The following is a 57,671-nucleotide window of genomic DNA, read 5'->3' as shown; positions in this document are numbered from 1 at the left end:
TCCCGACGAAACAGTTCGGGCGCCCGACGGTGCCAGAATTGTGTACGAGGAAAATGAGGATACGATTCGGTTGTTGAGCCCGCTCACCCGACCGACCTCGATCCGGGACTTTTCCGTCTTCGAGGACCATGCCGCGGACCACGAGAAGCCTGATGTCTGGTACGAACTACCGGTCTACTACAAAGGAAACCCCGACAGCATCGTCCATCCCGACACTGACGTCACTTGGCCTGTCTGGGAGGACTCGCTCGACTTCGAATTAGAGGTCGCGGCTGTCATCGGAACCCCTGGCGAAAACATCGATGCTGCGGACGCCAATGAGCACGTGGCCGGGTTCACGATCTTCAACGATTTCAGTGCGCGGGATGCCCAGTTCGAGGAGATGGAGATGCCGTTCGGACCGGCGAAGGGAAAGGACTTCGCCAATGGGTTCGGACCGTACTTCGTGACGGCCGACGCGTTCGATGCCGACGGCGCGACCGTCCGCACGCGAGTCAACAGCGAGGAGTGGATGACCGGAAGTCTCGCCGAAATGCACCACTCTTGGGGAGACATGATCGAACATGCCTCGAGAGGAGAAATCCTGCAGCCGGGAGACGTTCTCGGCTGTGGAACGATCCCCGGCGGCTGTTGCATGGATCTCGATCGGTGGATTGAAGCCGGCGATACGATCGAACTCGAGGTTGAGGGAATCGGCACGCTCACCCACCGCGTCGTTGCAAGCGAGTAAGAACACGCAGTGCGTACAAAAAAGAATTCAACAGAACAAACTACACTGACCGCAACCATGAAAGAACCTTCAGTGACACAGGACGATATCGTCCATGAGCCCAGCGAACCGTTCATCGAATCGACGAACGTCTGGGCGTTCATGCAGACATATGACATCGACAACTACGATGAATTGATCGCACGGACGACCAGGGATGTCCCAGGCGTAAACGCGTCCGGAATCGACTGGTTCTGGGAGGAAATCGTCGACTACCTCGACATCGAATTTTATCGAGAGTTCGACACGGTTCGTAACGGCACGAATGAACCGCAGTTCACGACGTGGTATCCCGATGGGACGATCAATATCGCTCACAACGTGTTGGATCGACACGCCGGAACGGACAGCGAGACCCAAAATTCGATTGCCTGCCTCTGGGAAGGTGAAGGTGGAAATGTAAGAAGAGTAACCTATGGTGAACTTCACCGCCAAGCGAATCAGGTTGCGAACGAACTCGAGGCGCGTGGCGTCGGCGCAGGTGACACCGTCGGGCTGTACATGCCGATGGTTCCCGAAGTGGTGTCAATCCTCTACGGCTGTTTCAAAGTTGGCGCCATCGCCGTTCCCATCTTCTCCGGGTTCGGGGTCGACGCGACTGCTAGCCGAATCGCCGACAGCGAGTGTTCCGTGCTGTTCACCGCGGACGGGTTCTATCGCCGGGGAAATCCTGTTGGCCTCAAGTCAGCAGCTGATGAGGCGCTCGAAAAGGCCGGCTACGTAGAACACACGATCGTCTACAAGCGGCTCGGCTCGAGAACTCCTGAGATCGATGTTGAGGTGCCATGGACCGGTGAAACCGATCACTGGTGGAAGGAAAGCGTCGCTACCCGCTCAGTGAACTACAAGACGTCCGAACTCGAAGCCTCCCATACGTCGATGTTGCTGTACTCCTCCGGGACGACCGGAATGCCGAAAGGGATCGTACACTCCCACGCAGGTCCACTCGTTCAGGCGGCGAAGGAAGTCCATTTCGGGTTCGACCTCATGGCCGACGATCGTTTCTGCTGGGTCTCTGATATTGGCTGGATGATGGGGCCGTGGACGCTCATCGGTACCCACACCTTCGGCGGCACGGTGTTCATGTATGAGGGAGCACCCGACTACCCCCAGCCAGATCGGTTCTGGGAGATGATTGATCGCCACGAACTGACGCAGTTTGGTATCTCGCCGACTGCGATTCGAGCGCTCCGCGAGCACGGGGACGAGTGGCTCGAAGGCCACGACCTCTCCTCGCTCCGAATTCTCGGCTCGACCGGGGAACCGTGGGATCTCGAGTCCTGGCTGTGGTTCTACGAGCGCGTCGGGAACGAAGAGTGCCCGATCATCAACATTTCCGGCGGAACGGAAATCATGGGCTGTTTCCTGATGCCAATGCCGATCCAGTCTCTGAAACCCTGCTCACTCGGGGGGCCGGGTCTCGGCATGGACATCGACATCGTCGATAGCGATGGAAAGTCCGTGAAAAACGATAATGAACGCGGCTTCCTCGTCGCCAGAGACTCCTGTCCCTCGATGACGAAATCGCTCTGGGCTGGCGACGACCGCTACGGAGAGGAGTATTGGTCCACGTTTGAGGACCCGCCGCTGTGGGATCACGGCGATTGGGCCCAGCGTGACGAGGACGGCTACTGGTTCCTCCACGGTCGGGCCGACGACGCCCTCAACGTCGCCGGCCGCAAGGTCGGACCCGCGGAGATCGAAAGCGCTGCGATGGAACACGACGCCGTCAATCAGGCAGTTGCGATTGGCATTCCCGACAAGAGGACCGGCACTGCCGTCGTCCTTTACACGATCGTGGAGACCAAGTTTGATGAGTCAGAGTCGCTTCGGAACGACATCCGGACGCTCGTCGGTGAACAACAGGGGAAGCCGTTCCGTCCTAACGAAGTAGTGTTCGTAAACGAACTTCCAAAGACCCAGTCCGGGAAGATCGTTCGCCGAATTGTGGAGGCTATTCACGTCGGCGAGAATATCGGCGACCGGTCGAGCATCGAGAACCCGTCGGCGCTCGACGCGCTCGAGGAGGCACGATGACGATTGGTTCGAGTGAGCGAACTAGAAGTCAGATTTCGACTGCCAGCCCTGGACCGGTTCCCGCGGAGGTGCGATAACTCGATGTCGACGGTGCGAATCGCTGGCGGTGGAACGACACCGTTCACATGCCGTCGACAATCTGATCGCTCAGTTCCAGCATGAGATCGCTGTCAACGACGTTCTCGTTGCACCCATTATCTCGGATCCGCTCGGGTTGTACGACGCGTGTCCGGTGACCGACGGCGCAAGTGCGATCGTCCTTGTCAGTGACGCGTTCGCTGCGTCGCACGGATGTTCGGCACCGACGATGATCACCGGAACGGGACAGGCGAGCGATCGACTCGCGCTGCAGGCACGGGACTCGCTGATCGAAACACCAGCAACATCAGCGGCCGCAAGCGCAGCGTACAGACAAGCCGGAATCGAACCGACTGACATCGACGTCGCGGAAGTCCACGATTGCTTTACTATCGCGGAAATCCTCGCGATTGAGGGTTTGGGTTTCTATGACATCGGCACTGGTTATCGGGCTGCTCGAGACGGCGAAACTTGGTCGAACGGATCGCTTCCGGTCAACCTCTCGGGAGGCCTTAAAGCGAAGGGCCACCCCGTCGGTGCAACCGGCGTTGCACAAGTCGTTGAGCTTACGAAACTCTTGAACGGTCGCCATGTGAACGCGAACACCGTGCCAGACGCAACGACTGGGCTCGCACACAACGCCGGTGGAACCGTTGCCTCGGCGACGGTCACTATTCTCGAGGTGGTCGAATGACTGGCGAACGAGGTCTCGAGACGTGGCTTGATGCCGTCGAAACGGGTGACGGGTATTATCTCGAGTGCCCGGACGGCCACGCCTCACTCCCGCCGCGGCAGGGATGTCCATCCTGTGGCGAAAACATCGACCAGCGACAGCTCCCTTCGACTGGTAAACTCAGTTCCTACACGATGACAAACGTTGGAGCGACACCGTTCAGCGACGAAGTACTGATACTGCTCGGAATTGCCGCGTTCGGCCCGATTTCAGTTACGGGCCGTCTTCCGAATATAAAACCTGAAACGGTGACTTTTGGAATGACCGTTACACTCGAAGTCGAACGGCGTGGTTCGTCAACCGATCGACTGCCCGTCTTCTGCGCCAAGAACGGTCAGTAGTAAATTAATCGTTGAGAGAACTTTGAACGGAATGTTGGTAGCTACTAACACCGAACCAGAAATTGTCTAACAGGCAGATAATTAATGGCATAAAATCGACACAACAACAGGTATGGAATCGTATAAATAACATATATTCATACATTATTATACTTTCAATCGACTTTCAAACACTACTAGTCGAGCGCTATAGTACGCCAATAACACTATTAATAATTACTAGTTAAAAACAAATAAGAAGCATCCCACCATACGCACTTTGGTACGAATCAAATGCAGTAATCACTATCTCTGAATGTATACCTCTGGAGAATACTCACAACAGAGGAGGTGAGCTACCAACGGAGTTAGTCCATATCTACAAATATGGTGCAGTCGTTCGATACTGTTTCTACCTATCCCTCGTCCGAACGGAGCCACGTTTGGAAGTGAATATGCCAACACACATATGTTCTGGACATAGTTGGTCGCTTTTGCTCAGAATAACAGGTTAAATATATGTTTTTTAAATCATCATAAGCTTGTTTTGCAGTCCAAGTTACGAATGAACGCATACTGCAGCGACCGCTCAAACGTGACGAATAACAGTGGCAACTTTCGAGTTCGATTGTAGATTAGTATTACTAGCCGTTGTACTTCTGTTGATCGACCGACCTTCTCCTATCATTCTCACGTAAACTATTTTTGAGGGTGTCTCTAATTACCACACAATGTCTGAGGAGTCATTGGCGTCCACCCTTGTAGAAATTCTCCCACAACGATTTCAGATTTTGAGCCTGTTGAAAGACCGTCCAATGACACAGAAGGAACTCAGTAAGCACGTCGAGAGTTCCCAATCAACAGTCCACCGAGCTGTAACCACGTTCGTTGAGTTACATATTCTCGAACGAAGAGATGACCAGTACCAATTGACAGATTTCGGTGAGCGCGTCGTATATGAGTATGCCAGTTACCTAGACCAACTTGAGTCACTGTGTGACCGACAACTCGTTCATATGAAAGTCGCTGATTCGATTTCGTTTCAATCCCCTATATTCGAGGATGCTGAGATTTTTTTCAATCAACCATACACGCTGGATGCGGCGAGCCATAAGAACAGGCGGATCATTCAAAATTCGACCAGCGTTCGCAGCGTGCTAGATGGAATCGCTTCCAGTTATCTCGTGGCACACGAATTACTTCTCGAAAATGAATACCATGAAACGACCATAGTAGTTTCCGAAGATGTAGCCAATGCTCTGCTGAATACGTACAAAACAGAAACAAAACAACTGATTCAATCGGATCAGTTTGAATTGTTTCGCGCAACTAGTCAAATACCGTATACAATTACGATTGCAGAGACTGACATAGATTCGTATGCAATATTAATGAAACACGAGAAGAATACGGTAACGTTCAACGTACGAAATAATACCCCTGAAGCGATAACTTGGGCAGAGCAACGGTTCACTGAATGCTTGGAAGGTGCTGAGAAGATAACGATGTCTGATATCGATACCGATTGAGGAGGTTCGATCGTGAATTATGCTTGTTATTCTCACATACCAAGATTCAAGTGGAAGTTGAATACTTCGTTCCAAATTACGAACGTAGACTCCCTAACCGTCCTGCCGTCTCCTCTTCTGCACTGGCAGACGTGTTGCGAAGGTAGGGAATAATGCACAGGTCCGCCAACGACCACTTGCTGCCCTGAGTAGTCTCGCGAACTGGTACTCACGAATGAACAAACCGCTTTTTTCAGAAAGACGATGAGAATTGGTTGCTGCGGATCAGGTCCGCACACGGTAGCGTTATTTCTGCTTTCTTAACTGTCTGTGATATTATCCGTCGTGAATATGGCGATTCGGGCTTGTTTAGACGCGTGAGATCAGTGGTATCAGAGCCTCACAGCTTGCTCGATGTTTCTGACGGTAGCCTTTAGGACAAGCTCTCTGAACTGGCCAAACCACGTTCTAGCCCGCAACGTCTCGCCGAACCGATGTTTTAGAGCGAAGAAGACTGCCTCGACGATCGATCGGCGATGATAGACGTTCTCGTCGTGGCGAGCGTTGTGCGCTTTGTCGAGTGAATAGAACTCACGATGTTTGATCACCGGGCGAATGCCAGCGTCTCTGAGTTCGTGCCGCAGCGCGTCCCAGTCGTAGCTTTTGTCGGCGGTAATCGTCGTCAGCTGTGCCATATTTCTCGTCAGTACCTGTCGTCCGACCTGGGTGTCGTGCGGCTGTTTCATCGAACAATGGATATCGAGGATGACGCTGGTATCGCAATCGACGAGCGCTGTCGTCTTGATATCGTCAAAGTTGTAGCCGACGCGAAGAACGTAGTGGCGGCTTGCTTGATGGCGTTTGAAGCCAGTTGCGTCGATCGCCTGCACATCACCAAGCTCGTGCAGCGAGACGGATAGCCGCAGCAACACCCGCCAGATCCGCATTTCGAGATCCTGTTTCCGCGTGCAAACAGTGGTGAAATCCGGGAGCTGATCCACAGACAGTCCGAGTTTCGCGGCGATTCCGGGCATCTCGTACAAGATATCGAGTAATCGGCGGTAGGGTTGGTTCAGATACTCTCTAAGACAGTGAATCGAGACGATCACCCAGTCAGCGTAGCCGCCGTCACCCTTCTCAACCGCCGGAGCTGGCTCGCCAGTGACAGCGTTCTGGGACAAATCGACCCATTGGTCCGTGAAGCGGGCAAGTTGAGACGGCATACTCGCTGTTTCCTCACTCAACACCACATAATCCCGGTCGAGACGCCAACTGAGCGGCATCTAAACGTGGCCTGGCGATTCTATTCACGAAGACCGACTAACCAAACATTTATTTGTATGGGTGGTATACCCGACACTATGGGAGAAATACCTGACAATTTGTTACCTGAATCCGACAGTAGTGCCTCCAAGAGCGCAGTAGTGTTTCTAACCGATAGCTAAGAGATCATGAGCGAACTCAACTCAAACCTCGTCCAACAGAAGAGGAGTGGATACGTATTGCTAGCAGGAGCCGTTGCGACGCTTATTGGAGGTGCTTTGGCCTTCCAATATTATGACGTTCCCACGGTGAGTTATGTCGGGCTTCTCGTCCCGGTTGTGATCCTCGGTGCGTTTGGAGTCAGAGCTGTGTCGGCAGGTAATAGCGAGAGAGCGATCGGAGATGAACGGACTCAACAATTGCACGGTAGGGTTAGTATCAATGCCTTCTGGTGGTTGGTGAGTATCCTCTTCATTGATGGCGTATTTGGGGTGTATCCCACTGAAGATACAGGATTGCTATACGCGGCTACCGGACTAACCGTGTACGTCGTCTACTATGGGTATTACAGGTATGTCCAATAAAACCATAGAGAACGAATTGAAGGTCTATCGGGCAAAGCACGACATCACCCAGGAGGAACTTGCGAAGGAAGTCGGCGTCACACGCCAGACAATCAGTGCGCTTGAAAAGAGTCGGTATAATCCGTCGTTAGAGCTTGCATTTAAGATTTGTGAGTACTTCGATTGTTCTGTGGAGGACATATTCACATACGAGTGATCTCTATATTTGCGGCAGTAAGGAGTACAATATATGGGTGTTCTGGATATTTATATACAAAGGCCCGTATTTTCTGAGTAGTGACAGCACGCGCGGGACAGGCCCCGACGAGGTCACGGTGGGAGCGCCTCGGTCCGGCGAGGCGTCTCGACAGCGCGGGCTACGAATCCACACCGAAAGACTACGAAGTAGAAGGCCTCTATGGCGCAGACACCGTCGAGGTTGTCGAAGCGCGGTCCTTCGACATGACTTTTCGGGAGATGGTCGATGGAGCTCTCAGTAGTTACCCGTACCAGCAACAGATCCGGCACGACCGCTCTGTCTCGCTGGAAGATCTCGTCGCAGAGGTGCCTACGTGCTACCTCCGCTTCTACGACACCTACGACCACGAACAGGGGGACCCGAAGCCGTGGGAAGCTGTCTTCCGGGCGCACGTTCTTCGGTGTGTGAAAGGCTGGAAGAACGAAACGAAGCTCTGGAAGTACCTCAAGCAGCAGCCGTTCCTCTGTACGCAGCTGGGATTCGAAGACATCCCGGACCAATCAACACTCTGGCGAGCGTGGGAGGACCGCCTCGCTGAGGTACAGGAGGCTGTTCGGGACGCCGCCGAGGTCGTCGTGGACATCGCTCGCTACCACGACATTCTCGCGCCGGAGCCGGAGTTCCTGCCGGACCAGCCAACCGATACGGTCACGAAATCGAAGAGCAAGGACACGCTCGCGCGGGAGAAAGCCCGTGAGGTCTGGAAGGGCGCGAAGCCGATCGTCGAGGACTGCTTCTACCTCGATCGCGGCAGCAACTCCTCAATTCCTGAAGGCGCGTTCTGGGAACAGCAGTCTTACCTCGGGATGCGAACCGACATGCATCCGAATGACGGCGCACAGTCGTTCGCGGAGGACACGACCCGAGAGCGGACGCCGTCGGGCGACTCGCACCGACTCCAGACGAAGCGGCTTGGTATCGAGCGCACGCGAACGATGCTTCGAGAGAGCGCCCGAACGCTCGTTGCACGCGCGAAATCGAGAGATTAGATGGGGCGCAAGCAGATGGCTGCTATCGACATTACGAAGGGGAATCCGTGGGGTGGCGAGGTTACCCGCAACAGTAGCGGCCGGAACCAAGAGCCGTGGATTCTCGGGTACAAGGGCGATGATGGACCGTTCTTCCAGTGGGCAGTCATCAAACTCGTCGGCCATGATGTACCGCTGATCCTCGATGCGGTCCCAGTCGAACGTGGCCGCAAGCGAGCTAACCTCGTGGACGACCTCCTCGAAGGTGCAACCGACGTCGCGCCGGGACTGGACCTCGTGATGATGGATCGAGAGTTCGCCAACGACGGCGTCAAAGACGCCTGCGAGAAGCATGACGTTTACTACCTGAACCCTGCCGTCGTCCGGTCCAGCAGCGACCACGAACACCAGATCGCCAAGCTCGCCAGTGAGGACAAGGATTTCGACGTCGTCGAGCAGGAACGGCTGGACGATGGTCCGACGCGGAAGGCTGTCTACCTCCCGAAGCGCGAGTGGGGACGCGAGGAAGAGGATGGCGACGGCCCGGAGGTGACTATCCGTCAGGAGTTGCTCGATGAGTTCTCCGATGTGGGTGATACGACGCCGCTGTCGGAGGACCGCGACGCCGACTCGCCACTCGGCAATCTTCTCGATGAGATCCAGGAGGAAGAGGAGATCGACGAGCCGGCACGGGTCGAAGCGCCGACGGTCCCCTTCGAGACGAACCTCCCGTGGGTGGACGTCGAACCCGAGGACGAACGGGAGATGAAACACCAGATCGGGCGGCTGATGTCCCGGTACAAGCGTCGCTGGGGCATCGAGAACGGGTTCAAGAAACTGAAGACCTTCCTCGCGGAGACCCAGTCGCCAGACCACCGGTTCCGGTACTTCAACTTCGCGTTCGCCTGTGTACTGTACAACTGCTGGCGACTCGTGGACATCCTCGTACAGCTCGAACTGGACGGTGAGGTCGGCGACGGGCCGGCGATCTCGGCGAACTCGTTCCTGACGTTCGCCAAGAAGAGCTACGGTCTCGACCCTCCCGACTAACCCCGCGTTTCCTCTGGGTTCGCTCGGTCGGTAGTGGCGACGCTACCCTGAAATCGCTTTTCTCCGGCAATTTATGACCGGAAGTCGATAGTTTTCTCAGAACCGTTCCTTCAGACTTTGACGCCGACTTATTTCACATTCTTTACCCGTGGAATCTGTGCATCATAGTGCCATCTTCGCAACATCCAGAGGTTCGGAGTTTGGTTCTGCTACAAACGAAGAGACGTTCAATACAAGAGAACTATCACTGAATTATTGTAAAGAAGACTAACTGGACTGCACGGATGATACTTTCCATTCAGAGACGACAAGTGTAGTGTGAAAATAAGGGGTGAAAGAGAAGGCTGTTGCTACCCGAAATCGAGAACCCGAGAGAAATAGGGCTGCTCAGTCTGGAGGATCAAAGCCGTCGAGGAACGTCTCGATGCAGCCCGACGACGTGACTAACGGCTTCAAACGGATCTCGTCATCCCCCTTCTCGTAGTCATCATACGTTGCCTTGACGAGCACCTTTACGAGGTGGTCAACCATTCGCCAGAGGTTGTAAAGCAGTACACCGAAGATGAAGCTGAAACATCGCATTCGATAGTCCGTCGACGCGATCGACGGCAGGAACGACTTAATCGACTTGTACCCATTTTCGATATCCCAGCGCCGAGAATACTGTGATGTCAACCCCATCGCTTCATCAGGAGAGACCTCGTCTCGGTTCGTTATGAACACGGCATAGTCGCCCCCATCTGTTGTAGCGAACTTTTTGTTTCTTGAGGGCACGAACATGAAGTTCACATCATGACTGTGTTCACCATCAATATGTAACGGAACATCTTCCAGGACAGCAGCATCTGCAACTGGATGCTCTTCCACCTTCTCGATATCCTCCAGATCCTTCTCGTATTTCTTCTTTGGAATTAGATACGTTACTCCCCATTGATCAAGGATATCCTGAACACCGTGAGAGTCAAACTCCCTATCTGCCATCACTTTATGAATATCGACATGTTGGGTCGCCTGCTCCATTAGCCGATCGACGATCTCGTGGTTCGGCATTGATTTCCCGTCATCGCCTTCCCATCCCGAGTTCCGCCGAACTGGTTCGACGGCGATGACGATCGGAGCGTTGCGTCCAACGATTGAGAGTGTTGCATACTCATACCCATATGAGTGCTCGTCCTTTTGCCCGTGTACCATCTCTGGATAGTCTTCTTTCGGAACTTTAGTCTTCCCTGTCTTCTCGTTCACAACCATTCGTTCGTCATCTGGTTCGATATCTTCGGGCGATTTCCACGGTGACGAATGGAATGGGACAACTGTGTAGTCGATCGCAGCGATTACTGGCTCTTGAAAGCTCTCAGTTCCTCGAATCGAACTCAGTAGATACGAGGTCGCCTCATGGAACCGATCTTGAATTGTTTCCGCGATCCGAGTTGGTGATGGGATTGCGGACTGATCAGGAGTGGTAAAGTCATCTAATGAGTATTGATATATTTTCGGTGTAGCCAACTACTTGATAGCTCGCACGTGCGTATCATTATGGAGAGCATCCTCCTGCTTTCGATTCAACATTCGATAGATACCTCGTGAGCCAACTCGCTTCATCAGGCTCATTTTTGTCTGGGATTCCCAGATTGCCATATCACTGTGTTTGGTATTCGATGCTCTCTCCGTATCAAACGCTGAGAAGATATGTTCCCGACCGAGATCGATGATCTTGGGGACATGCTGGTCCACATAGTGATGCAGTGGTTGTGGAGTCTCAGACTCAGTATCGTCGCTGAGAGGCGGTGCAAGCTCTTCCGAGACGATATCTTGCTCGTGTGCTTCTGTATGGATCGCTCGTGCAACTGCCTCAACCACCCGCCGAAGTGGCGGTGTGAATCGGTTTCGCCACGTATACGAGAGCGTTCCTTGCGACGGTCTGTTCTTGAGTCCGAACCGCTGTTGAAGGTATGCCCAGGTCTCGAACCGATCGGCCAGTTTCAGATCGCTAAAGTCACCCACTTCCTTGTAGGTGAACACCCGAATCATCGACTCGAGCTCAAAGATTCGATCGCCCGATTTGGTGTAGGTGTCGTCGATCTTGGAAACGGGGATCTCGAGTTCCTGAACGACTTTTGAAATGCTATCGTGGATTTGGAGAAGGGTATTCGCCTGCTCGACGAGGTTTTCCGTGAGCTCAGGATACTGGTCTCGGCTCATCTAAACATCACCCGCAGAATAGATGAAATGAAAGAACCAAGCGGCTCAGAGACTGCTAAATCCGCATATTCAGTCCGCGAACCGTGGGGAGTTCCTCTCATAGCGACCAGGGAAAATTCGCTTTGATATAGAGCTATATTTCGTAGCAATATCTATTCGTTTCGCTTGTCCAATCGTTAGAACTCCAGCCTTATGAAGGGTATACAGCGGTTTAGAATTGAAATCGATTGGACCGCAGGACAGGTGTAGTTTAGGAATTAATTTGATTTAGGGATTAGTCTCATCTATATCCGTCTTTGGCTATTTATCTCAGCCAGTAATGGATCAAGGGCCGATAGAAGAGTACTTGCGGAGAAAAGGAGCACTTGAGATTATCGTTGAAATCGGAACTGGAAGTGCAACGTTCCAAGATATCGAAGATGCTGTGCTTGTGAGTTCTTCTACCGTTTCGACTCGTCTTCGCGAAGGCGTTGAAACTGACCTACTTGAGATTACTCACCGACCAACTGATCACGGGACGCAGAAACGATATACGACGTCTGGACTGGGAGAGCGTGTTGTCCATCGGATTCGAGAGATCGATCTCGACAAGACTGTCGAAAAACTTCAACGACTTCAACGCGATCGCGATACTGAATTAGAACGGCTTATCGGTCGACTCAACCGCGATAAAGAAATTGTGAGTTATGAGTACAGTCGAAGACCTTCTTCAGTACCTGAAGAAGTTGATTTTGATCAGCTTTCAGAGTATACAGAACCCTCGAAAAGTGAACTTCAGGAAGCCCACCAGGAAAAATTGGAGAAAGAATTAGATGAGGATATCATTGGGAAAAACGAACTGGATAACGATGATACTGAGACGAATTCAGAATAGACTTGTCATACAACCGTTCCCATACCCGTCTATCGATACTGTTGTACCGATAAGTGCGTATGCGAACCTATCACGAGATTGTAATTGAGAAAATATTTTACCCCTGCCATTCTTTGGCTGATATGAACCGGCGTGAGTTCATTGGGTTTGCTGCGAGTGTTGGAATCGGTACAACGGCAGGCTGTTTGTTCGGTGATAGCGAGGAATATGCGACGTTACAGGATATGTATCTTCGTAATTCTCATAGCAGTCCTGTAACGGTGGAACTCAGTATTGAGAGCGAAAACACAGATGAAATATTATATTCAGAGGAACGTGAAATGTCACCAGAGGGAGAGTGGCATCCCGATTGTGTCTGGCCAGATGAACCCATCACAGTGGTAGTTAACCACACTGATGGCAACGAACAGGCTAGTTTCACCACCGCAGACGAAGAAGGTTGTCAAGGTCTAATGGTCGAGGTGCGCGAACAGCGACCAGCACTGTTCGTTCATACCTCTTCTGAATGCCCTATCGACACGGCACGGTGTCATACCGATAACGAGAGGTAGTGGTTCAAGATACAGGGGGTGAATTTTGACCACCAGTGTGTCGTCTGTCATCCACACTCCGTTCCCTACGTGACCTGCACAGATCAGTAAACCATCTACGATGGAATCGACGAGTACGACGAGATTGATGGCCATCTCGCCATCAATCACGACGAACACTACGTCGTCGGTGATGCTCATACAAACAGCTGTGAGAACCGACATAGCTTCCTTCGCAACTGGTTGCGAAGGCTCCGAGGTGTCTTAAAACACCACTTACAGGGCTATTTAAACTTCTTCAGCCTGATTCTCAACACCGACAACTGGTTCGAGAAAATCTTGAGTACTGACTTCTACAGATGAGCGTAGTACTAATATTAGGTTCTACCCTCTGTGGGCGGCGGTGTCGGGGAGAAGTTGGAGGTAAAACTGTCGTCATCGAGGCTCGGGTGCCGTTCTCCGCGAAACCGGCTCCATTCGAACGCCCACTTCAGCGCGATAAAGGAACCGACCAACACCACCAGCGACACCCCTCCAGCGGCTGATTGGGACATAACGGCTGGGAGTGTGGAGGTAAGCACGACAGCTGTTGCTACTGCGTATAAGAAAAATAAAACATACATGAAGAAATACAGGATAGCGTACTTCACTTGGATCTCCAGCGCCATATGCGCCGTCAACTCCTGATATCGTCCCGTGGCGAAGTAGTACCGGTAGAACGTGATGAAATGGGTGAAACCGATAAACAGGGCGATTATAATTACGGCCGGAATCTCAAACATCGAAAACTGTGCAAAGAAATCCATTACGTTGCCACCTCCCCCTGATCGAGCTCTCCCGAGTCCCCACCCCTCCACAGTTACTGCACCGCCGACACCGATAAGCAACACCAGCATACCACCCGTTGTGGGAAGGACAAAACGCAGATTCTTCAGATATACTGGTGGGATGGATCGTACGATTCTTCGCGGATTTTCTCCAAATCGACGGTCAACGAATCCAAGTGGCCCCGCAGGAACGATACGTTCGCGTTCCTCGAGATGGCTCTCTGGCTTTGCAAACATCGTCAGGCCGGTGTAGAGTAGAAGGACCGTCATCGCCTCAAACACGTATAATAACGCTATTGCGGTTCCCGGCAACTCGAGCAAAAAATACGCCACTATCGGGAGCACAGTAGCGAGCGCAATCGCTGCAAACTCAATTTTTTGTTCTTTCATTATTGTCCCTCCTGTTCTATTGTTAGACCACTCACTAAGGGATAATATATATGGCGGAAAATGAGGCTTCATCTCATTTATATAATTGAGAAATGATCTTTTGACGTTCACTCATACATCCTTTTAGTTAACGAATAGAAAATATTTGCACTCAAGTTAAACCTCTCAACACCACCGTATACAGGTTTCTAACTATAACGTGGTCCATTCTTAATTGCATGCTTCACACCAATGCGGTAAACATCTGGATTCCATCACCGTTTCGACGCTAATCAGAATTATTCGACTCACAGGAAAGGTGGGCTACGCTTTCGAAGATTGCTAAGGATCAGTTAGGTTGGGATCGTGGGAACCATCGGAAGGTCATCCACGTCGACCCATGGAGTCCTCACTGTAGCTCCCGTACTTATTACGGTACCACAGACTTCACAATTGACCGGCCCACACGGGTTTGCACAGATATCTAGACCGGTAACCCCGAGTCCGAATCTGAGTTCTGAATTTCTAGTTTCAAGTGTTATTTCTCCGCACATCTCGATCTCTCCTCCGGGCATGGGACCGGGCAGACTGAGATTTGGTTCAAAACAATAACCCTCCACATCATCCGGTCCGACGTGGAACCCGAAACCACCTGGACTTACTGTTACTTCCTGCCCCGCAGCAGTAACTGAGATATCTAAGAATAGTTCACCCCCTATCATTCCATCTGTTGTACCCGAAATTTCAAACCCGCCCGAGATGACGACGCAGGGTTCTTGTTCCCCAATTACTGGAAAGTCCATCGTGGTACAGCCAACGTCCTCACTTACCGTGAGGAGGTCAGAGACGTGGGGACGGAAGTTGTCTTCACCGAGGGATATGGGGTGATCTCGTTCACGCCATGCACCTTCCTCGGCTATTTCATAGTACTGGCCCGACGGGGGCTCTGCGTTCTTGTACTTCCCATAGTAGATATCGGGTTGTTCGGGGCCTGGTGTGTCTGCTTGGTCGAGATCTTCGGTTGAAGAAATGGACTCCGTCTCTGCTTCTGTGAATCGTTGGCGTACATCCGGATCAAGAAAGATGTGGTCCGATTCCTCCAGAGTCTCCCGGAGTTCTTGCTCTGTCGTATACTCCTCTTCGCGTTCATCACCTGACTCCTTCCCAGCAACAGGTTTAATTCCAAATATCGCGCCACCAAGTCCAGAAGAGGCTGCAAGCGCTTTCCGTCGAGTCATTCCATTTCCACTTGCTTCACTGCTATTGTATGGATTATCCTTCTTCTCTTTCATTGCAATTCATTCTCTATCATATCATAACTTAATATTTTACATATAGGAAAACAGTCTTGGTGGAATACATTTCTAAATCTACAACTAGTGAAAGACACCATGTCCATACCTAGAACACTCCAATAATATAATGTGTATTCTATAAAAGATTAAAATGATAATTTATATCGGAATATAAATAGCCATGCAGCGTGATGATCGCTGATGGAACCGTCCTGCGGTTACACTAATTTCTCTCTGAGGAGTTCCAAGCCCTCCACAACGCCACTGAACAGACGATAGAACGACTCGACGTTACTGACGAAAAAACGCACGACGGCACGTTGTTCAACACAGGATCATGGCTTGAAGAACGGCTCGTTCTCTTCGACCGAGCTTACTTCAAGTACCGCCGCTTCGCGTTGATCGATGAGAACGACGGCTACTTCGTGAGTCGGCTGAAAGAGAGCGCGAACCCAGTAGTAACGGAGGAGTTACGGAAATGGCGCGGTAGTACTCCGGGAAAGTTATTGAGGAACTCATATTACGAGTGGGTAGGAAAGAGACTCTTGGCTCTGTTTTGTCGCACCTGTTGCTCAAAAACTTCTATGAGGTACTACCGGTCGCACGCCCAGCTCATCCTCCACGAACTTGGCAAATACCTCGGTTACTCGCCGCCACCGCTGTTAGAACGACTGATCGAAGATGCACAGAAGATCCACCAGCAACGACCAGTGTTACAAGAGACGCTCGCTACCGCTACACAACCGAGGTGTGAGTTTAGCTAAAGACGAATAGGGATCAATCCTTGTACTGGCGAGCTGTTGTCGCTCATCCATCCTACACCGCATTTGCGCCCCGCCGTAGATCATCGCTGACTCCTACGCTAACATTTTTCTGCTACTTGAGTCATGAGACGTTCAATCTGTTCTCACCATCCTCGCGATAATGCCGAGTCAGGGGATTGCTGAAGGTGGTGAAACTGTTCTTCCGAGTTTTCTATCTATACAGGCCTGAATATTCACCACGATGTATAATTCTACTTCAGCGATTGCCGATAATTGAGTAGCATAGATCAAATTGAAGTCTTCCCAGCCTATCAGTTTTGCAGGACCATTCGGGTAGCACCCAGTTCGTGGTGAGTGGCCAACTAACATCAGATAATGCGGTATTTGCCGCTAATATTGGCCGAATTCAGGACAGAGAGTCTCTACGGGGCTGAGTCTGAATGATAGCAATATCCAACCATAGAAGTAGAGATCAAGTGATTAGACCAATAGTATTATATGACCTCAACTAACGATATACCGATATATGAACGGATCAAACGATTCATCACAGGAAAGTAACCGATCGATTATGGGCATTCTTGTTCATCCACTGAGTCTTTTGACTGGTGGGATAGTCGCGCTCGTAATGTATGTTCTTGCCCAGAATGAATATACCAAAGCGAACGCTCGAAATGCCGTAAACTGGTATATATCCATACTTGGTTTGTTTGTTGTGACATTTGTAACCTTCTTTCTCGGTGCGGACGAAATTGAGGCTGGGGGAACGACAATCGAGTTTGGAATTCTTCCGGAGTCTCTCAGTGTAATTCTTGGGTTGATTGGGATCGCACTGATGATAGTGCTGGTATTGGCCTATTTGGCAACATTAATCTTCGCTCTCATCGCAACAGTCAAAGCCATCTCTGGTACCGCATGGAAATATCCATTTTCACGGTCCTTTGTAGGTCGTTGACTCTTTTTCGCTAAGAGCCGGAACCGTATTCTGCAATGACATCCTTGATAAAATTCTGATACTATAGGTCGAAAACATCGAATCAAACACTCGTTAGTAGTAGTTCTGATTTTGGCTGCTATATTTTAGGGTAGTTGGTGCGCGACTTCACAGAAGGTGAAATAGAATCCACAAACTCGAAACTATTGTTAGTGGCGTTGTAGTCGACAATCACGCAACTACTGGTCACCCTCAATGTATTGATCGCGTCGTAAAGTCCTCTAGAGTTTGTGGCTATGCTAAACGCTGTTTTCATCTATTACAGGTTTAGAACTGCGTGACCGAGTGCACGGTGATTTGGGACTCTGAGAGACATCTTGTAGACTTGCGCTCCGGCTCGGACGAGCAAAGTCTAGACCGCTTTGCAACGCGACCAAGAAATTTCTCCGAGTAGAAATCAACCTCTCTCGAGCCACACCATCAATTAATCTAGAACCGTCAAGACACGGTGTTTATGGATATGATCGAGGATAGCAGAATTACCGGATACCTATGCCTATCTGAACACAGGTTTCGATTGTGGATGATACCGGGACAAAGACCACTATACCATCATTTATACGATAGGGTTTTGCCCCGAAATCCCATAAGACGGTTTGTTCCTTCGAATAACCATATGTGATCTAGTGGTTTGTAGGAATCTACCTTCCGAACCTCTGAACATCAGACTGGCAAATTTTATATAGCACTATATGCTTTATAGATCTGGATTTTGAGTCGTAGGGCACTCGAGCACACCGAAAATGGCTGGAATAGTCGATACAGAATTCACTTCGTTAAACACCAGTTTAACAAAGTAGATTTATGTGGGTCGACACTGTACCCCACAAGTGAATGTCTGGATCGACTGATCGACGGGCTGACCGCGGGGGGAGGACTCTCGAGGAGGCGGTTTCGCGCTATCTCGGATCGCTGGACTCGGGCGGCTCCCGGTCGACGATGCGCTCGCCGCTCACTGAATTCGCGAGTTTCTGTGACGGAGAAGGTGTGAAGCGAGTCGATCAACTCGAGACGAACACGCTCCGGGAGTACGGAATGTACCTTCGCGAGCGGTACATCGACCAGGATCTGGCAGCGTCGACGGCGAATACGTACTTCAAATACGTGCGTGCGTTTCTTTCGTTTTGCGTTCGAGACGAGTTGCTAGATACAAATCCGGCAAACACACAGCGCTCAGAAGAGTTTCTCCCCGAAGATAAAGGCGATCGAGAACGCCAGTTCTGGGAACCCGACCAGCGCCAACAACTCATCAGTTACGTCACCGAACGCGTGGATCTGGCCCTCGAGGACTCCATAGACGTCTCTCGGAAAATCGCCTATCGAGACCGGGCAATCGTGGTCCTGCTGGCCGAGGCTGGCGTTCGTGGCGCTGAACTCTTCCGTGATCCGCGTGACGACGCCCGCAACGGCGTGACCTGGGGCGACATCGACCTCGAGAATCACTCTCTCGAGGTATTCGGAAAGTCCCGTCAGTACGAGCGCGTGGGTCTTCCGTCAGATGCTCGAGGGGCGTTGCAACGATATCGACGCGTTGCGGATCCACCGACGGAGGAGTGGCCTGTCTTTCCCACTGATCACGCTCCCTCAAAATATGCAGCGTATCGTGAGAGGGTTGGCGAGGAACCTGATCCAGATGTGTCCATTGATGAGGCGCTTCGAACTGCTGAGGTGGCGCCGCCGTCGATCACGAAAGCTGGCGGGCGATCAGTGATGAAACGGCTCACGAAGGAAGCTGGAATCGAACTCGAGGATGATGACTATCTGAAACCCCATGGCGCGAGACGGGCGTTAGGAGCTGAATTGTACGAAAAAGGCCACTCGGAGTTGGCACAGTCGGCTCTTCGTCACAAATCCATCGAGACAACGCATGAGTCGTATTCTGATATTCAGGCGAAGGATGTTGCCAGCGGCATCGATGAGATTCGAGACTGATACTGACATCGTGTTCAGATAAGCTGATTCCATGCAAAGGCGAACGATCTGAGCCACTCGTCAGCTGTTTCCACGTATGCATTACTAATATAGTTTGAAAACGAAGAGGCTCATCGTTTTACCTCTCGAAAGACATGCTCAGCGCTGTTCCGATTTCCCTGGCGTTCGTATCTGAAATCGAGATCATGTCGTTGGCAGGCGTAGTTCAGTGCTTTGTCGCCGTCGACGAGAAACACGGCGTCGTTGACGTCGTGTTTCTTGCACAATTCCGCAATGAATGAACTTGCTATTACTTTGTTTCTGGTCGGCTCAAGCTGTATATGGAGTAATCCGATCGATTCGTGATCAACCACAGCATACAGCCAGTACTGCTCGTCGTTGAGTCGGATTACGGTTTCGTCAACCGCAACCTGATCAGGATTCCGACCAGAATCTGGCTGTAGGTCGGCTTTGTGAACCCAGTTATGGACAGTTGATCGAGCGCGTTCAACACTGAAGGTCTCGAGAATACGAACAGTATCCGAAAGCGAGAGACCGACGAGATGAAGCTGAATACTGAGCTTCATCAACAGTCGCGGTGTTGCCTCTCGCTCCACAAAACCCAAGTCAATCTGGCCGATATAGGACTGAGGCGTGTGTTTTCGGGCATGAATCACCTTGAAAACGCCACGCCTCACTCCTTCAACCTTCTCTGAACACCACCATCGCAACGGATTGGAAAACAGCACCAGGATCAAAAAATCTCGCGCGGATACAACTCGACCGCTAACATAGTCGGAGTAGGGACCTCCGCAGTGGTGATAGGCCTCGACTTCGAACGTCGGAATTTGGTTAGTAGAGGTCGCTCTTCTTGGCTATGCTCGTATTATACACCTCTGACGTACGAGCGCCACCACCTCCGGATCGATTCCGCGTTCCTCTCAGATGAGGTGCCATATCTCTCCCCAATCGAACCGGTCTAGAAGGCACCGAAGTGGATATCTCCGTCGATCCTCGAGGGCACGGAAATTCGGTGTTCTCGTCAGTATCATGTTCGAATCACTGCCTCGATGCGGGTTTGAGAACTGAACAAGCGGTGGCGAGAAGCGTCCATGCAACGCGCCAACCCGCTCAAAAAGACCGTAAACGTAGAGTCTGATGCAGTCTGGCAGAACGATGGCGCCTCGATACTCGTCGGGGTGTTCGGGTCGAGTCTCCATTCGCGGGAATGTCAGTACGGAGGTCGTTGCAGGCCCGAACTACTCGGTATCGAGCGTTCCTCGAGAACCTATATTATGTGTACTGGTATGAGACTTCAATTTCGTCCGTTGTGGCTATCACTTGCTGAATGAGCGTATTTTTGTATTCTTTGTCTTTGAGACGACCAGTCGGACATCCAATAGCAACTGTCCCGAGCAGTATACCATCGACGACGACGGGTGACGCAACAAAACCCAATCCCATCGTCTCTTGGTTCCAATCCACTGCGTACCCCTTGGATTCTATCTTTGCGAGCTCCGATTTTAATTTTTCGTCGTCCGTTATAGTATGCTCAGTAACCGGCTCGAGCCCACGTGATTCGATAATTTCATCGACTCTCGCATCTGATAGTTGAGAGAGAATAACTTTTCCCGCGGCATGAGTATGAATCGAGGTTCGCATACCTGAGTACGAGCCCAGATTGAAAGATTCCAGCTCATTATCATTGTATAATAGGACCCATTCACCCCCTTCTTCCACTCCGAGACTACAGTGTTCACCAGTTTCTGCCGCAAGTTTCCGCAAAGGAACTTTTCCAGCTTTGAAAAACCGGTTTCGATACCTGAGGCGACCACCGTGTTCTAGGCATCTATACCCTAGTCGATACGATCCGCCATCATTTATCACAATTCCTATCGTATCAAGTGTCGACAAATAGTCGTACGCCGTACTTCTCGTCGTATCCATTCGATTAGCAAGTTCAGATGGCGTTATTTCATACTCTTCGTTTAGTATTTCCACTACCTCGAATACTTTGACAACAGTTTTGAGCCCGTTTGATTGATTTGTCATAAAACGAGTTTACCTTCATCTCTAAAAAGCGTTAGGATAGCTCGGACGAGATGATCAGTTGGTTTCAGTAAGATGTTTAGCTCTGGAACCACGTTTCGACAGTATCGGTTTGGTATAGCGAGACTCCGCCGGTGATCATCCCGGGTTCTTTCCTTGAGGATGGGCAGTTGGTCCGTCGAGTCTCGAGTGAAACGAGGAGAACGTCATCGCCGTCTTTGTGTCGCTATTTCGGAAACTAGAGGCAGTAGAGCAGATCGATTTCCCGATGCCGTGACGGTCAACACCCACTACGACGCGGTCCAGGGAAACGGCACCTCTACCGGTGACTCCCTACCGATCTCGTCCACCTCCGACTACCGGGCAATGCTATCACTCGCCGATGTCGACGGCGAGTGCATCGACCCGGGCACCGATACAATTCTGATTTTGTGCGAGTCGGGCGACGGGAAACGCACGTCTGTCGAACACCACGAACGGACGGAACTACGAACTCTGGATATAATCGTTCGAAACATGATCGCTCACGTCAAAACTCTCCTCTATAAATCCGAAATCCTCGAGTTCGCTGACCCTATTCTGCAATGCATCAGTATCAATATCTAAACTCTCTCGATAGAAATCTCGATCAGTGAGCCAGTAAGAATCGATTGCTTCTTCGCTCCGGTCGAAATGTTCGCTAACGGTTGCTATTAGATCCGAACGGTTCTCGAGCGCGTAGTTTATCGCAGTTGAATAATCATCCACCCACGCTTCGACAGCAGACTCGTTTTCTTCGACTGTGTTTTGCGAGATACAAATAAACGCGAAGGGGTACGGTTCGTCCTTGATTTCCTGGCTCGTGAACACCTCATTAAAGCCTTCATCTATTGCTTCGCTGCCGAAGGATGCTGGAAGCAACCCGGCATCGAGCACGCCTTCTTCCATTCCTTCGGTGTATGTCGGCATCGGCTGTTCAACGAATTCAACGTCGTCCTCACTGAGTCCTTCGCTCTCCAGTGCACTCAAGCAAAGTAAATGACTTTCCGTTTCAAGTGCATTCACGCCGATGTACGTGTCTTCTAAATCTTGAATCTCCTCGATATCGGAATCTGGATGACTGAACAAAGTTTGTCCGTAATAGTCTGGATGTGCATCGTAATAGTCACTGGCGACAGCCATCATCCCTCCTGGAACAGCATCGTTTGTGATTGCCGAGGCGTAACTCGTCGGCGTTAACGTTGCAATATCGAGCTCATCGGCCGCGATAGCTGTAACTGCATCGGGTGTCGCTTGATCCTGTTGTGGATCCAGTTCGTACTCTTCCCCGAGATGATCAAGTTCTTCTTGGATCTCCGGGACGGCCATAAGTGAATTTCCATTGTCGGGTGGTACAAGGTAGCTCATTCGCAATGAACTATCCGAATCGTCCATGCAACCTGCCGTCAACCCTACCCCAGCGATACCGATTGTTGAACTGATAAAGTGTCGTCTGCTATGTTTTCCCATGGAATGCGCATAGGCGGATATGTATATATAACTTTGGGAATTGACTATTCGCGGATGAGACGTCACAGTTCCCAACCGGCGTGAGAACTAAAGATAAACAGTGGTCTAATTGAAAAACTACCCGTGTACGTGAGTGTATCCAACTCTCCAGCAAAATTGCCTGCCGTCACACTCTGCCACAAATCGTTTAATAGAACGCCCGTTGCTATCAGCTGCTGCCGAAAGAGGGTTTCACACGGGATTGCAGTCATATCTGTGCGACCGTTATCCTTCCCGAAGTCAACTCGACCGCTGACTGGGAAGCATCCAAAGACAACGCAACTCGCGACGATGCAGTCATCCATACCCGCATACGCACAACCGAAAGCGACTCGAGTTGCTCGTAGTAGAGTTCATAGACAGCACGCGTAGCTTTCGGCAAGAATTAGTTTCGATCCGAAACTCCACACCGTACGACTCGTCTGTTACTATATATCGGACGAGATGTACAACCACTAGCTAACGCTCTGTGTGTATTCATTTAAACCCTGTTTATATACTAGGTCTTTACAATCGTATGTGTGTACAAGTAACTTTGGTCGTGAGACGGAGGAGGAATTTTGATCAACGTAATAACCTTCAGAGACCGAACGGAGTTTTTGGTGACCGCTCTAGTCACTCTCGTTCATTTAGCGATTTTGGTCCGATATACTCTGACGAGCCGAGCAGTAGTTTCCAGAAAATCACAACACTACAGACTACTTCGGAGGGTATCCTACCTTTGCTGAACACACAGCGAATTTCGATGACAGCATGAAGAACGGTGTCCGACTGACAAACATCTCACACACGGTAGATGCGTAGTGAGATCCGGTCTCATCGGTAGCGATTATCCGTTGCCTTGACGAAAACTACTGACAGCAAGATATTAGTAGAACGGTTCCAAATAAGGTGATAGCTAATACATGGTGTATGAAAATGTGGAGCAAATAGTCAATACAGCTGAATCACCTGTCGAACTGTTCCGAGACATCGGAAGTGGATCGTTCGGATTCCCCAACGTCCCCGACGAACATACACACTGGATAGCGGAACAACGCGCGTGGAGAGAGACGTGCTCGTTCGCCGACCAATCCCACCACATGGTCGATTACTGGATCGACGGACCGGATGCGCTTGAGTTACTCAGCGATCTCGCCGTCAATAGCTTCGACGGGTTCGAACCGGGGAACGCAAAGCAACTCGTCGTTGCGAACCCGAACGGCTATTTCATCGGCGACGGCATCCTCTTTTACCTCGAGGAGGAGGAGTTCGTCCTCGTCGGACCGCCACTGGCACCGAACTGGATACAGTATCACGTCGAAACAGGAGGGTACGATGTCACGACCGAACGTGACGAGACGTCCGGCGTCCGAGACGGGCCGCCGACCAATTATCGCTTCCAGTTGCAGGGTCCAAACGCCGTCCAGCTCATGGAAGAAGTGACCGACGATCCCCTCCCGGATATCGGCTTTTTCAACTTCACTGATGTCACCATTCAGGGCTGTGATGTCACCGTCCTTCGACACGGGATGGCCGGGGAAGCTGGCTTCGAATTCTGGGGCCCTTGGGCAGATGCAGATGCGGTTAAAGAGACCGTGCTTTCTACTGGCGAAAAGTACGGAGTGCGTCAACTTGGAGCCAAAAGTTACGGGAGCTCGGCTGTCGTCTCGGGTTGGGTCGGCATGCCCCTCCCTGCGATCTACGACTGCGAGGAGATGCAAGAATACCGGGAATGGCTCGACGCTCGCAGCATCGAAGGCCATTACTCGATCGCTGGCAGCCTCGACTCCGATGACATTACGGACTATTACGTTACGCCAGTCGAGCTCGGCTATGACCGCATCATCGAATTCGACCACGAGTTTGTCGGCCGAGAAGCGCTCGAGGCAGAGGTTGCAGACCCCGATCGGACGCTCGTGACCCTCGAGTGGGATTCGAGCGATGTCGTCGATGCGTTCGGATCTCTGTTCGAAGAAGGGAAGACGAACAAATTCATGGACTTCCCCGTTCCGTGGCGATCGGCGTCTCATCACGACGCGGTGACGAAAAACGGAGAGCTTGCTGGAATGTCGATGTGGGCTGCATACGTCTACAACGAGCGCGCGATGATCTCTTTAGCTGTCGTTGACACCGAACTCAGCGATCCGGGTACGGACGTCACTCTCATCTGGGGAGAACCAGAAGATTCGAAGAATCCAGCAGTTGAACAGCACGAGCAAACCGAAATCGCAGCGACGGTGGCCCCCGTCCCATACACCGAGGACAACCGATAGACTCGGCTTTCAAACCGACTGAGCATTTTCCACGAGAAAGCGAAACGGGCAGCTCAAAGTTGTGTTGGTCCACACGTTCGTTAGCAGTGGTTCAGGAACAGACCCTCCGATCATGCGTTGTGATAAATTCGTGCAATGAGAGCGACACCGTGCGACCTGCTGGCACTCGGTATTCGATTTCACCTAGACTTTCTCTAACTTATGGACACAGTTTAGAGATTAGAGAATTGCGCTGTCGAACGGAGTCGAAAAGTGATCCACGATTAGGTGCACAAAGACGGCTTTGCTCCTGTTGAGGGCACTGAGCCGAACAGAGTTGTGCTAGACGCGAGGTTGAACTGGATCGATAGGAAACAGTACTGTTGTACGCAGTGGCTGAGTCGACGACAAACCGATGCCGACGTTCGGCTGTACTCCGTACGGAAAACTGCTCTCACCAGAAGGTTTCTCGTGGAACTTGTGGAAAACACGATGTCGAAGACGCTGTCTCTCTAATCGATTCAGCCGTCTGGCTGAGAGTCGCGCTCTACCGATACGGCCTCGAATTTCGGTACGAACGTCACGGTAATCGCAACACCGACAAACATGTATTCGCAGAGATAAAAAGGAGAACGTCTTCGTTATCAAACTTGTTTAGCCATATCGATCCAGAGACGGCTAATTCGCGGAACGATATTTTTCATTTCTGGCACAATGAAACACACTAAATACGATCTGAACGGGTGGCCACAGATTTATGGTGATTGATCATACAATATATGTATGGTATTGCTTGACGATGTGTTCGTAGTCGACGCCGTTTCCCACGCATATAATCAAGCTGAATCGAACTTCCGCGTTCCGAGGTACGCAGAACAAATTGCAGACATTGGGGTCGGCCTCGAGGACGCGATGCCCGACGAATACAAACGAACAGCAGAGACGTTTTTGAGTGATTGGCCTGTTGAATACACCGAAGACGTGCTGTTTCGAGAAAGTCAGACGGATTTTTCGGTGTTTCATCCACAATCGATTACGGTCTTTCACGACGGGCTGACGGCCCTCGAGAAAGCACAGACGTTTACCGAGCGTAACCCAACGCGTGGTGTCGCCCTCGGCAGCATCGACGCGGTTGGACTCGAGGATCCACAGGGTGAGCTGACACGACAGGTCGAAGCGTTCGATCCCCACGGCGTGAAAGTCTACCCCTCCTACTGGGAGGAAAACGGTACACACCACGGGTTCAAGATGGACGACCCGGAAATGGCGTTTCCGCTGTGGGAGCACGTGGCTGATCTCGGACTCGACGTCGTCGCTGTTCACAAGGCGATGCCGTTCGGTGCGGTTCCGATGGACTCCTACGAGGTCGGGGACGTCGAAGAAGCGGCCGCGAGCTTCCCCGATTTGACGTTCGAAATCGTCCACGGTGGCCTGACGTTCGCTCGAGAAACCGGCTGGCAGATTGCACGATTCCCCAACGTCTACGTCAACCTGGAGTTAACCCTCGCAGAGGCAGTTACGACACCGAAGACGTTCGCAGAGACGATGCAGGATCTCCTCTACGCCGGTGGCAAGCGCGCGATCAATAAGATCATCTGGGGGACCGGTGCACCTCACTTCCATCCGCAGTTGTTGCTTGAACGGTTCTGGGATTTTGACTTTCCGGAAATGGAAAGCCTGAACGGAAGTTTCACTATTACACAGGAGGATAAACGAAAGATCCTCGGCGAAAACTTCGCGCAAGCGCACGGATTCGATCTCGAGGAACTCGAGGCACAGACGGCCGATGATGAGTACAGTGATGCGACCCTAGTCGAAGAGCCGTGGTCGACGACCGGTTTCGAGGTGGCCTCCTCGTGACGACAGTCGAGGCCGTTCGGGAATCGCTTCGAGAGATCGTCGATCCGTGCAGCGCCGCGACCGGGTCGAACCTCGATATCGTCGAGATGGGGCTGGTGAAATCTATCGACGTTTCCGAGAATCACGTTCACGTTTCTATGCGGCTGACAACGCTAACGTGTCACATGGTCCCGTATTTTTTCGAGGAAGTCGAGGGGAGGGTCGGCGATCTTGCGGGAATCGAATCGGTCGAACTCGAAACTGATGGCGGGTTCGAGTGGTCCGAGGAAATGCTATCTGACACGGCAAAGCAAAAGCGACAGGCAGTGCTGGACGAACAGGAGGCGCGATATCACGAGGAACGGTTTGCAGCGAGTAGTGACGACTAATCGCTTCGGCGGAGTCGTCAGCTTCCGAGGGGGAGAACTGTTCGTACCGGTCTCCCAGTCCCATCGTACCGCTGTCGGCCGTCGAACGTCCAACGTCAATTCGGCGTCCCATCGGGGAGTATTCTTAACCGCGTCGCGCGTGAACGATTGCAGTACGACGTTGCCATGAACGGTCTCACCGACTCGCGCCCGCCGCTCCCAGCGTGGATTGTGGATGCCTACGAAACCCTCGTTGCACACGGGCACAACGCAGGGAAGCCCCAGAACAGGCAGGCAATTCCGCGTGAAAACGCCCTCGAGGTCCTTCGAAACGCCGAGCAGTTAAATCTCGATGCGGGAGATGCGGTCCACACGTTGTCCGGGCTGATCAATCGCGGTTACCTCTACGAAGTAGATGGCGAACTTCGAGTAACGATCTCCGAAACCTAACGAGCAAGCAGTCCGTACCGACATCTGTCCGCACGTGTCGCACAACGGGCACTTCATCCCGGTTCGGTATCCGTCCGACAAACTCGTCAAACTCGAGGAGATCAATGTCGAGTCGATCCCCTACGAGACGGTTCGTCAGGTTCTAAAAAAACGACCTGAAACCGTGGAATTCGAGCCAATGGGTGATTCCACCCGAGAACAACGCTGATTTTGTCGCACGAACGGAGGGCGTTCTCGATCTCTACCACGATCCATACGCCCCTCTCCATCCCGTTGTCTGTTTTGATGAATGTCCTGTTCACCTTCGTGGCGATGGGAAGGCGTCCCTGCCGCGGAACCGGGCAGGGACGCTCACCATGACTATACCTACAAACGCAACGGTACGCGCAACCTCTTCGTCTATTCTGAGCCGCTCGTTGGCTGGCAGGAGATGACCGTCACCGACCGCCGCACAAAACAAGATAGGGCGAACGCGATGCACGCACTGGTTGAACAGTATCCCGACGCAGATGTCATTCGCGTTGTCTTAGATAATCTGAACACACACCACCCCGGAGCGCTGTACGAGACGTATCCGCCGGCCGAAGCCTGGCGGATACTCGAACGGCTCGAGTTTTATTTCACTCCGGTTCACGGCAGCTGGCTCAACATGGCTGAAATCGAAATTAACGTTCTCACTCGCCAATGTCTTGACCACTGAATTCCGGATGCAGCAACACTCCGTTCGGAGGTCGCTGCATGGGCTCGATCGTCGAGAATCACCCCACGGCGATCGAGTGCGTTTTCCCGGAGACCGCTCCGATCGTCTGCCACCCGCCGCCGTCGCGCCGAAGGACGCGGCCGTCGTACGCCGCTGCGAGGACGTCGTCGCGAGTAGCGTCGCGGACGGTCCAGGCGAAGACGAACCCGTCGGGCCCGACTGGAGACGGGACGGTCTCGAACGTATCGCCGTCGTCGGTCGATTCGTACAACTGCGCATCCGGGCCGCGTTCACCGTCCCAGGCCGGCGGTGGCACAGCGCCGGCCGCGTAGAGCCGGCCATTCGCGGCGACCGTCTCGACGAAGTAGCTGCGATCCAGTCCCTCGTCGAGGCGCGTCCACGACAGCCCCGCATCACGTGTGCGATAGAGGCCGCCCCCCGTCGAGGCGACGTATTCTGTTTCACCCAGGACGAGGACGTGGTGGACATCATCGTGTATCTCCTCTCGGCGTTCCGTCCACGTTGCCCCGTTGTCGTCGCTGACGAGGACGCCCCCGACTTCGATTCCGGCGACGAGCCGCTTCGGGGCGTCGGGATGGATACCGAGGCTGTGAACCCTACCCTCGTCGCGGTGGCGAGGGGTACGCCACGTCTCGTACGACGGTAGCTCAAGCAGGCTCTTTCGTTCGCGCCACGACTCGCCTCCATCCGTGGAAACGAACAGGTGGGCAGGGTGAGTTCCAGCGAAGAGGCGCTTCCCGTCCGACGTTTCGAGGACCGAGAAGACTTCGCGCTGGGGAACGCCGAGATCGCGCCACGTGTCGCCACCATCGTTCGAGCGGAACAATCCCGAACTCGTCGCCGCGTAGGCCGTGTCGCCGAAGACGCGCACGCGAAGGACGCGCTCGCCGTCGAGCACCAGCGTCGCGTCGTCGACCGAATCAATCGGCGCGCGGTAGACACCAGCAGCCGTGCCGATCAGGAGCACGTCCACCCTCCGTCGGTCGCGACGATATCGTGTACAGACCGAGGTAATCCGGACGTGTCTTTCCTCGTGAACAGAATCAGGGGAGACGGCTCGGATAGGCTCGCCTTGCCGGCTGAATACGATGTCATGAGATCATCAGCGTGGGTTGTGCGTTCGTGCATCATCGTACAGGTGATTCGACGGGGGACACACAAATGACGACTTCCCCTCATAATATGGGGTTTAATTTAGTTCGTCGAAGAAGTAGTGCTCGAGAAGATGGGCCTGGCCGCGATGCAACCGCTCGGCGAGCGACGATCGAGCGATGCGGCGACGTCCTCGAGGGATGTCTCCCGAGGAACGTTGAAGTGGCAGCCTCGTAGGCGGCCAGCAGCGCCTGCAGTACGCCGTCCTGAGTGATGCGCTGAAGATGGTTGCACGGTTTACACAGTCGATCGCCTCGACAGACGATGTCGCCGATTCGGAATCGTTGTCCAACAAGATGATTGAGTGCGACGTCACGGGTTTCGATGTTTCGTCGGTGTTCTCCCGGTGCGAGCTCGATCACCCCTTCACGTTCGATCGCTGTAATAGCCTCCTGTTCGACTAACGTGAGGTCATACCCATCCTGGCGTTCCTCATCTGAGTCCCACTCGACGAGGGTTCCCGTCTCAATCTCGCTAAAGTAACGATCACCTCGGAGCCCCTTCCCGGTGATTGCTTCAACAGTGGTTTGTTCCTCCATCTCAGCTTTGGCCTCGGGTGCTGTTAAAATACGTCCAATGGTGCCACTCCCGGCCATGGATCGTCTGTACTGGCGCAAAAAGTCTCGAGGGTGCACATGAGAGTATGGAAATAGTCTTCGACACATTTCAGAATCTCCAAATTGAGGTTGCACAGGATCCGGAAGTCACCGTTCAGAATATCGTCAGTAGTGCTGACCTCGGTCGCAATCTCAATCGATCTCCCCAGATTCTTCTAAATCCGCGTCGTAGCTCTCACTGAGCAGGTCTGAGAGCATTATCCAAATCAACTTAACGACCTGCTCACTTTTCAGGCTGACTCAACTAGACAGTGCCCCAGAGGATATGGAGTCACTAAGCGCATAGGTCGTCGGTTGAAACACTCTTTCTCTCGATATATTTCTAGAAGATTACAACGGTGATTTCGGAACTAGCCGGACTCCTCGCGCGAGTAAACCCGATGGTAGTAGGCTGTTGTTATGATTGCCTCGAGCACGATAATACTCCCCATAATCTCACACGTATGTTGCAATTTTTGTTGGGTTTGACACTCTCTATAGATACTAATAATCAAATACATAATATGTACTCGTGAGTGAACGAATACCTACTCAGTGGTCATAGCGACTGGTTCGTCTATGAACAAACCACCTGAAACGCATTTCGAGAACCGGATTGGACGACGATCGTATCTCCGAGCAGCTGCCACGGCAGGAATCGCAACTGCAGCGCTTGGAAGCATCGGAACAGCTGCAGCACAGGACGACGCAGAGGCGACGAGCCAGTACAACGTCGGCCACGAGACTGAGGCAGGAAGGGAACACGCGAGAGGTCTTGCGGTGGAAGTCCACCACGAGTTCGAGGCACTGGATATCACGACGGTCGAGGTAGCAGAGAGTAACCTCGATGCCCTTGGTGACCATGAGGATATCCGATTCGTCGAAGCGAACGCCGCGCAGAGTATCGATCTCCCTGACTCCGATCCAGACCACCAACTGCTAGAGGAACTTGAAGTCGAGCAATGGAATCCCTGGGGAATCGAACGAGTTGGTGCTCTTGTTGCACACGAACTCGGCGAGACCGGGTGTGACGTCCACGTTGCGGTCATCGATTCCGGTATCGACCCCACGCACGAAAACTTACATGCCAACATCGGCGAGGGTGTTGCCTTCGTTGAGACCACAATCGAGAGCAGTGAAAAGTGGGCTGATGACTTCGGCCACGGCACGCACGTGTCGGGGACGATAGCAGCACTCGATAACGATATTGGTGTCATTGGTGTGAGTCCATCCGCGACGCTCCATCCGGTGAAGGTACTCGACAACCAGGGAACTGGAACCGATGCGAACATCGCTGCCGGGATCGAGTACGCGGCACGTCAGGGCTACGATGTTGCCAATATCAGCGTGACCGAACAGGAGACATCGCAGACACAGACCGAGGCTGTGCGGTTCGCCCACGAAGAGGGGCTCTTGGTCGTTGCAGCGACGGGTAACGAGGGCCTCCCGCAGGTGGACTACCCTGCGGCACACGAGGAAGCGGTCGCCGTGGGCGCGATCGCGCAAGACGGTTCGCTGGCACCGTTTTCGAACACGGGCCCCGAAGTGAACCTGGTCGCTCCTGGGACCGCTGTGTTATCGACGATTCCTGGCAGTCAGTATGGGGTCATGGAAGGCACTTCGATGGCCACGCCGCACGTGACTGGTACCGCATCGTTGCTGGCCGCACACGGCCTCTCTACTGACGAAATCCGCAAAATCCTCACCGCATCCGCAGAAGATCTCGGACTCGGACACAACGAAGAGGGATCGGGGCTTGTCAACGCGAATGCTGCCCTCGAGGAGCTCGAAAAACTAGAGGTAAAGGCGCTGGCCAAGTAACAACGTTACCATTGTTGATTCCTTTTTCGTGTTTTACGGTTGCCATCGATTGGAGGTCCCCTCATGTTGGTCGGAAACTGATTGGTCTTAGGACACTGTCTAGTTGAGCACCTCCGCTGGCTCTTGTCCGTTGAGTGACTGGTGTGGTCGTTGTGTATTATAATAGTGTACAAACTGTTCAATCCATTCTCTGACGCTTGACCGACTGCTCACCTAGGAGTCATGGAAGCGGTCAACACGCATTTTAAGGGTGTGAACCACTTTTCGGTGAGGTTTCGTTCGACATAGTCGAGCTGATCGTTTAACCCTAATTGAGAGGGGGCAGTCAGATACCCGTAGCCATCGACGAGAAACACGGTCTCGGAGAGATCGTGTTTCTCGGTAAATTGATACAGGAATGCAGCGGCTTGATCGGTGCCTCGCTGACCAATGACTGCAATATCAAGAAGTAACTTTGACTCTATATCTATTGCAGCATATACTCAAGACCAGTCGCCGTTGATCTTGACAGCGGTTTCATCAACCGCGACCCGCGAGGGCTTCGCCATCGGCGGGTCTGGAATCATATACGGTAGACGACGTATCCAGCTCCAAATTGTTTGATGAGACCGTTCAACGCCGATCAAGCGAAGAATCGCTTGTATCTCTCGAAGCGAACAACCAGTCGCGTGAAGACGGACGGCGAACACCCTGGCCCAATCGCCGTCCGCTCACGCTCCCAACACTCATCAAATTCCGCCGCGTAGCTCTTGTTGAGCAGGTTTCAGAGCATTGATCCAAACTACCTCTACGGCCTGCTCGCTTCTCAAACTGCGCTAACTAGACACTGCCGGTTCGAGTTGTTTGCAAATACGGCGTAGCGGTCACCCGGTTCGATGCCCGCATCCCGAAGTGCGTTCGCGACGCTATCAACTTCGGCGTAGAGTTCGACGTAGGTCATCTCTCTGTCGACACTGGTGACGGCTGGCTTTTTGGGTGCCGACTAGCGACGACGTGGGGCCTGTACAGGGCGTTCATCGAGTTCTCACGGAGAGATGGTATTCATCACTATAGTGCTCCCCCCGAACCCCTGCCTATCGGATCTGTAGATCGCCGTCCTCTCGGTCTTCGCAAATCGTTCCTGGTAAAGTTACGTCCACTCGGGCTCTCGATCTTCTCGAATAGCGGCCATCGCCTCCTCGAAATCGTCGTCATCCATCGCTTCCGCCTGAAGTTCGAGATACCGATCGAGAAAACCCTCGAAGTTTCGATCGAACGATTCGACAGTCGCTTGCTTGGTCAAGCGGGCCCCCGCTGAATTAACCACCATGTACTCTTCGATGATCTCTTCGAACTCCTGCTGTTTCTCCCCTTCGTCAACTAAATGATCGACGAGTCCAATACGTTTCGCTTCCTCCCCGTCGACGTAATTCCCGAGAATGTTCATCTTCTTTGCACGTCCCATCCCTACATACCGTGGTAGCCGCCACGTTCCGAGACCGGGCAAGATGCTCTCTTCGATGGCAGTCAGGCCTAATTCGGCCGAGCGGGTACAAACGCGAATATCGGATGCCAAGGCAATCTGCAATCCGCCGCCGATAGCGTAGCCGTCAATGAGACAAATCACCAGTTTGTCCATCGTCTCGAACCGACGGAGCGCCTCTTCCCACAGCGGGAACATTCGGTCGTCTATCTCACCCTTCGCAAGTTCCTTGAGATCGATACCGGAACAAAATGCCCGACCTGCTCCCCGAATTGTGATTAATCGAACGTTCCGGTCGTTCTCGAGTAGCTGTGACACCGCATTTAGATCACGGGTGAGTGGGTGATGGATCGCGTTGAGCCGCTCCGGTCGATCGAGCGTGATCCTGGCGATTTTTCCCTCTTTTTCGACTGAAAGGTGCTCGAGTTCTACGTGCATAGTCGGTAATAACGTCACCAGAGTCGCTTATAAGCTTCAGGGTGAGAAAACTCGCGAACGGACTAACTCGAATTTTGCCGGCTTTTCTGTCGGAGAGCTGATCGAATATCGGGAGTAGTTGCTCGTTATACGAACTTCCATCGTTCGAGTTGGGTAGGGACTTGTTCAAGGAAGGATATGATCGGGGTCGTTCGAGACCCGGAAAAAAAATTCCCGCGCACGATACTCGCGATTACACTCCTTCCCAGTCGTTTCCTCAAGGCGATCGAGTGCACGAGAGGCAGTCGGTCCGTCACATCAAGCAGTTCTTGTACGACAGCGGCAGTGAGATGCGGTCGTTCAAAGCGTTTGTACGCGAGCTGTGTGTACGTCATCCTCAATTGGCCCGACTGCCTGCTGGAACGGGAGTTGAGCTGATCGCCCCGTATAATCCACGAAACGCCGCTGATCCAGTAGCAGTCGAATACCGAATCGAAGATGGGAGTAACGGAGAACGTACCGCTCAAGCGATCGGTCCTTACTGAGACGCACAAGCAACGAACACAGATTGAGCGAACGGTTAGAGGTGTACGGACTGTGGTTTCGGGGCGCTACGCACCCGAAGCCGCCTCCATGGACGGGAACATGCGTTTCTTGGACTGTGTCTCCGAGTGACGTTGCAGTTATGAACTACAAACAGGACGTAAATTCGGGCCGAACGAAGCTCGTGGTATGAGTTGAATTGTATAACACCCTCGTTGGTTAGTAAAACCAACTCCACGCTATCTGATGCCCGACCATCAACTCCCCCGATAGGTTGTGTACCCCCCTGGCGACAGGAGAAGGGGGACATGGTACTGTTCGTCAACGTCATCAATAATGAACCGAACAGGGACCGTCTCTAAGAACGACGATTCCGACTGCGCTTGGCGGTAGTAGTCACCGACATCGAACAGGAGTTGGTACGTACCGGTTTCCATCTCATCTTCAGTCAAGAGTGGCTTATCGAGCCGCCCATCATGGTTAGTTGTTCCTTGATTAATCGTTTCTGCATCACCCGAATCATCTATTCGCTGGAGCACCACGTCGACACCGGATGCGGGACCTTCACGGCTGGTATCAAGAACGTGTGTGGTCAGTCCTGGGCTCATTGTTCCTCCAGGTCACTGCGGTCCATAGAAAACTGTTGATAGCCGGTTGGCCGGGGTGGTTCTCTGAATACCTTTGCGTCTCCTTGTAGGTCATCACGTACCTCAATCCACGTTCGATTGTTCGCTTCGAAGCTGACGTCTTCGAGCTCCGGATATCGCTTCAGGATTCGGAGACCAATCTGATAGAGTAGATCTTGGATTGAGTTCGAATCGATCTCGTGGAACACTACTTGGGCGATATCACGGACCTGTTCAGCCGGAACGTATCGTCGTGGTTCTTCTCCCAGCGCATCCGCTGACTCGCCGTAGGTCCAGAAGATATCGAGAGAGATGTAGAGTGCGCGGTCCTCCCGCTCCGGGAGCGTCGTATACTCATCTTGGACGTAGCCTGTGAACGAGTTTTCTTTCACTTTGATGAGTTCGATCCCTGTAACGCCGCTCGTCTGCTCTTTGAACTCGATGGAGCCACCGTCCCGTTCAAGGTATATTTCTCCGAACGCCGATTCGTCATCGGAGACCCGGAAAACGAGGTCACTTGGCTCAAACCCATCATCTCCGGGAACGGGCCGCTCGTCGAACGGATACTCAGTCGCCGACATTTTCACCGCCTCCAGGTGCGAGTACGTCTCCAGAAATTCGTTCCCGACGAAGTGGAGAAAGCCCTCCGCTGTCGTCCCCTCGTACTCTCCCGCCTGATGAAGAACGAAATTCTTCATCGAGTCCGTCGCCACCACCTTGCTGTTGTCTGCCTCGCTAAAGGACGGTAAAAATTCCTCGCCCTCGAACTGTACACGGACTTCGAGTCCAAAGAGGATGTTATCTCGCCCGTCGAAAGACGATTCCGGAATAGTGCGAACGCCTTCAAGCGGATTGGCGTAGGTCCGGTAGACTGCGATCTTTTCTTTCCCGTAGTTCAGTATTCGTCGATCAGTACTCCGTACGTCGGTATCGATTTCGTTGCTGTTGCTCATGTGTGGTAAGTTGGGTATCTCAGTATTTCGGCGTTCGTCATCATGTTCGGGGAGTTGGTTGTTATCAAGTGCGTTCGTCCTCATCTGTCGCTACTAGCTCTTCGAGTCGAAGTCTCGCGATGTCGTTGACTTCGTCCAAGGCGGTCTGGAATTCCTCGGACTTAGTACGGTCAATCCGTTCTTCCATGGCGTTTTGGATCGTCTCAACCGACTCTTCCCTCACCGACATGAGGAACGGAAATCCAAACTTGTCTCGGTACGTTGTATTCAGTTGCTGGAACGTTTTGTACTGTTCAGCGCTTAGTCGATCGAGTCCGGCAGACGCTTGTTCTTCCTCCGACTCGTCGGTCATTTCAATATTTTCACCGAGGTCGGGGTGGGCTCGTAAGAGGTCTAGTTGTTTCTTCTGTGATGCGTTCCGGACGACATCCGTCATGGTCTGGCGTACGTCTTCGGTAGAAGAAAACGGTCGTTCCGACCACGCTCGCTCAGCTATCCATGGTGATTCCTCATATACGCCACCGAAAATGTCAACGAACCGCTCTTTGTCGGCTTGATTGAGATCCTCAACCGTGAGTCTCGTCATCCCACCTCAATTATAGATTACTCTTCACTTAAAACTTTCTTCGAACGGTATCCGTTGAAAACGACGGTCACACCTCTCCGTTCTACGAGCGTCCCTCAAAACAGCATCAGTCCCGGCACCCTGTGCCGTCGTATCGTATTCGGTACGAACATACGAATTGCTCCCCGCACAGCGACTAGACGAGGTTTTTGAATCGCATGGAGTATCTGTTCTCCCGATACCTTCAAAAGAGGGCGTGTTTTACCATACCATAGCGAGACAGATGGATCAGCATCTCTACCAGTACGTCGACGAGGACAGACTTCGGGAAGATATCATGCAGACCGCCGAATTCGGGTCCGTTCCCGTCGAAGACGGGAACTGCCGAACGGTGCTAACCGGAACAGAAGCCAACAAACGGGCTCGAGAATATTTCGTAAAGAAACTGGACGAACGAGGACTCGACGTTTCTATTGATGCCGTTGGCAACATCGCCGGTCGGTGGGTTCCTGAGAACGCCGACCCAACTGCTCGTTCTGTTGCAACCGGCAGCCATCTCGATTCGGTCGTTGACGGAGGGCAATTTGACGGTGTACTCGGTGTGTACGCTGGCCTCGAAGCGATTCGTGCCATACAGGATGCTTCACTTTCACCGGATTTCCCTCTCGAAGTCGTGGCGTTCACCGAAGAAGAGGGTGGTCGGTTTTCTGATGGCGTCCTTGGCTCTTCAGTGGCAATTGGCGCCTCCAGCGTCGCAGACGCACTTGCAACGACCGATGATACTGGTGTGACGTTGGGCGAGGCCCTAGAGGAAATTGACTTCAAAGGCGAAGAGCGCCTGGACGCAACCGCGTGGGATTCGTGGCTCGAGCTCCACGTCGAACAAGGCACTCGACTGGAGGAGACGTCCGTTTCTGCTGGCATAGTAACGCATATCACCGGCACTATCCGCTGTCATATCGATATCCTCGGCGAAGCGGATCACGCCGGAACTACTTCGATGGAATCCCGTGTCGATGCGTTGACTGCAGCAAGCGAACTGGCGCTCGAGATCGAGTCGGTAACGAACGAAATTGTCGAAACTCACAGTGAGACTGCTGTTGGGACTGTTGGTCAGTTCGATGTTGAACCAGGCTCGATCAACGTTATCCCTGGTTCCGTCCATCTCGGAATCGACATTCGTGATATCGAATACGAATCGATGGAACGGATCGTCTCGAGCATTCGTCGTTGTTTAGCCCGTCTAGAGGACGAGCGCGCCGTTGAAACGACGTTTAGCCGCCCGTACGATATCGAACCCATCTCGATGAGCGATCGCTGTATTGCAACACTTCACAGTGCAGCCACACAAGCAGGGATCAGTACCATCGAATTGCACTCCGGTGCAGGGCACGATACGATGCACATCGCGAAAGTAACTGATGCCGGACTCGTTTTTGCTCCCTCGGAAGGCGGATATTCCCACAGCGCGGCGGAATGGACCGACTGGAGTGACTGTACCACTTCAACGCGGTTGCTTGCAGGAGCGCTCTATGATCTGGCTACTGAATGAGACGCAGAGGCCAAACCCATACGAATACTGGTGGAGAGTTCTTCGCTTGTCTACCCCTCCAGACGAACTGTGACATCCTTCATCCCGGTTCGAAGTGTTTCTTGTTCCATTTCTCGGAGTTCTTCGCGCTCTGCATCCAGTGTCGCAACATGGTTGCCAGCAAGTTCGCCTGCTGGACTCTTGAAGCAAGTCGAACCGCATGGAACGAGGATTTCCTGTTCGTTCCTGTATCCCGGGTACAGGAGAATGTCTCCGTAGGATGGATACACCGTATGGTTCTCTCGTGGAAGCTCCGGAAGTTCGATCTCGTCAATATTGATCCACGTTGCATGCCCACTCCAACGAACGTGCATCAACTCCGATTCGAGGGGAAGGAATTCTCGCATCGCAGCAACTGATTCAGGCGCTTCGTCCTCGTGTAGTTCCGCTGTAAACGTTCGCTCTTCGATTTCAAATTCTAGTGAACTCATTGTGGATTGTGTGTTCGTCTCACACTGTCACCCCGTCGCAATTATTTCTTTCGGATCCACGACCGCGAACCGCAATGGGTAACGGTGTAACATCGTAGAGGCGTTCTCTCTATGTACCAGCGAACGGATGATGGTATCCACAATCCAGATGTAGTTGCTGATCGAGGTCGTCTAACTGTCGTTCCAGGTGGGTCGCTTCCGGCGAACGAACTCTCCGCACCCTGGCTTGGCGACGATTTCGCCTTCACTCGCAACGAGTTCCCCCCTGAGATACGTGCGCTTTACGTTCCCAGTTACTTCACGACCTTCGTAGATCGTGTAGTCGGCGACTGAAGCGTTGTCTCGAGCAGAGATCGTATATTTCTCATCGGGATCGAATAACACGATATCCGCGTCGGTTCCAGGTTCGAGCGTCCCTTTTTTCGGCAATCCGAACGTCTGGGCCGGATTCGTACACATCAGACGAACAAGAAACGGATACGAGAACCCTTGCTTGTTCACTGCTTCGTCGTGAAACACCGGGAGACTCGTTTGGAGGCTATTTGCACCGAACGGATCTTCCCACCACTCGCTCGCTTCTTTCCGTTCGCGAGGTTGCGCTACGTGATCAGTCGAAACAACGCTCAGTGTCCCATTGCGAAGGTATTCGAACATCGCGTCGTTGTCGTCGCTGCTCCGAAGCGGCGGTGCAATCTTCGGAAGGGTTCCCAACTCCTCGTACTGATCCTTTGTGAGGGTCGTATAGTGTGTGCAGGTTTCACCGCGAATGAGGCTCCCATCACGTTGATATCGCGCGAGCGCTTCCGCTGCCTTCCGGCATGAAGTGTGGATTCCGTAGTATTTGGTTCCAGTCTCCCGTGCGAGCCTGGCGATATCATCCGCTGCCATCGCTTCCGCATAATCCGGTCGAGCAACGGGAAGCCACGTTGGCTCGTCTCGGTTTGTGGCACGGAGTTCGGCAGTTAACGATTCGCAGACGCTATGGTCCTCTGTGTGAGCAACACCGACTGCGTCCACTTCCCTGAGTTCTTCGAGAACGTCGTGAATGAATCCGTTCGAAAGGCCGAATTCGTACGTGGTATACATTTTGAAAGAAGTTATCCCTGACTCGACGAGACCTGCCAATTCGTCGAAGACAGCCGGATCCTCGCGGAGGATTCCACCGTGTAATCCGAAGTCGACAAGCGCGTTTCCGCCCTTTTTGCGCTTGCGCTTGACACCTTCCTGCAACGTTTTTTCTTCTTCCCAGGGGCTATCTTCGCTGACGTATGACTGCCAGGCGAAGTCTATGACCGTCGTGACGCCGCCCAATGCGGCGGCACTCGTAGCTGTCTCGTACGTGTCGAGCGAAACATGATCATCGATATGCACGTGCGGGTCGACCACACCGGGCATCACCAAAAGTCCCGCAGCGTCGATAGTTTCGTCGGATTCTGGCAGGCAGTGTTGATCGCCGATTCCCACGATAGTTCCATCATCGATCGCCAGATCGCTGGTAAAGGTGTTCTGGCTGGTTACCAGTGTCCCTCCACGAATTACCGTGTCAATGGTCATGACCTGCTTTTCTGTACACGAGTATATAATTGATTGCACTGGTTGAACAGTTCCGACCGGATCAACGGCAGTGGTGTAAGCAAACACCGAATAGAGCGTTCGTATATATTGAACATCGGCAGAATATTGAAGGAGGCTTGTTACAGATACTATGTTATGACAACTGAAGACACGCCATCCGATCCACGCACACTGACCACTGTGCTCAACACAATCGATATTATACGTACCCTGATGCAGTTAGATGGTGCAGGTGTCACAGAACTCGCCGACCATCTCGATGAGTCGAAGAGTACCACGTATACCTATCTTAAATCCCTTGAACAGGGAGGGCTCGTTAGAAAGGACGGGAAGGAGTACCAGTTGTCGTATGATATGCTGATCTTCGGAGAGTATGTTCGGAATCAGAGCCTTCTCTACACGATAGGCAAAAGCGAGATAGATAGCTTAGCTGCGGAAACGGGGCAGTACGCACATTTGGTGGTCGAAGAGAACGGACGTGGACACAATTTGTATAAATCGAAAGGGGAACAGGCAGTTGGGGACGACTATCAGATGGCCAAATTCCAGCAACGAGACTATCTACATATCACTGCTTCAGGAAAAGCCATCCTCGCATATCTTCCACGAGAGCGGGTCGAAACAATCACCGACCACCACGGTCTTCCCGCTCGCACCGAACACACGATAACTATTAAGGATCGTTTATTCGAAGAGATAGCGGACATTCGTGAGCAAGGGTATTCGCACAATAACGAAGAAGAGATCGAGGGGTTCCAAGCTATCGGTGCTCCGATTAGATCTCGTGATGGAATCGTAAGAGGATCGTTGAGCGTCTCTGGTCCCAAAAGCATGTTTGAGGACGACTCAGCGTACCAGAAAATCAGTGATCTAGTAACAAAGACAGCGAACGTTATCGAAGTGAACGTCAATATGCATAGAAGAAGTTCCGAAATAATCAACGAAGGCACTTGAAGTCAGTTGTAGTTATCTAACCGATCAGCGGAATAATTAGTTTTCACACGCAGTTCTCCATTGCTAGAGTGTTCTCGTACATCACGAGCAGACTCTCCGAGTTGGACAATTGTTTTTCCTGCCCATTCAGATTACATTCATACATCTGTAAGTTTTCGGCATAGTTCCCTCCAAAAACTGGTCAGTCGTATCATATTAATATAATGTAAAAACCTTGTTTGTATATGTTGAACATGTGAGTGAGACGGGGGATAAAACTCGACGTTTGTCCGTTGAATCCTCCACTAGTGTTCGAATAGCAACCAATGAAAAGGTTTAACACATTTCATGGAGATTCTTTGTTGAAGAATGTCCAGCGAAAATGGGGATGGAATAGAGTTAGCGTACAGTCTCGATGAAAAACCGCCGTTACCAGCATCGATTCTCCTTGCACTGCAACATGTGTCCGTCATGATTGTCCCCTCGACGGCAGTCGCGTTCGTCGTCGCGGGAGCCATAGGACTAGACGCTGCCGACACAACGTATTTGGTCCAAATGGTGATTCTATTTGCCGGGATAGCGACCGTCGTTCAGGCGTACACTATCGGCCCGGTTGGTGCAAAACTCCCCATCGTCATGGGTACCAGTTTTGCCTTTGTCGGGGCGATGAGCTCTATCGGAGCAAGTTCTGGTCTTGATACTGTCTTTGGATCGATTGTCGTTGCAGCAGTTGTGGTCCCCTTTTTGCTTGGTTGGCAGTTTAAGCGACTCAAGTCGTTTTTTCCACCGCTCGTTACGGGTCTCATCGTAATTATCATCGGGCTTTATCTCATCCCAGTCGGAATGGAATACTCCGCAGGCGGAGTCGGAGCAGACAATTTCGGCTCAGTTGAGAACTTATCGCTCGCTTTAACCGTTTTACTCATCGCTGTCTTGTTTAACCTGCTTCTGAAAGGCGTCTGGCGAATGATGAGCATTCTCATTGGCATTAGCGCTGGTTACGTTATCGCGATCGGACTCGGTGTCGTTGATTTCAGCCCAGTCGCGGACGCAGCGTGGTTCGCAGTACCCACGCCCGGCGAGTTCGGATTCAGCTTCGAAGCCGTCCCACTCCTCACGTTCGCGTTTCTATTCCTCGTTTCAGGAATGGAAACGATCGGTGACATGTCCGGTATTACCGCTGCAGAAGGGCGGAATCCAACAAGTGATGAGTTCCGCGGTGGGATTTTTGCTGACGGATTTATTAGCGCGATCGGAGCCGTCTTCGGATCGTTCCCGCAGACTTCGTTCTCCCAAAACGTCGGTATCATCAATTTTACCGGCATCATGAGCCGACACATTGTCGGTATTGGAGGCATCGTTCTCGTCGTTCTTGGCCTCGTCCCGAAGATCGGAGCAATCGTGACGACGATCCCCGATGCAGTCTTCGGCGGTGCGGTGTTGGTCATGGTGGGAATGGTGGCTGCGAGCGGGATGCGGTTACTCTTCTTGAATATCGAGATGAACCGCCGAAACATGGTGATCATCGCCACTGCGCTGGGACTCGGGCTCGGAGTCGAAACCGTTCCTGAAGCACTCGCCGGACTTCCTCCCGGCGCACAAACGTTCTTCGGAGAGGCAGTAATCATCACTGGCCTCACGGCACTCCTCTTGAACACGTTCGTTCCGGGAGACTCCAGTCCCATCTTCGACGCACCCGACACCGTTCCGCCAGTCTCCGAGCCAGTCGACGACGATTAATCTAGCTCAAGGGCTATTTGGCTACCACCGAATCCGGTGGTCCGAAGGGAATCGGATCTACGAGTTGATCTCCGCTCTGCGGTCTCCAGTGATGCGATATCGGTGAGAACCGTAGAGTATCCATCGTTGCGATTCCCGTTCCGTGGCGAGTGCGGTTCCAACAGGGCACGGTCGTTACTTCAGCTCCTTGAGTACCGTACCAATCTCGAACATCGTAACAAGAGTGCGGTAGCATCCGTCATCAGTACGAATACCGCGTTAGCTAGTCGGTGTCAAGCTTCGCTCGAATCTTCTCAGCGGTGATTGGAAGGTCGGTTATCCTAACGCCGACGGCGCTGTGAATCGCATTGCTCAGCGCCGGCGGGACACCGTTAACGGGGATCTCGGCGACAGATTTTGCGCCGAACGGCCCCGTCGGCTCGTGTGTCTCGACGAGGATCGACTCGAGGGGAGGCTGGTCCGCTGTCGTCGGCATCCCGTAGTCGCGGAACCCGAGGGTTTCCGGCGTCCCGTCGTTCTCGAACGAGAGTCCCGCAGACACCGCGAACTCGTAACTCATATGCATCGCACCCTCGACCTGTCCTTCCACGAGGTCTGGATTGATCGCGACGCCACAGTCGACCGCGAATACGAGTTGATGGATCTCGAATTCACCGGTGTGCTCGTTGACGGTCACGTCGGCGAACTGTGCGCCGAATGGTGGCGGTGATTCGTCCGTGCAGTGGCTCGCCTGGCCCATTACCTGCGCACGCACGTTGTCGCCGTAGATCGACTCGTAGCCGATATCGTCTATCGTGACCGAATCTCCCGTCTGTGTGGAACGGACTGCTCCATCGCGGGCCTCGAGATCCGCTGCTGGCTCATCAAGCATCTGTGAGGCGAACTCGAGTAGTTGCGCTCGCGCATCCTCGGCGGCTTTTTTGACCGCGCTTCCGGTAACGTACGTCGTCGAGGACGCGTACGCTCCGTAATCGAACGGCGAGATATCCGTATCCGATGCCTGAACGAGAACGTCTTCGGGCGGGACACCGAGCACTTCCGCAGCGATCTGTGCCATCGCGGTATCCGCACCGGGACCGATATCGACGGCGCCCGTTTGAAGGATGAACGAGCCGTCCTCGTTCATCTTGATATGGGCTGTGCCGAGCTCGTCGCCTGCAACGCCGCTTTTTTGAGCGGTGAGAGCAACACCGCAGGCTCGGTGGAGATGGTCCTCTTCGGGCTGCTTGAGGTCTCCCCAGCCGATCGCGGCCTTCCCGCGCTCGATACAATCGTTGATACCACACGAGCGGATCCGACGAACATGCTCACCATCTGTGGTGACACCCGACGCAGTATCGAGATCGCCGTTCCCAATGAGATTCCGTGAGCGAAGGACAATGGGATCAAGTCCTAGTTTGTTGGCTACTTCGTCCATGTGACCCTCGAGTGCAAAATGGCCTTGGGGTGCCCCATAGCCGCGGATTGCACCGCCAATTGGGAGATTAGTATGGACGGCTTTCATCTCAAACCGGATATTCGGTGTATGCGTGTACAGTGGCAGCGGTTTCGTCGCAATAGAACTGGTTACAGTTAGCCCATGTGGGCCGTACGCACCTGAGTTCGTAACTGCCGACATATCGAACGCCTTGATCGCTCCATCCTGGGTCACGACGCTTCGCATTTGGACGCGAGCAGAGCGTCGAAAGCGCATGGCGTAGAACTGCTCGCGACGCGTCGTCTCCAGTTTCACGGGACGATCCGCGGCGAGCATCAGCGCTACTGTAATGGGTTCGATCAGCATCGACTGTTTGGCACCAAATCCGGCACCAATTCTCGGTTTCGTTACCCGAATATCCCGAATTGGGACATCGAACAGATGTGCGAGTTGTCGACGTGTATGGTACGGTACCTGCGTACTGGTGATGAGGTGAAAGCGGTTATCCTCATCGCGATGTGCAATGGTCGTATGCGGTTCGGGAACGCAGTGGGATTGATACGGTGTTTTCCACTCGGTTTCGGTAACGATCCAGTCGTCCCTGGTCGCTGCCTCCTCGAATGCCGTGTCCACATCGCCGATCTCGCCTTCGGTATGGGCTTCGATGTTCCGTTCGTAGTCCGCACCCGGCTGGATGTTTTCCACCTGATCGGGATCGTGGATCTGTGGTGCATCAGGCTCCATCGCCGCTTCTGGATCGAAAACGGCGTCTAGCTCTTCGTACGTGACATCGATCGCTCTGATAGCTTTGTTGGCTGTCTGGGCATCTGTGGCCGCCACAGCAGCGATTGGATCGCCGACATAGCGCACCTTTCGCCGGAGAACGTTCAGGTCCCACGGGCTTGGTTCAGGATACGACTGTCCCGCAGACGTATACATCGCGTCAGGAACCTCGTCGGAATCCGGCGTGATGACCGCGTAAACCCCGTCCATTGCGTCGGCGTCACTCGTATCGATTTCGGTTACGTACCCGTGTGCAATATCCGAACGGAGGATCGATGCCTCCGCCAGATCCGGGAAATGTAGCGCGTAGTCGGCGGTGTATTTCGACTCGCCTGTAACGATCTTTCGAGCGTCGGTCTTCTCCTCGCGCCTGGAGATTGCCTGCCGCTCGCTCTTCGATTTGCGATTGTTTGGGCTCTCGTCCCATTCGAGCGGATGCTCGGCTTCGGCGGAGGAGGAGAGCCGCTGATGACTGTCGTCGTCTTGCGGGCCATTTGGCTTACTCATCGCACTCACCCCTGCTCCAATCCTGGCTTGAACGCCCTGCTGTCTCGTGAGTCAAGTCGCCACCATCGGTAACGACGGTCTGCTCGCCACTCATTCGTTCAGCGGCGTCCTGCACAGCATCGATGATCTTCTCATAGCCGGTGCACCGACAAAGGTTGCCTGCGAGCCCCTCGCGAATCTCGGCTTCAGTCGGATCGGGATTGTTCGCGAGCAGGCTTCGTGATTGCATGATCATCCCCGGAATGCAGAATCCACACTGGAGTGCGGCGTTGTCGACGAAAGCCGCTTGAATAGGATGGAGGTCATCCTGGGTACCGAGCCCCTCGATCGTCTCGACCGCCGTCCCGTCTATTGTCGCGACCGGTTTGATACAGGAGCGTTCGGGTTCGCCATCAACAGTCACGGTACAGAACCCACAAATTCCCGTGTCACAGCCGCGTTTTGCCCCGGTGTAGCCGTTGCGGCGAAGAACATCGAGAAGCGAATCCGAGCGTTCAGCTTCGAACGTTCGTTCAGTCCCATTCAGAGTAATCTCTATTTCCATGGGCATGGTATGACAATGACCAACGATAACCATATATGTGCCGGTCGAATAGCCAATCTGTGCACGCGGCGCCAGATTCGTGGAGTACCACATCCGAGGTCCTCAGGCGAGTTGAGCAAGCTCTCGCAGGCAACGCTCAATTTGCGGTCACAACAGTCATAGCTGCCGAGCGAACAGGGTATCCACGTCACGGTGGCAAAATGGTGATCGAGTTTCACGAAACGTCACACGTCGGAATCACTGCCGGTTGCATCCATGGTCCATTACAGGAAGATGAAACCGAAGTTCTCGAGTCCCTTCGCGAGGACGACACCGAAATCGAACTCGGTGTCGCCGCACTTAAGCTGATTGAGAAGCGTCAACGACGCCGACAATTCCATTTTCGGCTTCATCTCGTGCGTCAACGAGGTCGTCGAGGTGCTCTCCGAGGCGGAGCTGGATCAAGAGTGCACCCACGCCGAATACTTTGGCCCTGAATAGGGCCTTGATCCCACCGTCACGACGGGGCAGTTCAGTCGCCGTCGTCCGCTCGAACGCGTACCGACGTCGTCATCATCCCGCTGATTCGCGACCAACCACCTCACCTCGTGTCGCTCGCCGGACTTGGCTACATAATTCCGAAGAACAAGGTCGCCACCTCGCAGGTACTCTTGGTTATCCGAGATGCTCGTCCGCTCACTCTCCAAAACCGCTTCTAAATCAACTGCGAAGCACTCACGGAGCGGATCTGTGACCATCTGAACCACTTTAGTCAACGGTCTGCTCGTTTCTCGAGCTGGCTTAACTCCATAAGAAATTAGAATTTCTTACCCGATTTGGTATGGATATTGAGTAAGAGTGGTGTTGATCGCCGTTGGTAACCCGGTAATGGACTGAAGAACCGGTTGCGAAGAGTTGCTTGTAGCTGTCGCCGCTACTCTTCGACTGGATTCAGTTCTGGAGAAGATGTTGGTAACGTGACGGACTCGAGGTCGTTACTAGCCGCTGGATTCATAACGGTCTACACCCGAAAGCACGGCGCTTGTCCAGAATTACGATCAAGCTATCTTCGATATCAATGTATGATGTTGGAATGAAATGTTTCGTGTGATTTGCGGCAACATACTCTTCGAACCGAGCGAAAAAGCGATCACCGAATAATGATCGAGAGAAGTATTGGGAACAGCTGTACGAGGGAGTACCACTACAGGCCCCAGCTGCCGATAAGTGGGGTAGACCCTATTCCCAGAACTTAGCTAATTCATTAGACGGTGATCGCGCCTAAAAGACACGTCCAGTCGCGTTGTCCTAATAATTCGACGGTCGGCCGCGTGCCGCGCAGAAAGCACACGGTACGCGGCTTGACTTGCACGGGTTTCTTGGTTTGATCGATACAGACTACTGTGTCATCAACTTTCCGTTACTTTTTGAGTTCGTCACGGAACGCTTTTTGCTTGTCAGCGTCAGATTCAGCGACTGTACGACGTGGTTCTTGATAGCCCAATCCCGCTTCTTTGAGCAACCGCCGGCAACTCGGGATTGAATATTTTCCATCATAGGTTTCGTCGAGATACTGCTGGGCGAGCGCCGGCGCGTCAATCCCAACTTCTTGAGGTGATTGGTAGACAGTTTCTTCGAATTCTTTCTTCTCCTTTTCTGAAAGATCTTGTCTTCTCCCAGATTGATAAGTATCAGTAACGGCTACCCAAGCGACTCGTCAATATCGAGTCGCTTGGGCCAGCTATAGATAGTCCATCGCTGTACATTGTACCATTCGGATAATTCAGTCTTCGTGACTCTTTTTGTACGCACTTGTCGCTAAGACTCATTGTATCGGATTCTTTCCCTCCACGTTGTCGAAGGGATCTTGCAATTCCTCGACAGAGATTTCGTCGAAATAGCCCACTGCATTCAGCTACAATCTATGAGAAGAAAGTTCTAATAGTTACTATAGTAGTCAGACTCTGTAACACTTGAGATTCACTCGATAATCATCATAATCGGTTTAGTCGTATTGGCTCCACCTACCTTTGGAGGATAATTACATACTCTATCTTGATGATTCGCGCGTTTTCTAATTGATTGTCAAGAATCACAATACTGGTAATTGTATGGTTGTAGATGACAATCACACGGGTATCAGAGACATCCAAATATTTGATTACGAGAGTAGTGAACATCTTCGGAAGGGCTGATTCGGTGTGAATCGGGGCGCTGACTACGAAGTCACCACTACGCGAACGCACTCGCGACTAACAGCGGGAACACGAGCGTTGCTTCGGCTTCGACTTGCGTGTAGTTCGTTTGCTCGTCTTTGATCTTTCCCCACGACACTGCTTCGTTGGGCGGCGCTCCCGAGAGCGACCCGTCTCCTTCCATTCCCGTAGAAATGTAGACGACGTAGTCCGCGCCGCCCCGGAACAAATTCGTCATGATTGCGTGATGTTTCGGCACGCCGCCACCGACGGCTATCAATCCTGTCGTCTCCGCCAGCAAACCGTCTTCGATGAGCGAGTCGTAGTCGTCCAGAATCTCGATCCCAACCTCCGAATCGTATCCTTGCCGGTAGTAATAGAGGAAGTTACCAACTTCGGCGTCCGTCAACGCCGGACAGTAGACGGGGACATCATTGTCCGCGGCCTGTTTCAAGACAGAATCCTCGTCATCGAGTGTCTCGCCTAGTTCTCGTGCGAACGCTGTCGGTGTGCGCACTTTTTCGTCCGCGAAAAAATCGTCGAAGAAGTCGTAGAGATACTCCTCGAGCCATACGTACCGATCGGAGGGGACGAAAATATTACCGAGTCGGTTGATGCCGCGGTCGCGAAGCGCGGCCTCGTCAGCATCCCACTTGCCAATCTTGAATGGCTTTGCGGTCTTAATAACGTCCTCCGTCAGCGACCCGGACGTAGTAATGAGCACGTCGACGTAGCCTTCGCGGACCAGGTGTGCAACTACTTCACGCAATCCCGAGGAGATGATGTTCGAGGTGAACGTCAGGTAGATCGTCGCCTCTTCGTCTTGCATTCGCTCGGCGATATTGACGGCCTCGGCGAGTTGCGTCGCTTGAAATCCTGTCGTCTCGTAAGACGCAATAAGGTCCTGAAAGTCGAACTCCCCGCGGAAATCGTATCCACGGACGTCCGCCGTGGGTAGTTCGTTCTCACTACTTGGAACAACGTGTTCACGAGAGTCGTCTTCTTCCATACGATTCCGTAGCGCGACGACTGATTTGAATGTCTCGAGATCGATCGCTGGATCCTCGGCAATTGCCATTCCGGAACAATCGGTCCGTATCCAGATTCGAAGATCCCTCGATTCTGACAATATGCGTTTCCCCGAATGGTCTCCTCTCACAAATGTCGACATTTGCTCGAGGTCACCGGGTTGACGATTCCTACTCACGGATCCTGCGTTCAGAATCAACGGACAGCCCCGAGATGACCGAATAGGACGGCAGACAATCTCATTTCAAATAGCAATTGATTAGTGCTATGACATCTATACCTATTTTACTGGGGTGTTTGGAACGCCCCACTGACTAGAATATTGGTTCACCTCCCGGTGGGATCGAGTATCTCGAGGAACGGTCGCAGAACGCGAGGTTGCGAGATAGCGAGACGCAACGCGTTTCGGATCAGTCAATCGATCGCAGCCTATCCAACAGTGCTTCTCGTGATCAATAGCAGGATAATTCCAGCCGCTAACACCAGCGTTAGCCATGTGAAGAAGATCATCGTAGCTTGACGGCCAGTGATCTGGTCACCACTAAGGATTTCGTCGAGCGCCATACGTAGCAGTACCAATCAAATAGAGATAAATCGTTTGGTCTGCCATCGTTCAGCAACTCTGTCACGATTCTTCCGACTTCATCTGTTGGAGGTTCTCGAGAAGTTCGCTGGTCGAGCTGCTGTCGTCGAACGTTATTTTGCCTCGATACTCGTTCGGCTGGTCGTCCGAGTCGGACTCAATTTCGGAGATCGTCCGTTCGCGACGTTCGTACTCACGCTGGTCATAGTTACCCATTCCCATGTGAATACGAACGTTTGTGAGCAGTCGTAATCAAGGTATCGGTCACCGACAGAACAGCGTTACAGACACTGCAAGAAGGTTCTGATAACTCTTCTCTTAATAGTACAGTGTAATTGGATTCTGTTGTCTGCGTTTGCTTCCCATTCAACCTGTATTACAATCGTATGTATGTAATGTATATGCTGGTGTCGATATTTCCATACAAAATCCAGAGTATTATACAAAATTGTGGGAGCACCGTATCCAGAGATGTGATTCCTGAATCGGTACTTCAATATAATAATCCAGCTATATCGAACAATTCTCTCGTGCTATCGAACGAGCGTGTGACCCAGTTACGGTGGCTGGCTCACTCGAGCTACACGATTGGCTGGTCAGAAATCTATCAGACGGTATCAGTCCCCATTTGAGAGTCTCTGAGACGAGATCGGAAGCTGTCGTGTCTTCGGTCTGGAGGACGGCGGTCCGACCGTCTGTGAGAGTTCGTATCTATTACTACTCAGCGTTCACCACTGAGCCTGGAAGCGACGGTGGATCGATACCGATAGTAATCGACTCGGTCGTCGTTGCACCGGAATTCGGGACTGTCCGGGAACAGAATCGTCCACGAACGGAACTCATAATGGTCCACGAACGGAACTCATAATGGTCCACGAACTCTATACCTGAACACATCCGGGACGAGACGACCACATGGTCGGTCGATCGGTCTGTCGGATGATCCATAGAAATCAATGACGGTCACTGATGCCGCTCTCAAGTCACCACTCGAGTATCAGTCGAACACGAGTCCAATGCGTATAACGGTCGTCGGAGCTGGTGAAGTCGGACGAGCGATCGCTGCGACGCTCGCGGACCTTCACGAGGTCGTCGTCGTCGACGGCGACGAGCGGGTCGTCGACGAACTCGCGTACGCGTACGATGTTCTCGCCGTCCACGGGGACGGCCGAGATATCGAAACACTACGCGAGGCCGAAATCGATCGGGCGGATCTCGTGATCGCGTGTACCGACGACGACGAGGTCAATACCGTTATTTGTGCGACCGTAACGATGATCTCCGACGCGTTCACTATTGCTCGAGTGAGACGTCGAACGCTCTTCGAAACGTGGACCGCCCGTCCGGACGCGTTCGGTGTCGATTTCATGATCTGCACGGACTCGTTGACGTCCGAAGCGGCGTTTCGGATCGCAGGACTCCCTGCTGCACAGGAGGTTGATACGTTCGCCAACGGTCTCGTTCGAATGGCTGCGTTCGAAGTCAACCCCGAGAGTCCGTTCGTCGATCGAACTGTGCGCCAGATCGATCTGGACAGATCGGTCACGGTCGCAGCGATCTTCCGCGACGACGAGCTGGTGCTTCCGACCGGAGAAACCGTAATACGGGCCACCGATCGGATCGTAGTCATCGGAAGCGCTAGCGGCGTTACGAACGTCGCGAATCGTATTTCACTGTCGTCGCGAAGTCCGACCGACGAGGTCGTTATCGCCGGCGCAAGTGAGATCGGCTTTCAAATAGCTCGGCTGTTCGAAGAACACGGCTATCGTCCCCGGTTACTCGAACAGGATCCCGATCGCGCTCGAAACGCGGCTGAAGCACTCCCGAACACGACAGTGCTCGAGGGGGATCCCGCGGACGTCGTATTTCTGGAGCGTGAACACATCGGGGATGTCGATATCGTCATCGCTGCATTGGCGAGTGACGAACGAAACTTACTCGTATCGTTAGTTGCCCGCCAGTTCGGCGTCGGTGAAACCATCGCTATCGTCGAGGACAGAGGGTATGCCGACCTGTTCGAAGCTGCCGGCGTCGACGTGACTGTCAATCCACGCGAGGAGACCGCCGAGGAAATTATTCGCTTTACCCGATTGATTCCGACCGAAAAAATCGTACTGCTTGACCACGATCGTGCGGAAGTGATCGAGATCGTCGTTACCGAAGAGAGTACTCTCGCAGATCACGAAATCAGGGATTCTACGGCGAGCCTTCCGGACGAAGTCATTATCGGTGCGATCGCTCGCTCCGGTGAACTCGTGACGCCTCGCGGAACAACCGTAATCAGACCGGGAGATCACGTCATTCTGTTCGTTGATACAGATGTACTCGAGGAAGTCATCGAGGTTATCTAGCGCGGAATCAACACGACTTATAGGCCGTAACCGCCAGTACGTACGTATGGCAGACCTCAACCCGACCGCGAAACGAATACACCAGATCAGTCCCGACCCCGTCGAGCTGACGCTCGACGACGGAACGACGGCCATATTTCATATTTCCGGGGCCGAATTCTTTCAGCAGGAATTTCAGGCGGAGGGTGTTTGCGAGGACGCTGACGCGGACTATCGATTCATCACGAGCACGGATAACGAATCGATTCTGGTCGGACGAAAGGGCGTAGACGAATCGGCGTGGACGATGATCGGGACGATAGTTGAAGTCAACAGAGACGGATCGTAATTACCTGTTCGCTAGGAATCATACTGTGCTCCCGTTCGCTACGTATCGCTTATCGCAATGTGAGGTGAAATTTTCATTCTAGTCGGTTCTTCGCCGACCTAACTGCCGTCAGCACGGTTGACGACGGCCGGCGGTTCTCCTGGAATACAACGTATTCGTCCAGTGTGTATAGTAGTCCGGATTTTCCGAACAATGTCGGCGACGCGCCGTACGGTTTCGCAATCACACTCAAAGAGTTACACACATACGGGCGTAATGGAAACCCATCATCTCGTTCCGAAAACAGGGACACATATAATGATACAGTGTACTCGGATTATTCGCTGAAACTCGCGAGAGATCCGGTTACTTAGCGATAATCGTCCAAGTACGAATCGCTGATTTCGGTCTCGAGGTCGTCGACGTATTCCATCAGAACCTCCGGCAACTCGGTGGTGTACCGTTCGTCCGTAAATCGATACTTCGGGCCGATGATGGCGATCGCGCCGAGGACGCTCCCATCGGGACCCGTCACACGCCGCCCGACTTCTCTGAGACCGTCGACGTACTCTTCATCGGCGAACGCAACGCCTCGATCGCGAATCTGCTCGAGTTCTCGGAAGAAATCGTTCCGGTCCGTGATGGTGTGTGCTGTCTGTCTAGGGAGTCCCCAGTCATCCAATACCGCTTCGACGCGCTCGTCGGGTAATTCGGCCAGGATCGCTTTGCCGGTTGCAACGCTGTGGAGGTAATAGTAGATCCCGGCGGAACTAGGCGCGGTAGAGATATAGCGCTCCTTCGATGGAAAGTGGCTGTCCGGATGGAAGGATTCGTGGACGAGAATGCCGCGATTATCGTTCTCGACGACGAATTCGACCTCTTCGTCGATTCGGTCGGAAAGGTCTGTTACCGTCTGCTTCGCCAGCGTGTACGCCTTCTTGCGTGATCGTGCATACTCGCCGTGATTGAGGAACCGCAATCCAATATGATATACCGCGCCCTCTTTTGTGAGATACCCCTCCTTGAGAAGGGTCTGGAGGTGGAGATGGATCGTACTTCTCGCAATCTCTAATTCACCGGTCAATTCCTCGAGTGTTGCACCGCCTAATTTCTGAATCGTGTCGATTACGTCCAGCGATCGTTCCGTGGTTTTCGCCGTCTGTTTGGTCATACCTCTTCGTACCGGCTAAATCGGTATAAAGATTCGTTCTAATCGAATTATTAAGTACTACTGCCGCTCCTCTCAGAAATCCGTATGCAACGCACGGTTAGCGGAGATGCTCACGGAGGATCCGATACCGATACGATCCGTTATATCCTCTCGACCACTTCTCCAAGTACGATCGGCTTTCACAGAATAATCCGAACAGCTCCAGTGAAAACCGGTCGTCGATCTCGTCTTCGACACCCTCGTACAGTACTCGTGATTTTATGTAGGGTCCTCTCGTCGGGTGATCCAGACACTCCGTTTGTAGATACGCTCGCACTACGTCGTCGGTTTCCGCGATATCGAACGTCTGTAACTGGGAAGGGACTTTGGTCATGGTGATCGAGGTGTCTCTAGCGGCTATCGGGGTGCGCATAGATAGCTTATTCCGGATGAACCATAATGATGTTGCTGTGGCCACATCGACTCCGGATCATGCATATCGTGTTCCACGTTTTGGGAACGAGGACGGCTGGGATAGGCCGCTCCCGGTGATGTACCCTCTCCGGATTCCGACTCAGTAGGAATCGGCTGGCCCCGCATATACTGGGATATCATACGCTAACATGTACTATGAGTGATCGCGCTGTAGAACCTCGACCAGTGGTATCACGCCGTGAGCTCTGCATCGCAGCCGGTGGCACGGGTATCTCAGCTCTCGCAGGCTGTTCGACTGAGAATACGAATCCGCCCCAAGCCAAGAACGCGACGACGATAACGGACCACTCGTCACCAGACCTCGAGAAGTGGGTCGATGAGGTTCCCCGACCGGGTGTCGCGAAACCGTCCGGAACGAAAGACGGTCACCCCCGCTACGAGATAGCGATGAGCGAGGTCGAGCAGAAGCTACACCGCGACCTCCCAGCGACGGCCGTCTGGGGCTACGACGGGCAGTTCCCGGGCCCGACGATCGAAGCTGAGCAGGGTGAACCGATCTACGTCCGCTGGACGAACGACCTCCCGGACGAACATCTCCTGCCTGAAGACACGACGATCCACAGCGACATTATTCCGTACGATACGCCGGGTGCACGGACCGTAACGCATCTCCACGGTGGAAACGTCGAGTCCGAGAGCGACGGCCACGCGCAGGCGTGGTTCACTCGGGACTTTCAGGAGACGGGCCCCGAGTTCGAGAAGCGAGACTACTACTACGTGAACGACCAGCCGCCGGCGACACTGTGGTATCACGATCACTCGCTCGGTATTACGCGATTAAACGTCTATGCCGGGCTCGTGGGATTCTATCTCCTGCGGAGCGAACACGAACGGAGTCTCGGTCTGCCCGAGGACGAGTACGAGATTCCGCTCGTGCTCCAGGATCGGAGTTTCGAGGAGGACGGGTCGTTGTTCTATCCCACGGCCGTCTCGGACGAGCAAGGCGGCGGAGACGATGCGCACCCCAACCCGAGTATCGTTCCGCAGTTCTACGGCGATACGTCGGTCGTCAACGGGAAGGCCTGGCCTCGGCTCTCCGTCGAACCCAGATCGTATCGGTTCCGACTCCTCAACGGGTCGAACAGTCGGTATTACACCCTCAAACTCCGTCAGTACGACGAGTCGTCGGGCGAGATTGGCGTGGACGGGCCGTCTTTCGTCCAGATCGGGAACGATGGCGGCCTCCTCTCGACGCCAGGAGAAATCGACGACCGCCTCGAGCTTGGCTCCGGTCAGCGTGCCGATATCTTCGTTGATTTCTCCGAATACGCCGGAGAGACGCTACTGCTCCACAACAACGCGCCCGCGCAGTATCGCGGTGAGGCGGGCTCGGCTGACGACGACATCGTTTCGCTCCCCCAGATCATGCTCGTGGATGTGAGCGACGCCGAGGATTCACAGGACGCTACCGAACTCCCCGACAAGTTGACCCGCGTTCCGGACATCCCCGTCGATTCGGTCGACAACGAACGATATCTCACGCTCAACGGCGGCGCGAGTGACGACTACGGACGGCAGCTCCACTTGCTTGGAACGGCAGCCGACCGTGTCGGTCTCGAGGTCGACGACCCCGTGACCGAGGAGCCCGCGCTCGGTGACACCGAGATCTGGAGTTTCGCCAACCGAAGCGCAATGTCCCATCCGATCCACCTTCACCTCGTACACTTCCAGATGTTGGGGCGACAGTCGATTGGGGACTACGATCCGAACGAGGACGAGATCGACCTCGACGCACTCGAGGCACCCGAGCCGTACGAACGAGGATGGAACGACGTCATCACCGTCGATCCCGGTGAAATTGTCCACGTGATCGTCCACTTCGGAGAGCACGACGGACTGTTCAACGATCAGACGGGTACATACATGTGGCACTGTCACATGATCGAGCACGAAGACCACGATATGATGCGTCCGTTCGAGGTTCACCCACGCTCGGACAATGTTGACACTCGTACTGAATAGGACGTAAGGCGTCGAGCGCTAGCCGTCGGTACGGAAGACGAGACGATCACCTGCATCGGCATTGATGGAATCGAAACCCCTCAGCAAAGACTCGAGGACGTGAAAATACCTCGTCAGCCAGCGGACGAGAAATCCGTGGGCAGGAGTACCCCTCGACTGCTTACTCCCGATTCCAGATCGTTATGAGTTCACCGAGGATTTCTGGATTTCGAAGGGTGTCGCTGTCCGTAAGCGGTCGGTCGTTGACGACGCGCCCGAGGAGCCGGTACATCGTTTTCCCAGAGTATGTTTCGGGAAGTTCTGGCGTGAATACAATGCTCGCTGGCCGTGTGAACTCGCCGACGCGCTCGGCGACTGCATCCCTGATGGCGTCTCGAACGGCGTTCCGGTCCCGCTGTTCTTGCTCGAGGGTTGCGAAGACACAGAGCGTCGTCTCGCCAGCGGCACTCTCGGCGACGGCAGCGGCTTCGGTAACGCCGTCTACCATCGTGATTGCAGCCTCGAGTTCGGCCGTTCCGAGGCGGCGGTTATCGATCGTGATTACATCGTCGTCACGGCCGATGATCGTTACGTACCCATCGTCGTCGACAACGGCACGGTCGCCCGTGAAATACCGCCAGGTCTCCGCCCGCGGGTCCGAAAACGCTTGCCAGTACTCCGCAAGAACCCAGTACTGATCACCCTCGAGTGGAGCAAGCATCGACGGCCAGGGACGGTCAATCGTCAGATAGCCAGGTTCACCCGGCGGAAGGTCGCGACCGTCTTCGTCGACGATCTGGATTTCGATTCCGGGCAACGGTGGGCCGACCGAACCGGGCTTCAACTCGTCGACTCCGGGACGGGCTGAGATGAGAACGCATCCGGTTTCGGTCTGCCACCACGTGTCGACGATCGGGCACCGCTCCTCGCCGACGTGGGTGTAGTACCACTCCCACGTATTCGGACCGATCGGTTCACCGACGGTGCCGAGCAGCCGAAGCGACGACAAGTCGTGGGACGAGGGAAACGACTTGCCCCACTTCATAAATGTCCGGATCGCCCCTGGCGTCGTATAGAAGACCTCCACGCCGTTCCGTTCGATGACTTCCCATGGACGGTGACGGTCCGGATAGCGGAGACTCCCTTCCACAAGGACGACCGTCGCGCCCGAAAGTAATGGTCCGTAGACGACGTAGGAGTGACCGGTAATCCACCCGATATCGGCTGTACACCAGATCGTGGTCCCCGGCGAGAGGTCGAACACGGTCTGGGCCGTCCACGTGACACCTGCGAGGTAGCCCCCTGTGGAGTGAGTCATCCGCTGCGGATTACCGGTTGTCCCCGACGTGTGGATGTGAAAGAGGGGATCGGTTGCTTTCCGCGGCACTGGAGACACATCTGCGCCAGCGTAGGTCTCGACGAGTTCGTTGTAGTCGTATTGGTCTGTACCGAGGTGTGTCCCGTGGCTCGCGCCAAGTCGATCGAC

44 protein-coding genes and 11 pseudogenes (1 of these 55 running past the window's edge) are annotated in these 57,671 nt (G+C 53.1%); 27 read left to right on the top strand and 28 right to left on the bottom strand.

Features of this window, described 5'->3' with window-relative positions:
* The 5 genes and pseudogenes from ACYQ14_RS18330 to ACYQ14_RS18310 all read left to right on the top strand — a co-directional run.
* Positions 1 to 730: the 3' portion of a fumarylacetoacetate hydrolase family protein gene (locus tag ACYQ14_RS18330; protein ID WP_459890220.1), read on the top strand. The gene continues 236 nt to the left of window position 1, outside the view; only the last 730 of its 966 coding nucleotides appear in the window; its start codon lies off the left edge, out of view; the stop codon is at positions 728 to 730.
* A gap of 57 nt (positions 731 to 787) precedes the next feature.
* Complete coding sequence (locus ACYQ14_RS18325) at positions 788 to 2,806, top strand: AMP-binding protein (RefSeq protein ID WP_459890218.1); 2,019 nt, start codon at positions 788 to 790, stop codon at positions 2,804 to 2,806.
* A gap of 100 nt (positions 2,807 to 2,906) precedes the next feature.
* Positions 2,907 to 3,578 (top strand): annotated as a pseudogene (locus ACYQ14_RS18320) (thiolase C-terminal domain-containing protein); the annotation flags it as partial.
* Positions 3,575 to 3,958 carry a Zn-ribbon domain-containing OB-fold protein gene (locus tag ACYQ14_RS18315; protein WP_459890216.1) on the top strand — a complete coding sequence of 128 codons (384 nt, stop codon included), beginning with the start codon at positions 3,575 to 3,577 and terminating at the stop codon, positions 3,956 to 3,958. The pseudogene ACYQ14_RS18320 and the gene ACYQ14_RS18315, both read left to right, overlap by 4 nt.
* Positions 3,959 to 4,668: 710 nt before the next feature.
* A complete protein-coding gene (locus ACYQ14_RS18310) occupies positions 4,669 to 5,466 on the top strand; it encodes a helix-turn-helix transcriptional regulator (RefSeq protein WP_283837945.1) in 798 nt (265 codons plus the stop codon).
* 371 nt (positions 5,467 to 5,837) lie between these two features.
* On the opposite strand, the gene ACYQ14_RS18305 is transcribed toward ACYQ14_RS18310, so the two are convergent.
* The gene (locus ACYQ14_RS18305; RefSeq protein ID WP_459890725.1) at positions 5,838 to 6,668 is read right to left on the bottom strand and encodes an IS5 family transposase; all 831 of its coding nucleotides are present in this window, start codon (positions 6,666 to 6,668) and stop codon (positions 5,838 to 5,840) included.
* A gap of 228 nt (positions 6,669 to 6,896) precedes the next feature.
* Between ACYQ14_RS18305 and ACYQ14_RS18300 the strand changes: the two genes are divergently transcribed.
* The 3 genes and pseudogenes from ACYQ14_RS18300 to ACYQ14_RS18290 all read left to right on the top strand — a co-directional run bounded on the left by ACYQ14_RS18300 (position 6,897) and on the right by ACYQ14_RS18290 (position 9,548).
* The gene (locus ACYQ14_RS18300; RefSeq protein ID WP_459890213.1) at positions 6,897 to 7,292 is read left to right on the top strand and encodes a hypothetical protein; all 396 of its coding nucleotides are present in this window, start codon (positions 6,897 to 6,899) and stop codon (positions 7,290 to 7,292) included.
* Positions 7,282 to 7,488, top strand: a complete 207-nt coding sequence (locus ACYQ14_RS18295) for a helix-turn-helix transcriptional regulator (protein ID WP_459890211.1) — start codon at positions 7,282 to 7,284, stop codon at positions 7,486 to 7,488. The genes ACYQ14_RS18300 and ACYQ14_RS18295 overlap by 11 nt, the downstream gene beginning before the upstream one ends.
* 245 nt (positions 7,489 to 7,733) lie before the next feature.
* Positions 7,734 to 9,548 (top strand): annotated as a pseudogene (locus ACYQ14_RS18290) (transposase).
* Between the two features lie 387 nt (positions 9,549 to 9,935).
* On the opposite strand, the gene ACYQ14_RS18285 reads toward ACYQ14_RS18290, so the two are convergent.
* The gene (locus ACYQ14_RS18285) at positions 9,936 to 10,790 is read right to left on the bottom strand and encodes a transposase (RefSeq protein WP_459890209.1); all 855 of its coding nucleotides are present in this window, start codon (positions 10,788 to 10,790) and stop codon (positions 9,936 to 9,938) included.
* A gap of 261 nt (positions 10,791 to 11,051) precedes the next feature.
* The gene (locus ACYQ14_RS18280) at positions 11,052 to 11,747 is read right to left on the bottom strand and encodes a hypothetical protein (protein WP_459890207.1); all 696 of its coding nucleotides are present in this window, start codon (positions 11,745 to 11,747) and stop codon (positions 11,052 to 11,054) included.
* 319 nt (positions 11,748 to 12,066) lie between these two features.
* Here ACYQ14_RS18280 and ACYQ14_RS18275 point away from each other — a divergent pair, with 319 nt between their 5' ends.
* From ACYQ14_RS18275 to ACYQ14_RS18265, 3 genes and pseudogenes are all read left to right on the top strand, one after another.
* Positions 12,067 to 12,621, top strand: coding sequence for a hypothetical protein (locus ACYQ14_RS18275; RefSeq protein WP_459890205.1), 555 nt, complete (start codon positions 12,067 to 12,069; stop codon positions 12,619 to 12,621).
* A 59-nt stretch (positions 12,622 to 12,680) separates the two neighbouring features.
* The gene (locus ACYQ14_RS18270) at positions 12,681 to 13,172 is read left to right on the top strand and encodes a hypothetical protein (RefSeq protein ID WP_459890203.1); all 492 of its coding nucleotides are present in this window, start codon (positions 12,681 to 12,683) and stop codon (positions 13,170 to 13,172) included.
* A 90-nt stretch (positions 13,173 to 13,262) separates the two neighbouring features.
* Positions 13,263 to 13,514, top strand: a pseudogene (locus ACYQ14_RS18265) (IS1595-like element ISHti5 family transposase); the annotation flags it as partial.
* A gap of 14 nt (positions 13,515 to 13,528) precedes the next feature.
* Here the strand turns inward: ACYQ14_RS18265 and ACYQ14_RS18260 are convergent.
* Positions 13,529 to 14,368, bottom strand: coding sequence for a hypothetical protein (locus ACYQ14_RS18260; protein ID WP_459890201.1), 840 nt, complete (start codon positions 14,366 to 14,368; stop codon positions 13,529 to 13,531).
* A gap of 332 nt (positions 14,369 to 14,700) precedes the next feature.
* Positions 14,701 to 15,639, bottom strand: coding sequence for a hypothetical protein (locus ACYQ14_RS18255; RefSeq protein ID WP_459890199.1), 939 nt, complete (start codon positions 15,637 to 15,639; stop codon positions 14,701 to 14,703).
* Positions 15,640 to 15,830: 191 nt separating this feature from the next.
* On the opposite strand from ACYQ14_RS18255, the pseudogene ACYQ14_RS18250 reads away from it, so the two are divergent.
* From ACYQ14_RS18250 to ACYQ14_RS18240, 3 genes and pseudogenes are all read left to right on the top strand, one after another.
* Positions 15,831 to 16,406, top strand: a pseudogene (locus tag ACYQ14_RS18250) (transposase); the annotation flags it as partial.
* A gap of 526 nt (positions 16,407 to 16,932) precedes the next feature.
* On the top strand, positions 16,933 to 17,361 hold the full coding sequence (locus ACYQ14_RS18245) for a magnetosome magnetite crystal formation protein family (RefSeq protein WP_459890197.1): 429 nt from the start codon (positions 16,933 to 16,935) through the stop codon (positions 17,359 to 17,361).
* A gap of 873 nt (positions 17,362 to 18,234) precedes the next feature.
* On the top strand, positions 18,235 to 19,332 hold the full coding sequence (locus ACYQ14_RS18240; protein ID WP_459890195.1) for a tyrosine-type recombinase/integrase: 1,098 nt from the start codon (positions 18,235 to 18,237) through the stop codon (positions 19,330 to 19,332).
* A gap of 14 nt (positions 19,333 to 19,346) precedes the next feature.
* Here the strand turns inward: ACYQ14_RS18240 and ACYQ14_RS18235 are convergent.
* The 3 genes and pseudogenes from ACYQ14_RS18235 to ACYQ14_RS18225 form a co-directional block, all read right to left on the bottom strand.
* Positions 19,347 to 19,981: pseudogene (locus tag ACYQ14_RS18235) on the bottom strand (IS6 family transposase).
* Positions 19,982 to 20,604: 623 nt separating this feature from the next.
* Positions 20,605 to 21,363 (bottom strand): IclR family transcriptional regulator, encoded by a 759-nt coding sequence (locus ACYQ14_RS18230; RefSeq protein WP_459890193.1) that lies wholly within the window; start codon positions 21,361 to 21,363, stop codon positions 20,605 to 20,607.
* 483 nt (positions 21,364 to 21,846) lie between these two features.
* On the bottom strand, positions 21,847 to 22,848 hold the full coding sequence (locus ACYQ14_RS18225) for an ABC transporter substrate-binding protein (RefSeq protein WP_459890191.1): 1,002 nt from the start codon (positions 22,846 to 22,848) through the stop codon (positions 21,847 to 21,849).
* Between the two features lie 944 nt (positions 22,849 to 23,792).
* Here ACYQ14_RS18225 and ACYQ14_RS18220 point away from each other — a divergent pair.
* The 5 genes from ACYQ14_RS18220 to ACYQ14_RS18200 all read left to right on the top strand — a co-directional run bounded on the left by ACYQ14_RS18220 (position 23,793) and on the right by ACYQ14_RS18200 (position 28,478).
* Positions 23,793 to 25,142: an aminomethyl transferase family protein gene (locus ACYQ14_RS18220; RefSeq protein ID WP_459890189.1), complete on the top strand. Its 1,350-nt coding sequence runs from the start codon at positions 23,793 to 23,795 to the stop codon at positions 25,140 to 25,142.
* Between the two features lie 762 nt (positions 25,143 to 25,904).
* The gene (locus ACYQ14_RS18215; RefSeq protein WP_459890187.1) at positions 25,905 to 26,981 is read left to right on the top strand and encodes an amidohydrolase family protein; all 1,077 of its coding nucleotides are present in this window, start codon (positions 25,905 to 25,907) and stop codon (positions 26,979 to 26,981) included.
* Entirely contained in the window at positions 26,978 to 27,349 is a 372-nt protein-coding gene (locus ACYQ14_RS18210) for a metal-sulfur cluster assembly factor (protein WP_459890185.1), read from the top strand. Before ACYQ14_RS18215 ends, ACYQ14_RS18210 begins: the two co-directional genes overlap by 4 nt.
* Before the next feature lie 165 nt (positions 27,350 to 27,514).
* The gene (locus ACYQ14_RS18205; RefSeq protein ID WP_459890183.1) at positions 27,515 to 27,778 is read left to right on the top strand and encodes a hypothetical protein; all 264 of its coding nucleotides are present in this window, start codon (positions 27,515 to 27,517) and stop codon (positions 27,776 to 27,778) included.
* A 289-nt stretch (positions 27,779 to 28,067) separates the two neighbouring features.
* On the top strand, positions 28,068 to 28,478 hold the full coding sequence (locus ACYQ14_RS18200) for a transposase (protein ID WP_459890181.1): 411 nt from the start codon (positions 28,068 to 28,070) through the stop codon (positions 28,476 to 28,478).
* A gap of 58 nt (positions 28,479 to 28,536) precedes the next feature.
* On the opposite strand, the gene ACYQ14_RS18195 is transcribed toward ACYQ14_RS18200, so the two are convergent.
* The gene (locus tag ACYQ14_RS18195) at positions 28,537 to 29,466 is read right to left on the bottom strand and encodes a WD40/YVTN/BNR-like repeat-containing protein (protein WP_459890179.1); all 930 of its coding nucleotides are present in this window, start codon (positions 29,464 to 29,466) and stop codon (positions 28,537 to 28,539) included.
* Between the two features lie 222 nt (positions 29,467 to 29,688).
* Positions 29,689 to 30,247: pseudogene (locus tag ACYQ14_RS18190) on the bottom strand (MOSC domain-containing protein).
* Positions 30,248 to 30,249: 2 nt separating this feature from the next.
* On the opposite strand from ACYQ14_RS18190, the pseudogene ACYQ14_RS18185 reads away from it, so the two are divergent.
* Both ACYQ14_RS18185 and ACYQ14_RS18180 read left to right on the top strand, forming a co-directional pair.
* Positions 30,250 to 30,405, top strand: a pseudogene (locus tag ACYQ14_RS18185) (TATA-box-binding protein); the annotation flags it as partial.
* A gap of 421 nt (positions 30,406 to 30,826) precedes the next feature.
* Positions 30,827 to 32,068: a S8 family peptidase gene (locus ACYQ14_RS18180; protein WP_459890178.1), complete on the top strand. Its 1,242-nt coding sequence runs from the start codon at positions 30,827 to 30,829 to the stop codon at positions 32,066 to 32,068.
* Between the two features lie 99 nt (positions 32,069 to 32,167).
* On the opposite strand, the pseudogene ACYQ14_RS18175 reads toward ACYQ14_RS18180, so the two are convergent.
* From ACYQ14_RS18175 to uraD, 6 genes and pseudogenes are all read right to left on the bottom strand, one after another.
* Positions 32,168 to 32,828: pseudogene (locus ACYQ14_RS18175) on the bottom strand (IS6 family transposase).
* Between the two features lie 45 nt (positions 32,829 to 32,873).
* A pseudogene (locus tag ACYQ14_RS18170) lies at positions 32,874 to 33,032 on the bottom strand (AMP-binding protein); the annotation flags it as partial.
* A gap of 165 nt (positions 33,033 to 33,197) precedes the next feature.
* On the bottom strand, positions 33,198 to 33,968 hold the full coding sequence (locus ACYQ14_RS18165; RefSeq protein WP_459890176.1) for an enoyl-CoA hydratase/isomerase family protein: 771 nt from the start codon (positions 33,966 to 33,968) through the stop codon (positions 33,198 to 33,200).
* Positions 33,969 to 34,747: 779 nt separating this feature from the next.
* Positions 34,748 to 35,098 carry a hydroxyisourate hydrolase gene (gene uraH / locus ACYQ14_RS18160; protein WP_459890174.1) on the bottom strand — a complete coding sequence of 117 codons (351 nt, stop codon included), beginning with the start codon at positions 35,096 to 35,098 and terminating at the stop codon, positions 34,748 to 34,750.
* A complete protein-coding gene (gene pucL, locus ACYQ14_RS18155) occupies positions 35,095 to 36,069 on the bottom strand; it encodes a factor-independent urate hydroxylase (protein WP_459890172.1) in 975 nt (324 codons plus the stop codon). Before pucL ends, uraH begins: the two co-directional genes overlap by 4 nt.
* Positions 36,070 to 36,133: 64 nt before the next feature.
* Positions 36,134 to 36,655, bottom strand: a complete 522-nt coding sequence (gene uraD / locus ACYQ14_RS18150) for a 2-oxo-4-hydroxy-4-carboxy-5-ureidoimidazoline decarboxylase (RefSeq protein WP_459890170.1) — start codon at positions 36,653 to 36,655, stop codon at positions 36,134 to 36,136.
* Between the two features lie 262 nt (positions 36,656 to 36,917).
* Between uraD and ACYQ14_RS18145 the strand changes: the two genes are divergently transcribed.
* Positions 36,918 to 38,186 carry a M20 family metallo-hydrolase gene (locus ACYQ14_RS18145; protein ID WP_459890168.1) on the top strand — a complete coding sequence of 423 codons (1,269 nt, stop codon included), beginning with the start codon at positions 36,918 to 36,920 and terminating at the stop codon, positions 38,184 to 38,186.
* Between the two features lie 50 nt (positions 38,187 to 38,236).
* Here ACYQ14_RS18145 and ACYQ14_RS18140 read toward each other — a convergent pair whose 3' ends face one another.
* Both ACYQ14_RS18140 and ACYQ14_RS18135 read right to left on the bottom strand, forming a co-directional pair.
* On the bottom strand, positions 38,237 to 38,656 hold the full coding sequence (locus tag ACYQ14_RS18140; RefSeq protein ID WP_283839087.1) for a DUF3830 family protein: 420 nt from the start codon (positions 38,654 to 38,656) through the stop codon (positions 38,237 to 38,239).
* Between the two features lie 171 nt (positions 38,657 to 38,827).
* The gene (locus ACYQ14_RS18135; RefSeq protein ID WP_459890166.1) at positions 38,828 to 40,210 is read right to left on the bottom strand and encodes a dihydroorotase; all 1,383 of its coding nucleotides are present in this window, start codon (positions 40,208 to 40,210) and stop codon (positions 38,828 to 38,830) included.
* Between the two features lie 156 nt (positions 40,211 to 40,366).
* Here ACYQ14_RS18135 and ACYQ14_RS18130 point away from each other — a divergent pair, with 156 nt between their 5' ends.
* Both ACYQ14_RS18130 and ACYQ14_RS18125 read left to right on the top strand, forming a co-directional pair.
* Positions 40,367 to 41,185 (top strand): IclR family transcriptional regulator, encoded by an 819-nt coding sequence (locus tag ACYQ14_RS18130; protein ID WP_459890164.1) that lies wholly within the window; start codon positions 40,367 to 40,369, stop codon positions 41,183 to 41,185.
* A gap of 348 nt (positions 41,186 to 41,533) precedes the next feature.
* Positions 41,534 to 42,904, top strand: a complete 1,371-nt coding sequence (locus ACYQ14_RS18125) for a uracil-xanthine permease family protein (protein ID WP_283839004.1) — start codon at positions 41,534 to 41,536, stop codon at positions 42,902 to 42,904.
* A 262-nt stretch (positions 42,905 to 43,166) separates the two neighbouring features.
* Here ACYQ14_RS18125 and ACYQ14_RS18120 read toward each other — a convergent pair whose 3' ends face one another.
* The 7 genes and pseudogenes from ACYQ14_RS18120 to ACYQ14_RS18090 form a co-directional block, all read right to left on the bottom strand.
* On the bottom strand, positions 43,167 to 45,611 hold the full coding sequence (locus ACYQ14_RS18120; RefSeq protein ID WP_459890162.1) for a xanthine dehydrogenase family protein molybdopterin-binding subunit: 2,445 nt from the start codon (positions 45,609 to 45,611) through the stop codon (positions 43,167 to 43,169).
* Positions 45,604 to 46,155 (bottom strand): (2Fe-2S)-binding protein, encoded by a 552-nt coding sequence (locus tag ACYQ14_RS18115; RefSeq protein ID WP_459890723.1) that lies wholly within the window; start codon positions 46,153 to 46,155, stop codon positions 45,604 to 45,606. Before ACYQ14_RS18115 ends, ACYQ14_RS18120 begins: the two co-directional genes overlap by 8 nt.
* Before the next feature lie 263 nt (positions 46,156 to 46,418).
* Positions 46,419 to 46,547 carry a hypothetical protein gene (locus tag ACYQ14_RS18110; RefSeq protein WP_283839001.1) on the bottom strand — a complete coding sequence of 43 codons (129 nt, stop codon included), beginning with the start codon at positions 46,545 to 46,547 and terminating at the stop codon, positions 46,419 to 46,421.
* A 414-nt stretch (positions 46,548 to 46,961) separates the two neighbouring features.
* Positions 46,962 to 47,289, bottom strand: a pseudogene (locus tag ACYQ14_RS18105) (transposase); the annotation flags it as partial.
* A 108-nt stretch (positions 47,290 to 47,397) separates the two neighbouring features.
* Positions 47,398 to 48,040, bottom strand: a pseudogene (locus ACYQ14_RS18100) (winged helix-turn-helix domain-containing protein); the annotation flags it as partial.
* 326 nt (positions 48,041 to 48,366) lie between these two features.
* A complete protein-coding gene (locus tag ACYQ14_RS18095; RefSeq protein ID WP_459890160.1) occupies positions 48,367 to 49,338 on the bottom strand; it encodes a deoxyhypusine synthase in 972 nt (323 codons plus the stop codon).
* A 645-nt stretch (positions 49,339 to 49,983) separates the two neighbouring features.
* Positions 49,984 to 50,163 carry a DUF5786 family protein gene (locus ACYQ14_RS18090; protein WP_283838999.1) on the bottom strand — a complete coding sequence of 60 codons (180 nt, stop codon included), beginning with the start codon at positions 50,161 to 50,163 and terminating at the stop codon, positions 49,984 to 49,986.
* Between the two features lie 794 nt (positions 50,164 to 50,957).
* On the opposite strand from ACYQ14_RS18090, the gene trkA reads away from it, so the two are divergent.
* Together trkA and ACYQ14_RS18080 are read left to right on the top strand one after the other, a co-directional pair.
* Entirely contained in the window at positions 50,958 to 52,292 is a 1,335-nt protein-coding gene (gene trkA, locus ACYQ14_RS18085) for a Trk system potassium transporter TrkA (protein WP_459890721.1), read from the top strand.
* 46 nt (positions 52,293 to 52,338) lie between these two features.
* On the top strand, positions 52,339 to 52,620 hold the full coding sequence (locus ACYQ14_RS18080; protein ID WP_283838998.1) for a DUF8072 family protein: 282 nt from the start codon (positions 52,339 to 52,341) through the stop codon (positions 52,618 to 52,620).
* A gap of 349 nt (positions 52,621 to 52,969) precedes the next feature.
* Here the strand turns inward: ACYQ14_RS18080 and ACYQ14_RS18075 are convergent, their stop codons facing one another.
* Positions 52,970 to 53,770: an IclR family transcriptional regulator gene (locus tag ACYQ14_RS18075; RefSeq protein ID WP_283838997.1), complete on the bottom strand. Its 801-nt coding sequence runs from the start codon at positions 53,768 to 53,770 to the stop codon at positions 52,970 to 52,972.
* A 97-nt stretch (positions 53,771 to 53,867) separates the two neighbouring features.
* Positions 53,868 to 54,143, bottom strand: coding sequence for a hypothetical protein (locus ACYQ14_RS18070; RefSeq protein WP_459890157.1), 276 nt, complete (start codon positions 54,141 to 54,143; stop codon positions 53,868 to 53,870).
* A gap of 236 nt (positions 54,144 to 54,379) precedes the next feature.
* On the opposite strand from ACYQ14_RS18070, the gene ACYQ14_RS18065 reads away from it, so the two are divergent.
* The gene (locus tag ACYQ14_RS18065; RefSeq protein WP_459890155.1) at positions 54,380 to 56,206 is read left to right on the top strand and encodes a multicopper oxidase family protein; all 1,827 of its coding nucleotides are present in this window, start codon (positions 54,380 to 54,382) and stop codon (positions 56,204 to 56,206) included.
* Positions 56,207 to 56,366: 160 nt separating this feature from the next.
* Here ACYQ14_RS18065 and ACYQ14_RS18060 read toward each other — a convergent pair.
* The coding region (locus ACYQ14_RS18060) for an AMP-binding protein (protein ID WP_459890153.1) at positions 56,367 to 57,671 on the bottom strand (1,305 nt) is incomplete at its 5' end.

It is taken from the genome of Halostagnicola bangensis (genome assembly GCF_054653435.1).
This window is presented reverse-complemented; position numbering and strand designations above follow the sequence as displayed.

Coding starts and splice junctions, on each gene's coding strand:
- ACYQ14_RS18225 (WP_459890191.1), bottom strand. CDS start 22,848: ATGGGAAAACATAGCAGACGACACTTTATCAGTTCAACAATCGGTATC.
- ACYQ14_RS18070 (WP_459890157.1), bottom strand. CDS start 54,143: ATGACCAAAGTCCCTTCCCAGTTACAGACGTTCGATATCGCGGAAACC.
- ACYQ14_RS18200 (WP_459890181.1), top strand. CDS start 28,068: ATGTCCTGTTCACCTTCGTGGCGATGGGAAGGCGTCCCTGCCGCGGAA.
- ACYQ14_RS18315 (WP_459890216.1), top strand. CDS start 3,575: ATGACTGGCGAACGAGGTCTCGAGACGTGGCTTGATGCCGTCGAAACG.
- ACYQ14_RS18215 (WP_459890187.1), top strand. CDS start 25,905: ATGGTATTGCTTGACGATGTGTTCGTAGTCGACGCCGTTTCCCACGCA.
- ACYQ14_RS18300 (WP_459890213.1), top strand. CDS start 6,897: ATGAGCGAACTCAACTCAAACCTCGTCCAACAGAAGAGGAGTGGATAC.
- ACYQ14_RS18325 (WP_459890218.1), top strand. CDS start 788: ATGAAAGAACCTTCAGTGACACAGGACGATATCGTCCATGAGCCCAGC.
- ACYQ14_RS18305 (WP_459890725.1), bottom strand. CDS start 6,668: ATGCCGTCTCAACTTGCCCGCTTCACGGACCAATGGGTCGATTTGTCC.
- ACYQ14_RS18220 (WP_459890189.1), top strand. CDS start 23,793: ATGGTGTATGAAAATGTGGAGCAAATAGTCAATACAGCTGAATCACCT.
- trkA (WP_459890721.1), top strand. CDS start 50,958: ATGCGTATAACGGTCGTCGGAGCTGGTGAAGTCGGACGAGCGATCGCT.
- ACYQ14_RS18280 (WP_459890207.1), bottom strand. CDS start 11,747: ATGAGCCGAGACCAGTATCCTGAGCTCACGGAAAACCTCGTCGAGCAG.
- ACYQ14_RS18125 (WP_283839004.1), top strand. CDS start 41,534: ATGTCCAGCGAAAATGGGGATGGAATAGAGTTAGCGTACAGTCTCGAT.
- ACYQ14_RS18240 (WP_459890195.1), top strand. CDS start 18,235: ATGTCTGGATCGACTGATCGACGGGCTGACCGCGGGGGGAGGACTCTC.
- ACYQ14_RS18310 (WP_283837945.1), top strand. CDS start 4,669: ATGTCTGAGGAGTCATTGGCGTCCACCCTTGTAGAAATTCTCCCACAA.
- ACYQ14_RS18230 (WP_459890193.1), bottom strand. CDS start 21,363: ATGACAAATCAATCAAACGGGCTCAAAACTGTTGTCAAAGTATTCGAG.
- ACYQ14_RS18115 (WP_459890723.1), bottom strand. CDS start 46,155: ATGGAAATAGAGATTACTCTGAATGGGACTGAACGAACGTTCGAAGCT.
- ACYQ14_RS18110 (WP_283839001.1), bottom strand. CDS start 46,547: ATGAAGCCGAAAATGGAATTGTCGGCGTCGTTGACGCTTCTCAATCAG.
- ACYQ14_RS18140 (WP_283839087.1), bottom strand. CDS start 38,656: ATGAGTTCACTAGAATTTGAAATCGAAGAGCGAACGTTTACAGCGGAA.
- uraH (WP_459890174.1), bottom strand. CDS start 35,098: ATGAGCCCAGGACTGACCACACACGTTCTTGATACCAGCCGTGAAGGT.
- ACYQ14_RS18130 (WP_459890164.1), top strand. CDS start 40,367: ATGACAACTGAAGACACGCCATCCGATCCACGCACACTGACCACTGTG.
- uraD (WP_459890170.1), bottom strand. CDS start 36,655: ATGACGAGACTCACGGTTGAGGATCTCAATCAAGCCGACAAAGAGCGG.
- ACYQ14_RS18065 (WP_459890155.1), top strand. CDS start 54,380: ATGAGTGATCGCGCTGTAGAACCTCGACCAGTGGTATCACGCCGTGAG.
- ACYQ14_RS18295 (WP_459890211.1), top strand. CDS start 7,282: ATGTCCAATAAAACCATAGAGAACGAATTGAAGGTCTATCGGGCAAAG.
- ACYQ14_RS18245 (WP_459890197.1), top strand. CDS start 16,933: ATGAACGGATCAAACGATTCATCACAGGAAAGTAACCGATCGATTATG.
- ACYQ14_RS18145 (WP_459890168.1), top strand. CDS start 36,918: ATGGATCAGCATCTCTACCAGTACGTCGACGAGGACAGACTTCGGGAA.
- ACYQ14_RS18090 (WP_283838999.1), bottom strand. CDS start 50,163: ATGGGAATGGGTAACTATGACCAGCGTGAGTACGAACGTCGCGAACGG.
- ACYQ14_RS18270 (WP_459890203.1), top strand. CDS start 12,681: ATGCGAACCTATCACGAGATTGTAATTGAGAAAATATTTTACCCCTGC.
- ACYQ14_RS18180 (WP_459890178.1), top strand. CDS start 30,827: ATGAACAAACCACCTGAAACGCATTTCGAGAACCGGATTGGACGACGA.
- ACYQ14_RS18135 (WP_459890166.1), bottom strand. CDS start 40,210: ATGACCATTGACACGGTAATTCGTGGAGGGACACTGGTAACCAGCCAG.
- pucL (WP_459890172.1), bottom strand. CDS start 36,069: ATGAGCAACAGCAACGAAATCGATACCGACGTACGGAGTACTGATCGA.
- ACYQ14_RS18275 (WP_459890205.1), top strand. CDS start 12,067: ATGGATCAAGGGCCGATAGAAGAGTACTTGCGGAGAAAAGGAGCACTT.
- ACYQ14_RS18205 (WP_459890183.1), top strand. CDS start 27,515: ATGAACGGTCTCACCGACTCGCGCCCGCCGCTCCCAGCGTGGATTGTG.
- ACYQ14_RS18095 (WP_459890160.1), bottom strand. CDS start 49,338: ATGGAAGAAGACGACTCTCGTGAACACGTTGTTCCAAGTAGTGAGAAC.
- ACYQ14_RS18120 (WP_459890162.1), bottom strand. CDS start 45,611: ATGAGTAAGCCAAATGGCCCGCAAGACGACGACAGTCATCAGCGGCTC.
- ACYQ14_RS18255 (WP_459890199.1), bottom strand. CDS start 15,639: ATGAAAGAGAAGAAGGATAATCCATACAATAGCAGTGAAGCAAGTGGA.
- ACYQ14_RS18260 (WP_459890201.1), bottom strand. CDS start 14,368: ATGAAAGAACAAAAAATTGAGTTTGCAGCGATTGCGCTCGCTACTGTG.
- ACYQ14_RS18075 (WP_283838997.1), bottom strand. CDS start 53,770: ATGACCAAACAGACGGCGAAAACCACGGAACGATCGCTGGACGTAATC.
- ACYQ14_RS18165 (WP_459890176.1), bottom strand. CDS start 33,968: ATGCACGTAGAACTCGAGCACCTTTCAGTCGAAAAAGAGGGAAAAATC.
- ACYQ14_RS18080 (WP_283838998.1), top strand. CDS start 52,339: ATGGCAGACCTCAACCCGACCGCGAAACGAATACACCAGATCAGTCCC.